Source organism: Oxalobacteraceae sp. CFBP 8761, from assembly GCA_014841595.1.
Taxonomy (GTDB): Bacteria; Pseudomonadota; Gammaproteobacteria; order Burkholderiales; family Burkholderiaceae_D; genus Telluria.
Genome location: JACYUE010000001.1, coordinates 514,164 through 571,222 on the forward strand (window position 1 = coordinate 514,164; position 57,059 = coordinate 571,222).

52 protein-coding genes and 1 tRNA gene (2 of these 53 cut by a window edge) are annotated in these 57,059 nt (G+C 63.2%); 29 read left to right on the forward strand and 24 right to left on the reverse strand.

Translation table 11 applies throughout. From position 1 onward, the window contains the following. Positions 1-360 carry the 5' end (the start) of a peptidylprolyl isomerase gene (locus IFU00_02385; protein MBD8541127.1) on the reverse strand. Its footprint begins 585 nt before the window's first position, so only the first 360 of its 945 coding nucleotides appear in the window; its start codon is at positions 358-360; its stop codon lies off the left edge, out of view. Between the two features lie 215 nt (positions 361-575). Here IFU00_02385 and IFU00_02390 point away from each other — a divergent pair, with 215 nt between their 5' ends. Then, on the forward strand, positions 576-1,613 hold the full coding sequence (locus tag IFU00_02390) for a carbonic anhydrase family protein (GenBank protein MBD8541128.1): 1,038 nt from the start codon (positions 576-578) through the stop codon (positions 1,611-1,613). Between the two features lie 6 nt (positions 1,614-1,619). Here IFU00_02390 and IFU00_02395 read toward each other — a convergent pair whose 3' ends face one another. Genes IFU00_02395 through tsaE form a run of 3 tightly spaced genes read right to left on the reverse strand, consistent with a single transcriptional unit; the run spans position 1,620 to position 4,427 of the window. Further along, complete coding sequence (locus IFU00_02395) at positions 1,620-2,405, reverse strand: D-hexose-6-phosphate mutarotase (protein ID MBD8541129.1); 786 nt, start codon at positions 2,403-2,405, stop codon at positions 1,620-1,622. A gap of 1 nt (position 2,406) precedes the next feature. Then, positions 2,407-3,900, reverse strand: coding sequence for an N-acetylmuramoyl-L-alanine amidase (locus IFU00_02400; protein ID MBD8541130.1), 1,494 nt, complete (start codon positions 3,898-3,900; stop codon positions 2,407-2,409). Positions 3,901-3,926: 26 nt separating this feature from the next. After that, a complete protein-coding gene (gene tsaE / locus IFU00_02405; GenBank protein ID MBD8541131.1) occupies positions 3,927-4,427 on the reverse strand; it encodes a tRNA (adenosine(37)-N6)-threonylcarbamoyltransferase complex ATPase subunit type 1 TsaE in 501 nt (166 codons plus the stop codon). A gap of 55 nt (positions 4,428-4,482) precedes the next feature. Here tsaE and queG point away from each other — a divergent pair, with 55 nt between their 5' ends. Beyond that, on the forward strand, positions 4,483-5,598 hold the full coding sequence (gene queG / locus IFU00_02410) for a tRNA epoxyqueuosine(34) reductase QueG (protein MBD8541132.1): 1,116 nt from the start codon (positions 4,483-4,485) through the stop codon (positions 5,596-5,598). On the opposite strand, the gene IFU00_02415 is transcribed toward queG, so the two are convergent. The 3 genes from IFU00_02415 to IFU00_02425 form a co-directional block, all read right to left on the reverse strand. Further along, positions 5,595-5,975 carry a DUF3052 family protein gene (locus IFU00_02415; protein MBD8541133.1) on the reverse strand — a complete coding sequence of 127 codons (381 nt, stop codon included), beginning with the start codon at positions 5,973-5,975 and terminating at the stop codon, positions 5,595-5,597. The genes queG and IFU00_02415 overlap by 4 nt on opposite strands. 148 nt (positions 5,976-6,123) lie before the next feature. Next, positions 6,124-6,705 carry a response regulator transcription factor gene (locus tag IFU00_02420; GenBank protein ID MBD8541134.1) on the reverse strand — a complete coding sequence of 194 codons (582 nt, stop codon included), beginning with the start codon at positions 6,703-6,705 and terminating at the stop codon, positions 6,124-6,126. A gap of 41 nt (positions 6,706-6,746) precedes the next feature. Further along, complete coding sequence (locus tag IFU00_02425) at positions 6,747-8,684, reverse strand: PAS domain S-box protein (GenBank protein MBD8541135.1); 1,938 nt, start codon at positions 8,682-8,684, stop codon at positions 6,747-6,749. A gap of 204 nt (positions 8,685-8,888) precedes the next feature. Here IFU00_02425 and IFU00_02430 point away from each other — a divergent pair, with 204 nt between their 5' ends. From IFU00_02430 to IFU00_02450, 5 genes are all read left to right on the forward strand, one after another. Further along, entirely contained in the window at positions 8,889-9,890 is a 1,002-nt protein-coding gene (locus IFU00_02430) for a TRAP transporter substrate-binding protein (GenBank protein ID MBD8541136.1), read from the forward strand. Between the two features lie 415 nt (positions 9,891-10,305). Continuing rightward, entirely contained in the window at positions 10,306-10,830 is a 525-nt protein-coding gene (locus IFU00_02435; GenBank protein MBD8541137.1) for a methylated-DNA--[protein]-cysteine S-methyltransferase, read from the forward strand. Further along, complete coding sequence (xerD, locus tag IFU00_02440; protein MBD8541138.1) at positions 10,803-11,705, forward strand: site-specific tyrosine recombinase XerD; 903 nt, start codon at positions 10,803-10,805, stop codon at positions 11,703-11,705. The genes IFU00_02435 and xerD overlap by 28 nt, the downstream gene beginning before the upstream one ends. Positions 11,706-11,790: 85 nt before the next feature. Further along, positions 11,791-12,030 carry a hypothetical protein gene (locus IFU00_02445; protein MBD8541139.1) on the forward strand — a complete coding sequence of 80 codons (240 nt, stop codon included), beginning with the start codon at positions 11,791-11,793 and terminating at the stop codon, positions 12,028-12,030. Positions 12,031-12,266: 236 nt separating this feature from the next. Next, positions 12,267-14,366: an EAL domain-containing protein gene (locus IFU00_02450; protein ID MBD8541140.1), complete on the forward strand. Its 2,100-nt coding sequence runs from the start codon at positions 12,267-12,269 to the stop codon at positions 14,364-14,366. 8 nt (positions 14,367-14,374) lie between these two features. Here IFU00_02450 and IFU00_02455 read toward each other — a convergent pair whose 3' ends face one another. Continuing rightward, the gene (locus IFU00_02455; protein MBD8541141.1) at positions 14,375-15,319 is read right to left on the reverse strand and encodes an endonuclease/exonuclease/phosphatase family protein; all 945 of its coding nucleotides are present in this window, start codon (positions 15,317-15,319) and stop codon (positions 14,375-14,377) included. A 38-nt stretch (positions 15,320-15,357) separates the two neighbouring features. Here IFU00_02455 and IFU00_02460 point away from each other — a divergent pair, with 38 nt between their 5' ends. The 3 genes from IFU00_02460 to IFU00_02470 all read left to right on the forward strand — a co-directional run bounded on the left by IFU00_02460 (position 15,358) and on the right by IFU00_02470 (position 17,370). Further along, positions 15,358-15,849, forward strand: coding sequence for an aminoacyl-tRNA deacylase (locus IFU00_02460; protein ID MBD8541142.1), 492 nt, complete (start codon positions 15,358-15,360; stop codon positions 15,847-15,849). 89 nt (positions 15,850-15,938) lie between these two features. Continuing rightward, positions 15,939-16,556, forward strand: coding sequence for a glycerol-3-phosphate 1-O-acyltransferase PlsY (plsY, locus tag IFU00_02465; protein MBD8541143.1), 618 nt, complete (start codon positions 15,939-15,941; stop codon positions 16,554-16,556). Between the two features lie 145 nt (positions 16,557-16,701). Next, positions 16,702-17,370, forward strand: a complete 669-nt coding sequence (locus IFU00_02470; GenBank protein MBD8541144.1) for a DsbA family oxidoreductase — start codon at positions 16,702-16,704, stop codon at positions 17,368-17,370. Here the strand turns inward: IFU00_02470 and IFU00_02475 are convergent. From IFU00_02475 to IFU00_02485, 3 genes are all read right to left on the reverse strand, one after another. Next, entirely contained in the window at positions 17,367-18,212 is an 846-nt protein-coding gene (locus IFU00_02475) for an endonuclease/exonuclease/phosphatase family protein (protein ID MBD8541145.1), read from the reverse strand. The genes IFU00_02470 and IFU00_02475 overlap by 4 nt on opposite strands. 144 nt (positions 18,213-18,356) lie before the next feature. After that, positions 18,357-19,397 (reverse strand): tRNA (adenosine(37)-N6)-threonylcarbamoyltransferase complex transferase subunit TsaD, encoded by a 1,041-nt coding sequence (gene tsaD, locus IFU00_02480; protein MBD8541146.1) that lies wholly within the window; start codon positions 19,395-19,397, stop codon positions 18,357-18,359. An 89-nt stretch (positions 19,398-19,486) separates the two neighbouring features. After that, positions 19,487-20,548 (reverse strand): 3-deoxy-7-phosphoheptulonate synthase, encoded by a 1,062-nt coding sequence (locus tag IFU00_02485; GenBank protein MBD8541147.1) that lies wholly within the window; start codon positions 20,546-20,548, stop codon positions 19,487-19,489. Positions 20,549-20,695: 147 nt separating this feature from the next. Between IFU00_02485 and ybiB the strand changes: the two genes are divergently transcribed. From ybiB to IFU00_02535, 10 genes are all read left to right on the forward strand, one after another. Next, positions 20,696-21,676 carry a DNA-binding protein YbiB gene (gene ybiB / locus IFU00_02490; GenBank protein MBD8541148.1) on the forward strand — a complete coding sequence of 327 codons (981 nt, stop codon included), beginning with the start codon at positions 20,696-20,698 and terminating at the stop codon, positions 21,674-21,676. Positions 21,677-21,749: 73 nt separating this feature from the next. Beyond that, the gene (locus IFU00_02495) at positions 21,750-22,967 is read left to right on the forward strand and encodes an NAD(P)/FAD-dependent oxidoreductase (protein MBD8541149.1); all 1,218 of its coding nucleotides are present in this window, start codon (positions 21,750-21,752) and stop codon (positions 22,965-22,967) included. 95 nt (positions 22,968-23,062) lie between these two features. Beyond that, on the forward strand, positions 23,063-23,275 hold the full coding sequence (locus IFU00_02500) for a 30S ribosomal protein S21 (protein ID MBD8541150.1): 213 nt from the start codon (positions 23,063-23,065) through the stop codon (positions 23,273-23,275). A gap of 127 nt (positions 23,276-23,402) precedes the next feature. Beyond that, complete coding sequence (locus IFU00_02505) at positions 23,403-23,852, forward strand: GatB/YqeY domain-containing protein (protein ID MBD8541151.1); 450 nt, start codon at positions 23,403-23,405, stop codon at positions 23,850-23,852. Between the two features lie 121 nt (positions 23,853-23,973). Next, positions 23,974-25,770 carry a DNA primase gene (locus IFU00_02510; GenBank protein ID MBD8541152.1) on the forward strand — a complete coding sequence of 599 codons (1,797 nt, stop codon included), beginning with the start codon at positions 23,974-23,976 and terminating at the stop codon, positions 25,768-25,770. 226 nt (positions 25,771-25,996) lie between these two features. Then, the gene (rpoD, locus tag IFU00_02515) at positions 25,997-28,252 is read left to right on the forward strand and encodes an RNA polymerase sigma factor RpoD (GenBank protein ID MBD8541153.1); all 2,256 of its coding nucleotides are present in this window, start codon (positions 25,997-25,999) and stop codon (positions 28,250-28,252) included. 113 nt (positions 28,253-28,365) lie between these two features. Further along, positions 28,366-28,444 (forward strand) — tRNA-Ile (locus tag IFU00_02520). A gap of 324 nt (positions 28,445-28,768) precedes the next feature. Beyond that, positions 28,769-29,770: a helix-turn-helix transcriptional regulator gene (locus IFU00_02525; protein ID MBD8541154.1), complete on the forward strand. Its 1,002-nt coding sequence runs from the start codon at positions 28,769-28,771 to the stop codon at positions 29,768-29,770. Between the two features lie 474 nt (positions 29,771-30,244). Then, entirely contained in the window at positions 30,245-30,733 is a 489-nt protein-coding gene (locus IFU00_02530; GenBank protein MBD8541155.1) for a hypothetical protein, read from the forward strand. Between the two features lie 9 nt (positions 30,734-30,742). Further along, positions 30,743-31,498 (forward strand): hypothetical protein, encoded by a 756-nt coding sequence (locus IFU00_02535; GenBank protein MBD8541156.1) that lies wholly within the window; start codon positions 30,743-30,745, stop codon positions 31,496-31,498. A gap of 485 nt (positions 31,499-31,983) precedes the next feature. Here the strand turns inward: IFU00_02535 and IFU00_02540 are convergent, their stop codons facing one another. The 3 genes from IFU00_02540 to IFU00_02550 are packed head-to-tail and all read right to left on the reverse strand — an operon-like array spanning position 31,984 to position 34,048. After that, positions 31,984-32,706: a DUF1311 domain-containing protein gene (locus tag IFU00_02540; GenBank protein MBD8541157.1), complete on the reverse strand. Its 723-nt coding sequence runs from the start codon at positions 32,704-32,706 to the stop codon at positions 31,984-31,986. 50 nt (positions 32,707-32,756) lie between these two features. Beyond that, on the reverse strand, positions 32,757-33,548 hold the full coding sequence (locus tag IFU00_02545; GenBank protein MBD8541158.1) for a CPBP family intramembrane metalloprotease: 792 nt from the start codon (positions 33,546-33,548) through the stop codon (positions 32,757-32,759). Between the two features lie 26 nt (positions 33,549-33,574). Beyond that, entirely contained in the window at positions 33,575-34,048 is a 474-nt protein-coding gene (locus IFU00_02550; GenBank protein ID MBD8541159.1) for an META domain-containing protein, read from the reverse strand. Between the two features lie 193 nt (positions 34,049-34,241). Between IFU00_02550 and IFU00_02555 the strand changes: the two genes are divergently transcribed. Together IFU00_02555 and IFU00_02560 are read left to right on the forward strand one after the other, a co-directional pair. Further along, positions 34,242-36,638, forward strand: a complete 2,397-nt coding sequence (locus tag IFU00_02555; protein ID MBD8541160.1) for a mechanosensitive ion channel — start codon at positions 34,242-34,244, stop codon at positions 36,636-36,638. A gap of 34 nt (positions 36,639-36,672) precedes the next feature. Next, a complete protein-coding gene (locus IFU00_02560; GenBank protein ID MBD8541161.1) occupies positions 36,673-37,200 on the forward strand; it encodes a hypothetical protein in 528 nt (175 codons plus the stop codon). 4 nt (positions 37,201-37,204) lie between these two features. On the opposite strand, the gene IFU00_02565 is transcribed toward IFU00_02560, so the two are convergent. Then, complete coding sequence (locus IFU00_02565) at positions 37,205-38,221, reverse strand: L,D-transpeptidase (GenBank protein ID MBD8541162.1); 1,017 nt, start codon at positions 38,219-38,221, stop codon at positions 37,205-37,207. Between the two features lie 125 nt (positions 38,222-38,346). Next, entirely contained in the window at positions 38,347-39,507 is a 1,161-nt protein-coding gene (locus tag IFU00_02570) for a HAMP domain-containing histidine kinase (protein MBD8541163.1), read from the reverse strand. Between the two features lie 253 nt (positions 39,508-39,760). On the opposite strand from IFU00_02570, the gene IFU00_02575 reads away from it, so the two are divergent. Further along, entirely contained in the window at positions 39,761-40,363 is a 603-nt protein-coding gene (locus tag IFU00_02575) for a hypothetical protein (GenBank protein MBD8541164.1), read from the forward strand. Between the two features lie 12 nt (positions 40,364-40,375). Here the strand turns inward: IFU00_02575 and IFU00_02580 are convergent, their stop codons facing one another. The 4 genes from IFU00_02580 to IFU00_02595 all read right to left on the reverse strand — a co-directional run bounded on the left by IFU00_02580 (position 40,376) and on the right by IFU00_02595 (position 43,367). Then, positions 40,376-41,401, reverse strand: coding sequence for a ribonuclease Z (locus tag IFU00_02580; GenBank protein MBD8541165.1), 1,026 nt, complete (start codon positions 41,399-41,401; stop codon positions 40,376-40,378). A 61-nt stretch (positions 41,402-41,462) separates the two neighbouring features. After that, positions 41,463-42,446, reverse strand: coding sequence for an NAD(P)/FAD-dependent oxidoreductase (locus tag IFU00_02585; GenBank protein ID MBD8541166.1), 984 nt, complete (start codon positions 42,444-42,446; stop codon positions 41,463-41,465). After that, positions 42,433-42,891, reverse strand: coding sequence for an Rrf2 family transcriptional regulator (locus IFU00_02590; protein ID MBD8541167.1), 459 nt, complete (start codon positions 42,889-42,891; stop codon positions 42,433-42,435). The genes IFU00_02585 and IFU00_02590 overlap by 14 nt, the downstream gene beginning before the upstream one ends. A gap of 59 nt (positions 42,892-42,950) precedes the next feature. Further along, positions 42,951-43,367, reverse strand: coding sequence for a YbaN family protein (locus IFU00_02595; GenBank protein ID MBD8541168.1), 417 nt, complete (start codon positions 43,365-43,367; stop codon positions 42,951-42,953). 266 nt (positions 43,368-43,633) lie between these two features. Between IFU00_02595 and IFU00_02600 the strand changes: the two genes are divergently transcribed. After that, positions 43,634-45,526, forward strand: a complete 1,893-nt coding sequence (locus tag IFU00_02600) for a diguanylate cyclase (GenBank protein ID MBD8541169.1) — start codon at positions 43,634-43,636, stop codon at positions 45,524-45,526. 16 nt (positions 45,527-45,542) lie between these two features. On the opposite strand, the gene IFU00_02605 is transcribed toward IFU00_02600, so the two are convergent. Then, the gene (locus IFU00_02605) at positions 45,543-47,915 is read right to left on the reverse strand and encodes a CHASE domain-containing protein (protein MBD8541170.1); all 2,373 of its coding nucleotides are present in this window, start codon (positions 47,913-47,915) and stop codon (positions 45,543-45,545) included. Between the two features lie 123 nt (positions 47,916-48,038). Here IFU00_02605 and IFU00_02610 point away from each other — a divergent pair, with 123 nt between their 5' ends. From IFU00_02610 to IFU00_02625, 4 genes are all read left to right on the forward strand, one after another. Further along, on the forward strand, positions 48,039-48,482 hold the full coding sequence (locus IFU00_02610; protein ID MBD8541171.1) for a hypothetical protein: 444 nt from the start codon (positions 48,039-48,041) through the stop codon (positions 48,480-48,482). Positions 48,483-48,580: 98 nt separating this feature from the next. Beyond that, positions 48,581-49,201: an LON peptidase substrate-binding domain-containing protein gene (locus IFU00_02615; GenBank protein ID MBD8541172.1), complete on the forward strand. Its 621-nt coding sequence runs from the start codon at positions 48,581-48,583 to the stop codon at positions 49,199-49,201. Between the two features lie 23 nt (positions 49,202-49,224). After that, positions 49,225-49,977 (forward strand): hypothetical protein, encoded by a 753-nt coding sequence (locus tag IFU00_02620; GenBank protein MBD8541173.1) that lies wholly within the window; start codon positions 49,225-49,227, stop codon positions 49,975-49,977. Positions 49,978-50,257: 280 nt separating this feature from the next. Further along, positions 50,258-51,826, forward strand: coding sequence for a DEAD/DEAH box helicase (locus tag IFU00_02625; GenBank protein ID MBD8541174.1), 1,569 nt, complete (start codon positions 50,258-50,260; stop codon positions 51,824-51,826). Positions 51,827-51,874: 48 nt separating this feature from the next. On the opposite strand, the gene IFU00_02630 is transcribed toward IFU00_02625, so the two are convergent. Further along, positions 51,875-53,578 (reverse strand): PAS domain-containing protein, encoded by a 1,704-nt coding sequence (locus IFU00_02630; GenBank protein ID MBD8541175.1) that lies wholly within the window; start codon positions 53,576-53,578, stop codon positions 51,875-51,877. A gap of 116 nt (positions 53,579-53,694) precedes the next feature. Continuing rightward, positions 53,695-53,982 (reverse strand): hypothetical protein, encoded by a 288-nt coding sequence (locus IFU00_02635; GenBank protein ID MBD8541176.1) that lies wholly within the window; start codon positions 53,980-53,982, stop codon positions 53,695-53,697. Between IFU00_02635 and IFU00_02640 the strand changes: the two genes are divergently transcribed. Next, the gene (locus tag IFU00_02640) at positions 53,935-55,923 is read left to right on the forward strand and encodes an acyltransferase (protein ID MBD8541177.1); all 1,989 of its coding nucleotides are present in this window, start codon (positions 53,935-53,937) and stop codon (positions 55,921-55,923) included. The genes IFU00_02635 and IFU00_02640 overlap by 48 nt on opposite strands. On the opposite strand, the gene IFU00_02645 is transcribed toward IFU00_02640, so the two are convergent. Further along, positions 55,874-57,059 carry the 3' portion of a hypothetical protein gene (locus tag IFU00_02645; GenBank protein MBD8541178.1) on the reverse strand. Its footprint extends 899 nt past the window's final position, so 1,186 of the gene's 2,085 nt are visible here — the last part of the coding sequence; its start codon lies off the right edge, out of view; it ends in the stop codon at positions 55,874-55,876. The two genes, IFU00_02640 and IFU00_02645, sit on opposite strands and share 50 nt — an antisense overlap.

The following is a 57,059-nucleotide window of genomic DNA, read 5'->3' on the forward strand; positions in this document are numbered from 1 at the left end:
GTCCGGGTCGCCCCATTGCACGACGAAGCCGTCCTGCGCGCGCATCACCCACAAGCCGTCGAAGTAGCGCTCGCGCACCAGCGCGCGGATATTGGCCACTGTGTTCGGCGCGAAGCGCGGCGCCAGTTCGATCACCACGCGGCCCGCTGGCAGCTCGATGTACATCGTGTTCTCGGGATCGAGCGCGCGCCATTCGGCTGCCTTGGATGCCTTGACGACATCGGCCACCGTCAGCCTGGGCGGCAATTCCTGCTCGGCCCTGGCCGGCGCGGCGTGCGCGCTGGACATGGTCAGCAGCGCGCAGAGCGCCGCGCCGACGGTTGCGTGGATCGTGTTCTTTTTTGATGACGCTGCCTGCATCTGCTCTCCCTGTCGCGGCGGCGCCGCTGTCATGTTTATCGAACAATTGTAATCGAGGGCAAAGCGTGTGATGCAAGGAAGGTACGAAGTGTTGTTGCCCGGGCCAGCAAACCGGCCAATCGGGACTTTAAATGTCCCTTGTTGCCGGAGCGCACTCAAGTTACAGGCGCCGGGTCCGATAAAGGATGGAGAGAATCAAACTATCCGAAAATCACATGCGTAACCTGATCGCACTATGTACCCTGGGCCTGGTCACCGCCCTGGCACAGGCGAACGAACCGACACCGAAGACCGCCAAGCCTGTGGCCGAGCCGGCCAAGCCTGCGATCGCGTCGATCCGGCCGAACCTCAAGCCGGCCGCCCCTGCGCCTGCCGCCGCTGCTACGCCTGCGAAATCCGAAGAGGATACCGAGGTCGACCTGTCGGTGCGCATCGCCGAAAAGCTCGCCGAGCTGCGCGCCAAGCAGGCCCTGCGCGCCGAAGACGCCGCGCGTGCCCGCAAAGCGGCTGACGCGCGCCGCAAGCGGGAAGCCGCAATGGTGGCGGCCGTGGCCGTCGAAGCTGCCAAACCGAAGAATGGCACGCACTGGAGTTATGACGGTGAATTCGGGCCCGAGAACTGGTCCAAGATCAATACCGCATGGGCGGCCTGCAATGCAGGCAATCGCCAGTCGCCGATCGACCTGCGCGATGGCATCAAGGTCAACCTCGAGCAGATCACCTTCGACTATCAGCCGAGCTCGTTCAACGAGATCGACAACGGCCACACGGTGCAAGTCAATGTCGCGGGCGGGAACTTTCTGACCGTGGGCGGCACCACCTACGAGCTGCAGCAGTTTCACTTTCACCGCCCGGGCGAAGAACGCGTCAATGGCCGCGGCACCGAGATGGTGGTGCACATGGTGCACAAGAGCTACGACAACAAGATCGCCGTGCTGGCGGTGCAGCTCGAGCGTGGCGATGCCAATCCGATGATCCAGACCGTGTGGAACAATCTGCCGCTGGAAAAGCTGACGACCGTGACGCCGTCGATCGTGCTGAATGTGAACGAGATCCTGCCGGCGCGGCGCGACTACTTCACGTACATGGGCTCGCTCAGCGAGCCGCCGTGTACCGAGAACGTGCTGTGGATCGTGATGAAGCAGCCGATGACGGCCTCGCCGCAGCAGATGGCGCTGTTCTCGCGCCTCTATCCGTACAATGCGCGGCCTGTGCAGCCGAGCAATGGGCGGATGATCAAAGAGTCTATGTGACGGCGCTCAGCTGACCCGGTAACGGCCTTCCCAGGCCGCGCCGGGTTCGAGCTGCACCGGCGTCAGCTGCGCCGGTTCGATGCAGACGAAGCGCTGATACTCTTCGTCTTCCATATCTGCCAGCGCTGCCGTGTCGGCCGCGCCCGGATTCCACACGACCGCATCGGAAAAACCTTCCTGCTCGAGCGTCAGCACGCGCGCCCAGGTGCCCAGGAAGATGGTGTCGTCGACCTGTTCGTACACCACGTCAAGCTTGTCGGCGATCGACAGCGTACCTGCTTCGAGCCCTTCGATGCGCACGTCGGCCAGGTGCGGCACGAGGTGGTAGCTGTGCAGCGCCGCCGCAAACGGAAACGCTGCGTTGCCTGTGTTACGCACATTCAAGGCCATGGTCAGTTCGTTGGCGCGCACCGCCACGCGCAGCTGCAGCGCGAACCGGTGCGGCCACGCGCCTGCCAGTGCTGGCGGCAGATCGGCCTCGTTCAGGCCGAACACGGCCCACGCCGCGCCATCCTCGACGCCACTGTCTTCCAGGCGCCAGGTGGACACGCGCGCAAAGCCATGGCGCATGCCGTCGCCTTGCTCGGCGAATTGCGGAAAGATCACCGGCACGCCGCCACGGATCGCGCGGCTGCCGTCGAGCGCCGAGCGGGCGCTCAGGAACATGCGCTCGCCGCCATCGGCCCCATGCCACGAGACCAGGTGCGCGCCGTAGAGCGTGACGACGGCGGTGGCGCCGTCGGGCGCCGTGATGCGAATTGCAGGCAGCTGCCCGAAAGTGATGTGGTCCATGTCAGGTCTGGCGGCTCTTGGCCATCGGCGGGTTGTCGGCGAAATAACGGCGGATGCCGTTCGTGATGGCGTTGGCCAGTTGGTCCTGGTAGCCGTTGTCGTTCAGGCGCGCTTCTTCCTGCGGATTCGAGATGAACGCGGTCTCCACAAGAATCGACGGGATGTCCGGCGCCTTGAGCACGGCAAAGCCGGCCTGCTCGACCGATGCCTTGTGCAGCCGGTTGATGCCGCCGATTTCGCGCAGCACAGCCTTGCCGAGCTTGAGGCTGTCGTTGATCTGCGCCGTCGTCGACAGGTCGAACAGCACGCTGGCAAGCTGCCGGTCGGCGCTGCCGCCGGCCAGGTTCACGCCACCCACGAGGTCGGCCCGGTTCTGGTCGTTGGCCAGCCAGCGCGCGGCGCTGGAACTGGCGCCTTTTTCGGACAGCACGAACACCGACGAGCCGCGCGCGGTCGGCGAGACCCAGGCATCGGCGTGGATCGAGACGAACAGGTCGGCCTGCACCTTGCGCGCCTTTTGCACGCGCGTGTTCAGCGGCACGAAGAAGTCGCCGTCGCGGGTGAGCATCACGCGCGTGTTGGGCAATTGTTCGAGCTTGGTCTTGAGGCGCTTGGCCACTTCGAGCACGATGTCTTTCTCACGGCTGCCGTTGGCGCCAATCGCGCCCGGGTCTTCACCGCCATGGCCCGGGTCGAGCGCGATGGTGACCATGCGCGCCACTTTCTGCGGCTGGCGGGCACTGGCCCTGCCGGGCGGCGGCTGCACTGCCTGCGCCGGCGGCGTGCCTTGCAGACCCGAGATCGCGGATTCGAGCCGGGCGATGGCGTCCGGTGCGGCGTTCGGCTGGGTGCGCGGCGCCACTGGCGGCGGGGTCGGGATCTGCACCGGCGGCGTGGTGGCGACGATGCCGCCCGCGGCTGCGGCGGCCGTACCCGGGCCGATCGCGCCGGATGGTGGCAGCACGGTGGCCGGCATGGTGGCGCCCGGCGGGCCGGACACCGGGTCGCCCAGCGCCGGCGTGCCGGCAGCCACGGTCTTGGTCGGGCCGGTGCTCCATTCGCCGCTTTCGATCATCGCCGCGATCGGGTCGACCGGCGTGACCGGATACAGGTCGAAGATCAGGCGGTGCTGGTAGCCGGCCACTGGCGCAAGCGTAAACACCTGCGGCTTGACCTCGGCCTTGAGGTCGAACACCAGGCGCACGACATTCGGCCGGTTCTGGCCCACGCGCACCTGCTTGATGTACGGGTCGTTCGATTCGATCTTGGCCACCAGGCTCTTGAGCGTGGGGTTCAAGCCCAGGCCGTCGATGTCGACAACCAGGCGCGGCGGATCGGGAATCAGGAAGTGCTCGGTCTTGAGGTCGGTGTCGTTTTCGAGCGTGACGCGGGTGTATTCGGGCGCGGGCCAGACACGCACTGCCAGGATCTGGTTGGCGCTGGCAGGCAGCGGCGCGACGACGGACAGCAGCAGCGTTCCGCCGGCCTTGAGCATGACGCGGCGGCGTGCGGACGCAGTATTTACTGGGGCGGCGGGAGGAAAGCGAGACGATCGAGGCATAGCAGGCCTAATTCAGACAACGCTTGCAATTCTACAGCACGGCCGTTTCCGCTGACGCTCAGCAGTAAACGGATGTCCGGCGGCGGTAACACGGGCTCGCCTTTTTCGGGCCATTCGACAATGCAGACGTTGTGGCCGTCGAAATCTTCGCGAAAGCCGGCGTCCAGGAATTCTTCCGGACTCGACATGCGATACAGATCGTAGTGGATCACGCTCAACGGTTGATGGTCAAGCGTCACGTTGTACGGCTCCGACAGCGTGTAGGTCGGGCTCTTGACCGTGCCCGTGTGACCCAGCGCGCGCAGCAGGGCGCGGGTGAGGGCGGTCTTGCCGGCGCCCAGGTCGCCGTGCAGGTAGATGACGAGGCCCGGCGCCAGCGCGCGGGCTAGCGCGCCGCCCAGTGCATCGGTGGCCGACTCGTCCGGCAAATAGTGGTGCAAGTGCGCTTTGATGGGCTGCATGGCATAAAATAGCGTGTTGTACTGCATTCTTTTCTTGTGGTGTTCCCACCCCGGTATGTCCGATTCCCCAACCTCATCCGTCGATCTGCCCCAGCTAGCGCGCGCCATCAAGGGATGGGGCGCGGGGCTGGGCTTTGCCGACGTGCGCATTGCCGATGTCGACCTGGGGCACCTGGAAGCGGGCCTGCAAGCGTGGCTGGATGCGGGCTACCACGGCGAGATGGATTATATGGCAACCCACGGCATGAAGCGTGCGCGGCCGGCCGAACTCGTCCCCGGCACCGTGCGCGCAATCGTGGTGCGGATGGACTATCTGCCGACCGAACGTCAGGGCGACTGGCGCGCCGGGGAACGCCTGCGCCAGGCTGACCCGAACGCGGCCGTCGTGTCGGTGTATGCGCGGGGCCGCGACTACCACAAGGTGCTGCGCAACCGCCTGCAGGCGCTGGCCGAGAAAATCCAGGAGAACATCGGACCGTTCGGCTTTCGCGTGTTCACCGACTCGGCGCCCGTGATGGAATTGCCGCTGGCCGAAAAAGCCGGCCTGGGCTGGCGCGGCAAGCACACGCTGCTGCTGTCGCGCGCGGCCGGCTCGACCTTCTTCATCGGCGAAATCCTGATCGACCTGCCGCTGCCGGTCGACCCGCCGACCGGCAAGCATTGCGGCGGCTGCACCGCCTGCATCGACATGTGCCCGACCGGCGCGATCCTGGGCCCGGGCAAGCTCGACGCGCGGCGCTGCATCTCGTACCTGACGATCGAGCTCAAAAGCAGCATCCCCGAAGAGTTGCGCCCGCTGATCGGCAACCGCATCTACGGCTGCGACGATTGCCAGGTGGCCTGCCCGTGGAACAAGTTTGCGCAGCGGGCGCAGGTGCCCGATTTCGACGAGCGCAACGGCCTGGGCGAGGGCGACCTGATCGGCCTGTTTGCGTGGGACGACGCCGAATTCAACCGGCGTATGGAAGGCAGTCCGATCCGCCGCATCGGGCACGAGCGCTGGTTGCGCAATCTGGCGGTGGGGCTGGGCAATGCGGCGCAGCAGTTGCGCGGCGATGCGGCCATCGTGGCGGCGCTGCAAGCGCGGGCAGATCATCCATCGGAACTGGTGCGCGAGCATGTGGCGTGGGCACTGGCGCGCCATGGCGCCTGGCCCGACTCGGCCACCTAGACTGCGATGCGTTTCAGGCGCAGCGCCGACCAGTCGCCATCGATGGAAATCATGGCCACGCCGGTAATCCCATGCTCTTTGGCATAGGCATTGATCGAGTCACGGTTGATGTCGGTTGCCTTCGACGCTGTCTGCTTCAGGTACGCGATCCAGAGCGAGCCGGTATCGCTCAGCTGTTGTCTGGCGAGCGGCAGGTAGTGCGCGAGGTCGTTCTGACCCAGGCAAAACATCAGGATGACGTCGAATGGGCCGTCCCCTTGTTTGACGATGTCGGCCGGCATCTGCGCCGTCATGATCGGATTGGCTTGGCCATTGAGCACGAGCATTGATTTCGCCGTGCGTAAAAACATCTTGTCTGCAACTGTCTTTTCGTTCATGCGCGTTTCCTGAAAGAGCCTGTGCATCGCGGCGCCCTGGCCGCAGCGCGTTCAGACATTATTTTACAAGGCTGTTGCGCACCCTTCAGACCCTTTACGCGCAGGAAATGAAGACAGTGTGAAGGCAGCGCGAGCGCGCCGCCGGCATTTACTTGAGCAGGCCGGCCAGTTCGACCGCCGTCTTGACCTGCATCTTGTCGAAGATATGGGCCCGGTGCACCTCCACCGTGCGCATGCTGATGCCAAGCTTGTCGGCCACGACCTTGTTCATCATGCCGGCCAGGATCAGGTCGAGCACTTCGCGTTCGCGCGTGGACAGCGTCGCCAGCCGCGCCTGCACCGCAGCGGATGTGGCCGCCTTGCGCGAGGCGGCCAGCGCTTCTTCCACGCGGTCCATCAAGACATTGTCATTAAACGGTTTCTCGAAGAAATCAAAAGCGCCGCGCTTGAGGGAATCGACCGCCATCGGCACCTCGCCGTGGCCGGTCAGAAAAATCACCGGCAGGCGCGGCAGCAGGCCGCGGCCGATCAACTGGTCGAACACGGCAATGCCGTTCATACCGGGCATGCGCACGTCGAGCAGCACGCAGTCGCCGCTGCCGTCGAGGTCCTTGATGACGTCGAGGAATTCCTGGCCGCCGGGATAGCTGCGCACGTTGAGGCCGCGCGATTGCGCCAGCCAGGCGAGCGAATCGCGTATGACTTCTTCGTCGTCGACGATGTGCAGCATGGGGGTCTCCGTAATAGTCGGGCAGGGCGCCGCACGCGATTCTAGCCGACCGCCCGGCTCCCTGCCTGCGCGGGCAGCGAAAACGTGAACACGGTGCCTCCGGGCGGATACGGCGCGTGGCTCAGGGTGCCGCCGTGGAATTCGATCGCCGTGCGGCAGATCGACAGTCCCATGCCCATGCCCTCTGCCTTGGTCGAATAGAACGGCGAAAACAGCCGCTCGGCCACTTCGGGCGAGATGCCGTGGCCGCGGTCGATCACCGAGACGGCCACCTGGTCGTCGACGTGCGCTGCCTCGATGCGCAGCACGCGCTGGTCCGGCACGGTGTCCTGCATGGCCTGGATGCCGTTGCGCGTGAGGTTCAGCAGCACCTGCTCGAGCAGGACACGGTCGGCCAGCACCGGCGGCAAGCCCGGTGGCAAGTGCACGCGCAAGACCACGCCGGCCTGGCGCGCCTGCAACTCGATCAGTGCATGCACGCTGGCAATCACGCTGCGGATCGTCAGTTCCTGGCGCAGCGGTTCGCGTTTCTTCACGAACTCGTGCACGCTGCGGATGATGTGCCCGGCACGCTGGGCTTGCTGGCGCGCCTGTTCCAGCGCGTGGCGCAGCATGCCGGGCTTGACTTCCTGGCCGGTGCCGGCAGCGCGGTCGAGCATGTTCAGTGCGCCCACCGTGTAGCTCGAGATGGCGGCCAGCGGCTGGTTCAGTTCGTGCGCCAGCATCGACGACAGCTCGCCCATCGTGGCCAGACGCGCGCTGGCCTGCAGCTTTTCTTCCTGCTGGCGATTGAGCTCTTCGACGCGCTTGCGGTCCGTGATGTCGAGCACCGAACTCATCCAGCCGGTATGGCGCCCGTCGACGTCGACCAGCGGCGACTCGAACACCAGCACCGGCACACGCACTTCATCCGGCCGCTGGAACACGGTCTCGAACTGCGGTGTGACCTTGCCCGACAGGATGCCCTGGAAGCGGTCTTCGTATTCGGCCATCGCTTCCGGTGCCCAGTACGCCATCGGCGGTTTTTTGCCGATCAATTCTTCCTGCGACAGGCCGACGATCTGGCAAAAGGCCCGGTTCACATAGGTCACGCGGCCTTCGAGGTCGCGCGCGCGCAGGCCCGTGATCAGCGAGTTTTCCATGGCCGTGCGAAACGCCATCTGCTGGCGCAGCGCAGCCTCGGCCGCCAGCGTGCGCGAGATGTGGCGCCACAGCGCGGCCAGGCTCATCAACAAGCCAAGCGCCAGCACGATCACCGAACCCACCAGCAGGTTCGGTAGCAGTTGCGGCGCGCGCTTGACGCTGTTGGTCGACAAGACCAGTTGGGCACCGGGCAGGTCGAGCTCGCGCTGGTGCGTGTAGACGTTACGGCCCGGGCCGCCCGACGCACGGCGCGCCACCGGCAGCTCATTGCGGTCGAGCAGCGTCAGCGCATTGTCCTGTGCGAACCACCACGGCACCGTTTCATCCAGCAGCACCTGCAGGCTGTAGGTCGCCACCAGGCTGCCGGCAAACTGGCCGCCGCGAAACAGCGGCAGGTAGTAATCGATCACGCCATGGGTGGACGCGGTGGCGCCGTACGGCACGCTGTAGCGGCCGCGCCGGATCGAGCGCGCCATCTCGCCGGCCAGCAAGGTGGCAGGGGGCAGGCCGGCGGCAGGCAGGTCGCTGCCGTGGATGGCTTGTTGAACGCCGTCGGCATCGCTCCAGACCACGCGCACCAGTTCGGGGCCATTGGTAAACATCTGGCGGAAGCGCGCCGTCAGCTTGGCCGGGGGCAGCGGCGCGACGACCAGATCGGCGCCCAGCGCAGCCAGCGCTTCTTCGCTGCGCGCCAGCTCGAAGCGCAGCGTCTGCTCGACCCACAGCGTATCGGCAATCAATTGCTCTTGCCGGTCGTTGCTTTCCATCTGGCGCGCCTGCCAGGGCAGCCAGATCAGCACAGCGAGGAACAGCAGCACCAGCAGGATCGGCACCATCCAGCGCAGGAAACGCCAGCCGCGCGAGCGCGCACGCGGCTCGGGTTCGGCGTCCAGGTCGGCTGTCTCCCCGGGCTGGATGAACGGAAATTTCATGCAAGGTCCTGTTTTGGTTACACTGTCGGGCGCATCGTGGCACCGTCGCGATGGCGGGCAATGCGACATGTGCCAGTGTAACGTTTCATCAGGAAGAATCGAACCGTCATGCAACTCAATCTCCTGGCCGTGCGCGCGCTGTGCGCTGCATTGGCCGCAGCCGCCAGCATGAATGCCTGGGCACAAGGGCCGATCGTGATCAAGTTCAGTCACGTGGTGGCGCCGGATACGCCCAAGGGCCGCGCCGCCGAGCGTTTCAAGGCGCTGGCCGAGCAAATGACGCGCGGCCAGGTCAGGGTGGAAGTCTATCCGAACAGCCAGTTGTACAAGGACCGCGAAGAGCTCGAAGCGCTGCAACTGGGCGCCGTGCAGATGCTGGCGCCGTCGCTGGCCAAGTTTTCGCCGCTGGGCGTGCGCGAATTCGAAGCGTTCGACTTGCCGTATATTTTTCCGGACAAGGCGGCGCTGTACAAGGTGACGGAAGGGCGCATCGGGCGCGAGCTGCTGCGCAAGCTCGAACCGAAGGGCATCACCGGCCTGGCGTTCTGGGACAATGGTTTCAAGGTCATGTCGGCCAACCAGCCACTGGTCGCGCTGAAGGATTTCGACGGGGTGCGCATGCGTATCCAGGCCTCCATGGTGCTCGATGCGCAGATGCGTGCGCTGGGCGCGCAGCCGATGGTGCTGGCGTTTTCGGAAGCCGCGCCGGCGCTGCGCGATGGCGTGGTGGAAGGCACCGAAAACACGCCGTCGAACATGTACACACAGCGCATGCACGAAACGCAGAAGCACCTGACTGTGTCGAACCACGGCTATCTGGGTTACGCCGTGATCGTCAACAAGAAATTCTGGGATGGCTTGCCGGCGGCGACCCGCACGATTCTGGCGCGGGCGATGCGCGAAGCGACCGTGTACGAAAAGCAGATTGCCCAGCGCGCCAACGACGAGTCGATGGAAAAAATCCGTCGGGCAGGCACGACCGTGATCCATACGCTCAACCCGGCCCAGCAGGCCGAATGGCGCCGCGCATTGCAGCCGGTGTACGGCCAGATGGAAAACAGGATCGGCAAGGAGACCGTACATGCTATCCTGCGCGAAGTTGCACGCTGAGCCCGCGGGCTGCTTGGTAAGTGCATTTTGTTTATAAGTAAAACAATTTTGTAATTTTGTGACCTAAAAGATACATTTTCTATAAGCATTTGCGTTATCATGGCGCTCATACGCACTGAAGTGGTGCGGTGCAGGGCCAGTAACAAGCAGTACAGGTTTTGGGGGAGCATTGCTATAAGAACGGTATTCGTACCGGAGAATATTCGAGGAGACACCACGTTTTACAGAAGTCGTTGGCACTGCCAAACGACCGGAGACGTGACCCGAATTGGAGCGCACCTGATGGTGCGCTTTTTTTTGCCTGTTTTTTATTTCCCGATGCCAAACGACTGGCCGCGCACGCGCTGCGGCGGGTAAGATGCCGGGGTGCCTGCCAGCGGGATGGTCCCGTTGCCGCGCACTGCCAACCGTCGCCATGAAGCCAGATCGTGCCTCCCTGTTGTTCAACGCCATCGTACCGGCGCCCTTTGGCGCGCTGGGCATCCGCACGGCCGACGACAAGGTCTGCGAGCTGGTCTACCTGCCGCCATCGTTTGCCGAGAAAAGCGCCGACAGCGCGCTGGCCGGGCAGGCAGCGCTGCAGGTCGCGCGCTACCTGCAGGATCCCGATTTTATGTTCGACCTGCCGCTGCTGGACGTCGGCACCGAATTCCAGCGCAAGGTCTGGCAGCACATCCACGCGATCCCGCGTGGCGCCGTGCGCACGTACGGGCACGTGGCGCGCGTGATCGGCTCGGCCCCGCGCGCCGTGGGCCAGGCCTGCGGCGCCAACCGGTTCCCGCTCGTGATCCCGTGCCACCGCGTCACCGCCACCGGCGGCCTGGGCGGCTTTGCCAACCAGGATGACGAAAACGGCTTTCACCTGTCGGTGAAACGCTGGTTGCTGCGCCACGAAGGCGCTACTGCAAGCCCATGGCAACAACAGTCGATCTTTCCCTGATCGACGAGTTCTGCGACACGCTCTGGCTGGAACAGGGCCTGGCCAAGAACTCGCTCGACGCCTACCGGCGCGACATGCGCCTGTTCGCCACCTGGCTGCACGCGCGCCAGCCCGAGCGCGGCTTGCTGGGCGTGGGCGCGGACGACCTGGCCGCCTATTTCGCCGAGCGCCATCCCGACTCGCGCCCGAGCACGGCCAACCGCCGGCTGTCGGTGCTCAAGCGCTTCTATGGCCTGGCGCTGCGCCGCAACCGCATCGACGTCGACCCGTGCCTGAAGATGGCCTCGGCGCGCCAGCCAACCCGGTTCGTGCACACGGTGAACGAACACCAGGTCGAGGCGCTGCTCGCTGCGCCCGACGTCGCCACGCCACTGGGCCTGCGCGAACGCACGATGCTCGAACTGATGTATGCCAGCGGTTTACGGGTGTCGGAACTGGTGGCCCTGAAGCTGGTCGAAGTGAGCCTGAACGACGGCGTGTTGCGGGTGACGGGCAAGGGCAGCAAGACGCGCCTGGTGCCGTTCGGCGAAGAGGCGCGGCGCTGGATCGAGCGCTACCTGAAGGATGCGCGCGGCATCATCCTCAATGGCCAGATGGACGACGCCCTGTTCGTCACCAGCCGCGGCGGTCCGATGACGCGCCAGATGTTCTGGATCCTGATCAAGAAGCACGCCAAGAAGGCCGGCATCACCGGGCCGCTGTCGCCGCACACGCTGCGCCACGCGTTCGCCACGCACCTGCTCAACCATGGCGCCGATCTGCGCGTGGTGCAACTGCTGCTGGGCCACGCCGATATCTCGACCACGCAGATTTATACCCACGTGGCGCGCGAACGCCTCAAGCGCCTGCACACCGAGCATCATCCCCGCGGTTAGCGTTAAGGCAAGCCGGGATCGGCGCGGTAGTCCATAATGGCCGGTCAGGACGGTAGCCCTACCGCTCCATCATATCGAGGTGACTATGGCACGGAATAATTTTCAATACGAAAAACGGCAACGGGAACTCGACAAGAAGCGCAAGGCCGACGACAAGGCCAAGCGCAAGCTCGAACCAAAGAATGACGTCGATGCCGATGGCAACGCCATCGTGCAAGACAGCGACAGCACCAGCGACAGCACCAGCGACAGCACCAGCGACAGCGACAACAATGCCGACAGCGACGCGGTCGCTCCGGCAGCCGTGCCTGCCAGCCCGGCCTGAACCCATCATTGAACTAACCGCGGCAATTGCGGTCTGAGCCATCTGAATGCGACAAGCTGCCAGCTGGCTGCCCGAGTTGATGGCAGGGTGCAATTGCCTTCTTACCTCCCCAATTTTTCGCCAGCGCGCCATTTGCCGCTTCGCACACAAAGCGTGTCTCGCAGCATGCCACTGACAGGCTTGTATCCCTGATTGCTGTCACCGCCCAAGCGAAAGGCGCTGCCGTGAGCAAGCTACTGCCAGATTCCCCGGGTCGTCCGGCGGCTGACCCATCCGGGGCCGGCGTACAAGCCTTCGACTGGCTCTACCATTTCGTTACGGCCCTCGAGCTGGCGCCGGCCGTTGCCGTGCACTCGATGGACCGCGCCGGCATCATCCGCTTCTGGAACCATGCCAGCGAAGAGCTGTACGGCATCCCGTCGGGCGATGCCGTGGGCCGCGCGTTTCGCGACCTGGTGTTCCACCTCGACCGCCAGCCCGAATTCGAAGATGTCATCGCCACCATCTGGCGCACCGGCCAGGCGCCGCAGGCAAGCGACTGGCTCGTGCAATCGATGACGGGCCGCCGCCACTGGGTCTATTCGTGCCACTATCCCGTCAAGCACGACGACGTGATGCACGAAGTGTTCTGCATGGAAATCGACATCACGGCGCGCAAGGAGGCCGAGACCAATCTCGAGCAGGCTGCGCAAGTGTTCCAGAATGCACGCGACGCCATCATCATGATGGATGCCGAGTACCGCGTGCGCGCCGTCAATGGCGCCTTCACCGCCATCACCGGGCATGCCCCCGATCGGATCATCGGCCAGCCGCTGGCCAGCCTCGGCTGGGGCGTGGACGACGACTTCTATCAACGCATCTGGACCGGGCTCGAAGGCGCCGACCACTGGGAAGGCGAACTGGCCAGCGCGCGCAGCAACGGCCAGCGCTATCCGGTGCGCGTCACGCTGACGGCCATTCGCGATGCGCACGGCGACGTGTCGAGCTATATGGCGATGCTGTCCGACATAAGCGAGCGCAAGCGCATCGAAGAGCAGGTGCGCCACCAGGCCGAGCACGACGCCCTCACGGGCCTGCCCAACCGCATCCTGTTCCTGGACCGCTTGCACCAGGCCCTGGCCACCTGGCGCCGCCAGGGCAGCTGCTCCGCCGTCATGTTCCTCGACCTCGACAAGTTCAAGGCCGTCAACGACACCCACGGCCACCAGGCCGGCGACATCGTGCTGCGCGAAGTGGCGCTGCGCGTACGCGCCTGCGTGCGCCAGGTCGACACCATCAGCCGGCTGGGCGGCGACGAGTTCGTCGTGCTGCTGGCCGACATCAAGGGCGCCGACCAGGCCGCCCACGTGGCCGTCGCCGTGACCCAGGCCGTGGCGCTGCCGATCGACATCGGCGGCCAGGAGGTGACGCTGTCGGCCTCCATTGGCATCGCGCTGTGCCCGGACGATGGCGCCGAAGTCGATACCTTGCTGCACCACGCCGATGTCGCGATGTACCACGCCAAGCAGAACGGCCGCGGCAGCTTCCAGTTTTTCAGCCCCGCCATGAACGCCCACGTGATCGAGCGCGTCGAGCTTGAGAACCGCCTGCGCCAGGCGCTCGACGGCAAGGAATTCATGCTGCAATACCAGCCTGCAATCGAAGTGGCGACCGGGCGCGTGACATCGGTCGAAGCGTTGCTGCGCTGGCGTCATCCGCAACGCGGGCTGTTGTTGCCGCACGAATTTTTGCCGGTGGCCGAGGAGTCCGGGCTGATCGTCCCGATCGGCGAATGGGTGCTGCGCGCAGCGTGCCAGCGGGCGCGTGCGTGGCGCCATGCCGGTGCTGCGGTCGCGGTGGCGGTCAACCTGTCCGACGCCCAGCTGGAACACGACGGCTTGCTGCCGGCAATCGACGCCGCATTGGAGGGCGCCGGCCTGCCGCCCGCCGCGCTCGAACTCGAGATCGCAGAAGACGCGCTGATCCGGGGCGAGCCCGCGTTTGCCGATACGGCGCTGGCGCTACGTGCCCGCGGGGTGCGGCTGAGCATCGACCGCTTCGGCACCGGCCTGTCGAGCCTGGAAGCATTGCGGCGCTTTCCGCTCACCACGGTCAAGATCGACCGCAGCTACGTGGGCGACGTCGGGCACGATCCGGTGGACGCCGCGATGGTGCCGGCCATCATCGCGGTGGCGCGCAGCCTGCAGCTGCGGGTGGTGGGAGAGGGCGTGGAAACCGCCGAGCAGCTCGACTTTCTGCGCCGGCATGGGTGCGACGATTACCAGGGGTTCTATGCCAGCGCGGCCAGTACACGGCCGAACCTGAGTCCGCACCGGTCCTGGTACATGAGACCCTAGTGCGGCGTCTAGTCGAACAGCCGGATCCTGGCCAGAACCTGCCCGTGGTCCGACGACTCGGGCAACGCCAGGTTCAGGTGATCGTTCAGGTACACCACATCGATGACTTCGCCGATCGCCTCGGGCAGTGCCGGATTGAATTCGGGCGACACCAAAATGTGGTCGATCGTCGAGTGGCGCGTGTCGTGCAGGATCGAAAACCCCACATGGCGCTGGTGATCGAGCCGGCGCTGTACCTGGCTCGCGTCATACAGCCGCTCGGCCTGCGGCGTGCCTGCCCCCAGCACGATCTCGGTTGTCACCGAATCGGCCACATCGTTGAAGTCGCCCAGCACGATGCGCGGGCGGCGGTGCGTGTGCGCCATATCCGTCAGCAGCACGCGTAGCGCGGTCGCCTCGGTGCCGCGCCGGATCAGCGAGCGCAGGCATGCCAGCGCGTACAGGTGCGGGTCGGCCCCGCTGTCGCTCGAGCGGTAATCGGGGCGGCGCGATTTTAAATGCACGACGATCACGTCGATCACCACGCCCGACGGCGCAATCACACCCGCATGCAGCGGCGCACGCGTGAAGCGATCGGGGTCGCGGCTTCCCGGTGGCATCGTGACATTGGCCGGAAACTTGCCCAGTTCGGTGCCCGGCTCGGCCAGTGGCAGGCGCGAGACGAGAGCCACGCTGGGCGTCAGGCGCACGGCGCCCGGGTCGGGATCGAAGCCGATATGGTGCGCGTCGCGGTAGCGCCGCGTGCGCTGCAGGACTTCCGCCAGCACGCTCTGCGAGAAAATTTCTTGAAAGCCGATCACGTCGGCATTGATCAGGTCGAGCTGGTGCGCCGTCCAGTCCAGTTTGGCTTCGTATTCGTCGGCCGTCGTGGGTGCCAGATTGTCGTACAAGCGTGCACCAGGCGGTGCCAGATTGAAAGTGTTGAAGGTGGCAAACCGAAGTTCTTCCTGCATAATAGAAACCCCTATTGTTCGTCTTTAGCGTAACACGCATGGCCAAGAAAGAGCACGTCTCCGAGACCCCCGCCACCCAATTCCTGCGCAAGCATGGCGTGGCGTTTTCCGAGCATCCGTATGCGTACCAGGAGCACGGCGGTACATCGGTCTCGTCCGGCGCGCTGGGCGTGCCGGAACATGACGTGGTCAAGACCCTGGTCATGCAGGATGAAGCAGCCAGGCCATTGATCGTCCTGATGCACGGCGATTGCAAGGTATCGACCAAGAATCTGGCCCGCGCCATCCCCTGCAAGTCGGTCGAACCATGCAAGCCGGATGTGGCCCAGCGCCATTCAGGGTATCTGGTTGGTGGAACATCGCCGTTCGGCATCCGCAAGGCGATGCCGGTGTATGTCGAAGAAAGCATCCTTCAACTCGACAAGATCTATATCAACGGCGGGCGCCGCGGCTATCTGGTCGGCATCGCTCCGCGCGTGCTGGTCGATGTGCTGCAGGCGCTGCCGGTGAACTGCGCCATCGCCGAGTAGCTTCGTCGTACCCATCCGATGGTGTATATTCACGCACCAATTTCCGGTAGAAGAATGAGCCCGATACCGGCGCCCACGAAAGAGACACGATGAACACCCTGATTGCCACCATTGCCGCCTATTTGCTCGGTTCGATTTCCTTCGCGGTCGTGATGAGCCGCGCGTTCGGCCTGTCCGACCCGCGCACGTATGGCTCGAAAAACCCCGGCGCCACCAATGTGCTGCGCAGCGGCAGCAAGAAAGCCGCGATTGCCACGCTGGTCGGCGACGCAGCCAAGGGCTGGCTGGCTGTCTGGCTGGCGGTGCGCTATGGCTACGATTACGGGCTGGACGATACGGGCATCGCGCTGGTCGCCATCGCCGTGTTCATCGGCCACTTGTGGCCCGTGTTCTTCCGCTTTGTCGGCGGCAAGGGCGTGGCCACCGCGCTGGGCGTGCTGCTCGGCATCAATCCATGGCTGGGCCTGGCGACGCTGGCCACCTGGGTCATCATTGCCTATGCGTTTCGCTACTCGTCGCTGGCCGCGCTGGTGGCCGCCGTATTTGCGCCCTTGTACTACGGCCTGCTGTTCGGCGTCGATGCCATTCTGCTGGCCGTGATCGTCATGAGCGCGCTGCTCGTGTGGCGTCACCGCGGCAATATCGGCAACCTGATCGCGGGCAAGGAGTCCAAGCTCGGCAGCAAGTCGGGCGCGGCACGGAAGTAGGGTGGGCGCGGCCGGCGAGGCGGCTCCGCCGTCCACGCGTTCAACTGGCCGGGATGAGCAGCGTGCGCGGGGTTTTTACGGAGGCGTTACCATAGTCGGCAATAGCGGCACATTCGTGCCGCGCCGGACAGAAAGGTGGTACGCCGTGACCAAGCAACTCAGGATTGATTTCGTGTCGGACGTCTCGTGCCCGTGGTGCGCAGTCGGTCTCAAATCCCTTGAACAGGCACTGTTGAACGTGGGCGACGACGTGCGCGTCGACCTGCATTTCCAGCCGTTCGAACTGAACCCGAACATGCCGCCGGAAGGCCAGGACATCGTCGAGCACGTCACTGAAAAATATGGTGCCAGCCTCGAGCAGCAGGCATCCAGCCGCGACATGATCCGCGAGCGCGGCGCCGCGGTCGGCTTCACGTTCGACATGGAGCGGCGCGGCCGCATCTACAACACCTTCGACGCACACCGCCTGCTGTCGTGGGCCGAAGAAGAAGGCAAGCAACGCCAGCTCAAGGTCGCGCTGCTCGAAGCGTATTTCACCCGCTGCGAAGACCCGAGTAACCACGCCGTGCTGCTGCGCGCGGTCGAGAGTGTGGGCCTGGAGCGCGAGGCGGCCGCGCGCATCCTGGCGTCGGACGAATACAAGGACGAGGTGCGCGAGCGGGAGCAGTTCTTCCTCAATGCCGGCATCAAGTCGGTGCCGGCCGTGATCATCAACCAGAAACACCTGATTTCGGGCGGTCAGTTGCCTGAAGTATTCGAGCGCGCGCTGCGTGAGATTCCGGGCCTGGAAACGCCGGCCGACGCCGTCGCTTAAGTCAGATCGAGGACCACCGGCTGGTGGTCCGACGCCGCCGTCTCGGACTGCACGTCAAGTGCGGTCAGGCGTGGCGCCAGATCGTCAGTGACGAAGAAATAATCGTAGCATTCAGGCCGCTCGGGCCACGGATAGCCGTGCAGCCCGGTGGTCGGCGCGCGCGCCATGTCGCCGTGCACGACGCGCCAGGCATCGACCAGCGCCAGGGCACTGCCTTCCGGCGGGGCCAGCAGCGCCGCGTAATCCGGCGCATCGGGCGCGAAATTGAAATCACCGCACAGGATCGCCGAGCCGGGCCGAAAGCCCAGCTGGTATGGAGCGTCCAGGTTCGGATCGGGCTGGAACAGCAGGGCGCGGGCACTGGCCTCGGCATGCAGTTCGCGGATCCGATTGACCTGCGCCATGCGCTGGACGGGCGAATAATATTCGAGATGCGTCGTGAGCAGGCGCAGCTTGCCGCCAGGTGCTTCGACCACCGTTTCGAGCAGGCCACGCGGCATGCCGGCCGCATGGTGCGGGTCGGCCGGCCACGGCAGCAGATGACGGTGCACCTGCGAGATGCGGTACTTGGACAGGATCAGGTTACCGAACAGGCGCGGGACATTGTTCTGGTAAATCTCGCTCGGCGCGTGCTCCATCGCGTGGTAGCCGCCAAAGGCGCCGGCGAGTTGCTTGAACTGGTTGGCGCTGGCGCTGCCTTCGAGCTCGGGGTGATTCGCAGCCACCTCTTGCAGGCAAATCACATCGGGGTTCAAGCGGCGCAGCACGTCGATCATCGCGTGAATGCGGATCCGACCGTCCTTGCCACAACCCCAATGAATATTCCAGCTGACTACGCGCATTGCTCACCTCCGTAAAACTTGATCGACGGATATTGCCACCGTTTTAATGGCAACGGTCACACCGTAGGATCGGTGTCAGACAGGCAAGTTCAATGTTGGCGGCAGGCTGTTTCTCGTGGCCTAGGGCTGGTTTTGGAGAGGTGTTCAGGCCGCTTCGAGCTCGTCCAGCGGCCAGCGCGGACGCACATTGAACGCGTAATCGCGCTGCGCCAGCGCAGGGTTGCGCTCAAGACGCATCGCCCCGGCAAACGCAATCATCGCGCCATTGTCGGTGCAAAATTCCAGCTCCGGATAATAGACCTTGAACTTGCGCTTGGCCGCCGCCGCATTGAGCGACGCGCGCAACTGCTTGTTGGCGCCAACGCCGCCGGCGATCACCAGCCGGTTCAAACCCGTGTGCTTCATGGCGCTCACGCACTTGGCGGTGAGCACGTCGACAATCGCGTCGACAAAGCCGCGCGCAATATTGGCCTTGTCCTGCTCGGGAATATCCGCAATCACCTTGACGTCGTGGTTCTTGACGACGGTAAGCACCGCCGTTTTCAGGCCCGAAAAGCTGAAGTTGAAATCCTTGCTGTGCAACATTGGCCGCGGCAGTTTGTAGGCCGCCGGATCGCCGCGCTCGGCCAGTTGCGAGATCGCCGGGCCACCCGGATAGCCCAGGCCCAGCAGCTTGGCCGACTTGTCGAAGGCTTCGCCGGCGGCATCGTCCAGCGTTTCGCCCAGCAGCGTGTAACTGCCCACGCCATCGACGCGCATCAGCTGCGTGTGACCGCCCGAGACGAGCAGGGCAATGAATGGAAAGTCCGGCCGTTCCGATGCAAGCAGCGGCGAGAGCAGGTGGCCTTCGAGATGATGTACGCCCAGCACAGGCTTGTCGAGCGCGAGCGCCAGGCTGCATGCCACCGACGAGCCGACCAGCAGCGCGCCAGCCAGGCCGGGGCCTTGCGTGTAAGCGATGGCGTCGATGTTCGACGCCGGCAGATTGGCGCGCTTGAGCACCTCGTCCAGCAGCGGAATGGCGCGCCGGATATGGTCGCGCGAGGCCAGTTCGGGCACCACACCACCATATTCTTCGTGCATCGCGACCTGCGAGTGCAGGGCGTGGGACAGCAGGCCGCGCTCGGTGTCATACAGAGCAAAGCCGGTTTCATCGCAGGAGGATTCGACGCCGAGAACGATCATGTGGAAAGCCAGGTGGATTGAGCGGAACCGGGCATTCTACCGCAGGGCAGAGGGCGCCGCCGCCCACCCTGCGGATGTTGCGCGGTTTATTACGGACGCTGCAGCAATTCCTTGTGCGCTTCGCGCAGCATGGTTTCGGTTTCGTCCCAGCCGATGCAGTCGTCGGTCACCGAGCAGCCATAGACCAGCTGCGACAGGTCACTTGGAATCGACTGGCTGCCGCTGACGATGTTCGACTCGATCATTACACCCACCAGCGACTTGTTGCCATGACGGATTTGCTGGATGACGTCGGACATGACCAGCGGTTGCAGTTCCGGCTTCTTGTAGCTGTTGGCGTGCGAGCAGTCGACCACCAGGTTGGCCGGCAGCTTGGCCTTGGTCAGCGCCTGTTCGGCAATGGCCACCGAGACCGAATCATAATTCGGCCGGCCGCCGCCGCCGCGCAGCACCACGTGACCATAGGCGTTGCCGCTGGTGCGCACGATGGACACGGAACCCTGGCCATTGATGCCCAGGAACGCGTGCGGGTTCGACGACGACAGCACCGCATTGATCGCAATGCTCACGTCGCCATCGGTGCCGTTCTTGAAGCCCACGGGCGTGGACAGGCCGGACGACATTTCGCGGTGCGTCTGCGATTCGGTCGTGCGCGCGCCGATGGCGGTCCAGGCGATCAGGTCGCCCAGGTATTGCGGCGAGATCGGATCGAGTGCTTCGGTCGCGGTCGGCAAGCCGATTTCACAGACGTCCAGCAGGAACTGGCGCGCGCGCTCCATGCCGACCTCGACGCGGAACGAATCGTCCATGAACGGGTCATTGATATAGCCCTTCCAGCCGGTGGTCGTGCGTGGCTTTTCGAAATACACCCGCATCACCAGCACCATCGTCTCGCTGACCTCATCCTGCAGCGCCTTGAGGCGGCGCGCATAGTCGAGGCCAGCTTCGGGATCATGGATCGAGCACGGGCCCACGACGACAAACAGACGCTTGTCCTTGCGGTCGAGGATATTGCGCAGCGTTTCGCGGCCCTGCATCACGGTGGCATAGGCGCGGTCGTTCAGCGGCAGGGTGGTATGCAGCTCGACCGGCGTTGGCATGCGGGCGAACGAGCTGACGTTGGTATTTTCGATTTGTGGCGTACTGGTCATGATGCGATCTATATTTCTTTTGGGGATGGATCAGTGTAAGCGGAAATTGCTGTATGTGCACATGCGCGGCCCCAAATGGCGGCGCCGGGCGACGCTTCACACCCGTGCGTGCTGCCGCAGTGCGACGTTCCCGTGTATCCTTTTGTCATGACTACCGATATCGAACGCTTTGTCGCTGCCCCCTTCATCAAGGAAATCGGCCGCGGCGTAAAAGGGGGGCGCAGCATGACGCGCGACGACGCGCACCGGCTCTACGCGGCCATCCTCGAGGGCCGTGTGTCCGACCTCGAACTGGGCGCCATTTTGCTTGCCATGCGCATCAAGGGCGAGTCGGTCGATGAACTGGCCGGCTTCATGGATGCAGCAAGCGCGGCGTTCACGCCGCTGCCCGCACCGCGCGGCGAATTCGCGCCGGTATCGATTCCTACCTACAACGGCGCGCGCAAGCTGGCCAATCTGACGCCGCTGCTGGCGCTGCTGCTGGCACGCGAAGGCGTGCCGGTGCTGGTGCATGGCGTGAGCAACGATCCGGGGCGCGTCACCACGGCAGAAATCCTGCACGAACTGGGCGTGACCGACGCGACCACCGGCGCCGAAGTCCACAACGAATTCGTCCATGGCCGCGTGGCCTTCATGCCGATCGAGCACCTGGCCCCGGAACTGGCACGCATGCTGGCGCTGCGCCGCGTGCTGGGCGTGCGCAATTCGACGCACACCATCGTCAAGATCCTGCAGCCATTCGATGGTCCGGCGCTGCGCCTGGTCTCGTACACGCACCCTGAATACCTGGTAACGCTGGGCGAGTACTTCGAAGGCGTCGACAGCGAAACCCGGGGCGACGCATTCCTGATGCGCGGCACCGAGGGCGAAACCGTCGCCCACCCGCACCGCGCCCAGCGCATCGACTGGTTCCACGCCGGCCAGCGCGCCCTGCTGGTCGAGCGCGACGCGCCCACCGACGACCTGGCCATCGTGCCCGACGGCCGCGATGCGGCCACCACCGCCGCCTGGATCGGCGCAGCGCTGCGCGGCGAGGTGCCGGTGCCGCCATCGATTGCCACGCAGGTGGCGTACTGCGTCGAAGTCTCGCGCAAGATCCGCGCGCGCAGCCTGCCTGTGGCCGAGTAAAGGCGCACCGCGCCGCTGTTCGCCAATCCGCCACTGCCTTACAATGGCGGGTTGAGCAAAGGTGGTGGCAGGCATGGCAAATCAATTCGATGTGGCGGTAATCGGCGCGGGCGCGGCCGGGATGATGTGCGCGGCCGTGGCGGCGCAGGGCGGCAAGCGCGTGGTCCTGGTCGACCACGCGGCCAAGCTGGCCGAAAAGATCCGCATCTCGGGCGGTGGGCGTTGTAACTTCACCAACGTCAATGCCGGGCCGCAGCACTACTTGTCGAACAATCCCCATTTCTGCCGCAGCGCGCTGTCGCGTTACACGGCGCAGGACTTCCTGGCGCTCGTCAAGAAATACCGGATCGCCCACCACGAAAAGCACCGCGGCCAATTGTTCTGCAACGATTCGGCCGAGCAGATCATCGCGATGCTGCGCGCCGAGTGCGACCTGGGCGGCGTCGAGTGGCGCATGCCGTGCAAGGTGGCCGGTGTGCGCAAGGCCGATGATGGCTTTGCCATCGACACCGATGCCGGCGAGTTGCTGGTGGGTAGTGTCGTGGTCGCCACGGGCGGCCTGTCGATCCCGAAAATCGGCGCAACCGATCTCGGCTATCGCATCGCCACGCAATTCGACCTGAAACTGATCGAGACCCGTCCGGGTCTGGTGCCGCTGACGTTCGACGGCCCGAGCTGGGAACCGTTTGTGCCGCTGGCGGGCATCGCGCTCGAGGTCGAGGTCAGCACGGGCAGCAGCAAAGGCAAGGGCGCACGGGGAGGCCACTTCCGTGAAGACTTGTTGTTCACACACCGCGGCCTGTCCGGCCCGGCGATCCTGCAGATTTCCAGCTACTGGCAGCCGGGCACGCCGATCGTACTGAACCTGTTGCCTGAAATGGACGTGGCCGATACGCTGATCGGCCTGAAGAAAACCGAGAAAAAGCAGCTGGGCAATGTGCTGACGCAGTGGCTGCCCGCGCGTCTGGCCGAAGGCTTGCTCACGGCCAATGGCTTTGACGCCACGGCGCGCCTGGCCGACATGGCTGACGCGAAACTGCGCGCGCTGGGCGACGCCATCAACCGCTGGGCCATCGTCCCGACCGGCTCGGAAGGCTACCGCAAGGCCGAGGTCACGCTGGGCGGCGTCGATACCAAGGGCCTGTCGCAGCAGACGATGATGGCCAATAATGTTCCCGGCCTGTACTTCATCGGCGAGACGGTCGACGTGACCGGTTGGCTCGGTGGTTACAACTTCCAGTGGGCCTGGGCATCGGGCGTGGCGGCCGGTCTGGCGGTGGCAAATAGTTGACGTTTGAAAACACCACTTCGTGATTAAAGCTTCCACTGAACTGCAAACGATGCTAGAATTTCGTTCTTCCCTAAATCCAACGGTTTGATTTTTACATGACCACTATCCGCCTTAAAGAAAACGAGCCGTTCGAAGTCGCCATGCGTCGCTTCAAACGCACCATCGAAAAGACCGGTCTGTTGACGGAACTGCGCGCACGCGAGTTCTACGAAAAACCGACCGCAGAACGCAAGCGCAAGCTGGCAGCAGCAGTGAAGCGTCACTACAAGCGCATCCGCAGCCAGCAACTGCCGAAGAAACTGTACTAAGACAGTTCAGACGGCCAAGACCCGGTGACGGCATTGCCAGTCCCGGCGAGTCGCTGAAGTCCGCAAACCCGCTTCGGTTTCGCCGCAGCGGGTTTTGTCGTTTTACCCTTTTGAATACGGAGATCCCATGAGCTTAAAAGAACAACTGACCGAAGACATGAAAAGCGCCATGCGCGCCAAGGAAACCGGCCGCCTGGCAGCGGTGCGCCTGATCATTTCCGAAGTCAAGCGCAAGGAGCTCGACGAGCAGACCCAGCTGGACGATACCCAGGTGCTGGCCGTGATCGAAAAAATGATCAAGCAGCGCAAGGATTCGATCAGCCAGTTTGAAGCCGGCAACCGTCCTGACCTGGCCGACATCGAGAAGGCCGAAATGGTCATCCTGTCGGCGTACATGCCGGCTGGCCTGTCGGACGAAGAAATCGCCGCCGAAGTCGCTGCTGCCGTTGCCGAAACCGGCGCCACCGGTCCGCAAGACATGGGCAAGCTGATGGGCGTGCTCAAGCCAAAGCTGGCTGGCCGCGCCGACATGACCGTGGTCTCCGGCCTGGTCAAGAAAGCCCTGGCTGGCGCATAAGCGCCATCTGCAACGCGTCGTCTCTGCTCACCCCCGGGCAGGGACGACAACTTGTTGCATATCAATTTGCAGCAGGCGCTGCGGTATAGTCTGGCCCTAGACAAACACTGTGTAAGCTCAAGTGATTCCGCAAACTTTCATCACCGATTTGCTCAACCGGGTCGACATTGTCGATATCGTGGGCCGCTACGTCCAGCTCAAGAAGGGCGGGGCGAACTTCATGGGCCTGTGCCCATTTCACAACGAAAAGTCGCCCAGCTTCACCGTCAGCCCGACCAAGCAGTTCTATCACTGCTTCGGTTGTGGTGCCCATGGTACGTCGATCGGCTTTCTGATCGAATACTCGGGCATGGGCTTCGTCGATGCGGTGAAGGACCTGGCCCAGAACGTCGGCATGATCGTGCCTGACGTCGATGACAAGATTCCGCCGGCCCAGCGCGCCGCCCAGCAGGCACAATCGCTGGCGCTGACCGATGCGCTGACGCAGGCGTGTGCGTTTTACCGCGCCCAGCTGCGCGAAGCGCCGGACGCCATCGCGTATCTGAAGAACCGCGGCCTGACCGGCGAAGTGGCCGCCCGCTTCGGCATGGGCTACGCCCCGGCCGGCTGGGACAGCCTGCGCGCCGTGTTCCCCGAGTACGAGGCGCATGTGCTGGTCGAGTCGGGTCTGGTGATCGACAAGGTCGACGAAGACGGCAACCGCCACAAACGCTACGACCGCTTCCGTGAACGCGTGATGTTCCCGATTCGCAACACCAAAGGCCAGGTCATCGGCTTTGGCGGCCGCGTGCTCGACAGCGGCGAACCGAAGTATCTGAACTCGCCCGAAACGCCGCTGTTCCAGAAAGGCCTGGAGCTCTACGGCCTGTTCGAGGCGCGCCAGGCAATCCGCGACGCCGGCTATGTCTTGGTGACCGAAGGCTATATGGACGTCGTCGCGCTGGCCCAGCTGGGCTTCCCGCAAGCGGTGGCCACGCTTGGCACCGCTTGTACCAGTACCCACGTGCAAAAGCTGCTGCGCCAGACCGACGACGTGATCTTCAGCTTCGACGGCGACAAGGCCGGTCGCAAGGCTGCGCGCCGCGCGCTCGAAGCGTGCCTGCCGCAAGTGAGCGACAACAAGACCATCAAGTTCCTGTTCCTGCCGCAAGAGCACGACCCGGACAGCTTCGTGCGCGAGCGCGGCGCCGAAGCCTTCGAACAAGAAATTGCCGATGCGATGCCGCTGTCGCAATTCCTGCTGCGCGAAGTCACGCAAGAGCACGATCTCGATACGCCCGAAGGCCGCGCCAAGTCGCAGTTCGACGCCAAGCCGCTGCTGCAATCGATGACGCCGTCGAGCCTGCGCCTGCAGATCGTGCGCGGCCTGGCCAGCATGACGCAATCGACGCCGGCGGAGATCGAAAGCCTGTTCGAGTTGTCCAAGCCAGTGGCCACCGCGCGCCGCGCGCCGCCGCGCCAGGGCCGGCCCGAGCCAGTGGGTCTGGAGCGCAAGATGCTGCGCATTCTGGTTGCGCATCCGCACCTGGCGCTGGAACTCGACGAAGTCGCACTGAGCGCCTTCGACTATTTCGGCGAAGAGGGCGCGGATCGCCTGCGGCATCTGATCGACACCGCGCAGGCCCTGGGTCCGCACGGCACGTTTGCCGCACTGTCACAACAGTTGCATGAAGTCACTAACGAGTATGATGGCATGATTGCTGAAATTGCCGCCGAACCCGAAAACGAGGTCGATGGCGATCGCATCGTTCTGCTCAGTTCAGTACGCCAAATCAAGATGGATTCGTTACGAGAAGAATTGAACCAGTTGTTTTCTGCCAGCTTGACCCCAGATCAGGTCAGTACTCGCTATCGCGAGATTACTGCCCAGCTGGACCTTCTGGAACGTGAAGCCACCGCGGCGATGGCACCCCGATGAACACTGGCTTTCTCCCCGTGGGCCAAGGCGTTCACGACTGGAAAAAGAAAGGGTGCGTGCTATAATAAAACGCTAACTATTGCAACTGTTGAAACACTTCTTGGTTCAATTGCGTGCGTGGAGTATTAGTTAGCGGGGCATGGATTTGTGCCTGCAGGATGATGAAGGTAACAAAACTTTATTCTTAACCACCGTAAAGTTAGTCGTTGTGACATCGAAAGCGCCTGTGCCAACCAAGAAACCCGAAACCAACGTGGCTGCCACGACCACGAGAACGTCCGCCGCCAAGGCCGACAACGCGCAAGACAAGGCTGAGGTGCGCACGGCGACCTCTGCGCCTGTCAACCAGACGACCGATGCGGCCACGCTTGCCGCCATCGACACGTCGGGCTATGTCTTGCCGTCCGTCAAAGTGCCGGGCCGGCGCGGTCGCAAGCCAAAAGAATTCACCCCTGAAAACGACGAGATCGCCGCGCTGAACGCGGTCGAGCGCGCCGAACTCAAGGCTGCGGACAAGGCCAAGGCCAAGGACCGCAAGGCCAAAGAGAAGGCGCTGCTCAAGGATGCGTTCTCGTCCGATACCGAGGCCAGCGAAGAAGAACTCGAGCTGCGCCGCAGCAAGCTCAAGGCCCTGATCAAGTCGGGCAAGGAGCGCGGCTTCCTCACGTACGCCGAGATCAACGACCACCTGCCCGAGAACATCGTCGATCCGGAAGCGATCGAAGGCATCATCGGCACGTTCAACGACATGGGCATCGCGGTCTACGAACACGCGCCCGATGCCGAGACGCTGCTGCTGTCCGATAACGTCCCGAATGCCACCAGCGACGATGAAGCCGAAGCGGCTGCCGAAGCTGCGCTGTCGACGGTCGACTCCGATTTCGGCCGCACCACCGACCCGGTCCGCATGTACATGCGCGAGATGGGTTCGGTCGAGCTACTCACGCGCGAAGGCGAAATCGAGATCGCCAAGCGCATCGAAGACGGCCTGAAGGACATGATCCAGGCCATCTCGGCCTGCCCAGTAACGATTGCCGAGATCATCGGTACCGCCGCCAAGATCGACAGCGACGAAATCAAGATCGACGAAATCGTTGACGGCCTGGTCGACCAGGAAGGCGAAGACAACACGCCGCAAGTGGCCGCGCCCGTCGCCAGCGAGTCCGATGAGGACGACGAAGACGAAGAAGACGCCGAAGGCGAAGAGGAAGAAGAAGAGGCGCCAAGCAACTCGGGCGCCGCTGGTTATTCGGCTGAGCAGCTCGAAGCGCTGAAAGTCACGGCCCTGGCCAAGTTTGCCGAGATCGCCCAGCAATTCGACAAGATGCGCAAGGCGTTCGAAAAGGACGGCTACAACTCGAAAGCCTATGTCAAGGCGCAGGACGCGATCTCCAACGAGCTGCTGGGCATCCGCTTCACGGCCAAGGTCGTGGAAAAGCTGTGCGACACGCTGCGCGGCCAGGTCGACGAAGTGCGCCACATCGAAAAGCAGATCCTCGACGTGGCCGTGAACCGCTGCGGCATGCCGCGCGCTCACTTCATCAAGGTCTTCCCGGGCAATGAGACGAACCTGGAATGGGTGGATGGCGAAGTCAACGCCGGTCACGCCTACAGCGCGATCCTGGGCCGCAACATCCCGACGATCAAGGAACTGCAGCAACGCCTGATCGACCTGCAAGCGCGTGTCGTGCTGCCACTGCCTGACCTGCGCAACATCAACCGCCAGATGGCGGCCGGTGAAATGAAGGCGCGCAAGGCCAAGCGCGAAATGACCGAGGCCAACCTGCGCCTGGTGATTTCGATCGCCAAGAAGTATACGAATCGCGGCCTGCAATTTCTCGACCTGATCCAGGAAGGCAATATCGGCCTGATGAAGGCCGTGGACAAGTTCGAGTACCGCCGCGGCTACAAGTTCTCGACGTACGCAACATGGTGGATCCGCCAGGCGATCACCCGTTCGATCGCCGACCAGGCGCGCACGATCCGTATTCCCGTGCACATGATCGAGACGATCAACAAGATGAACCGGATCTCGCGCCAGATCCTGCAAGAGACCGGCGCTGAGCCCGACCCGGCCACGCTCGCGATCAAGATGGAAATGCCAGAAGATAAAATCCGCAAGATCATGAAAATCGCGAAAGAGCCGATTTCCATGGAAACGCCGATCGGTGACGACGACGATTCGCATCTGGGCGATTTTATCGAAGACAACAACACGCTGGCACCATCGGACGCTGCGCTGCACGCCTCGATGCGCGGCGTGGTCAAGGATGTGCTCGACTCGCTGACGCCACGCGAAGCCAAGGTGCTGCGCATGCGCTTCGGCATCGAGATGTCGACTGACCACACGCTGGAAGAGGTCGGCAAGCAGTTCGACGTCACCCGTGAGCGGATTCGCCAGATCGAGGCGAAGGCGCTGCGCAAACTGCGTCACCCGTCGCGCTCGGACAAGCTCAAGAGCTTCCTCGAGAACAACAGCTGATTGTCGATGCGGGCTTGACGGCCCTGTACTAAAGGCAATATGCTCTCGCCACTTCGCTCATCACGTTCCGATCGATGAGCAGGTGGCGTTTGCTTGCCACTATCCCAGTTTCTGGGCCTCTAGCTCATGCTTGGTTAGAGCAGCGGACTCATAATCCGTTGGTGCCGTGTTCGACTCACGGGAGGCCTACCAACCATTGAAAAGCCGCTGTGTGAATCACAGCGGCTTTTTTATTAGACTTACTTTTGCTCCATCCTCTCAGGATTAATTTTTAAGCAAATAATTTTCCACATGTGAGGTGCTTGATCGAGCGGTCCATTAGCGGTCGGCAGCCTGCATACACTCCAAGCAACACACGCAAAATCGGAATGTTGCATTTTTAACATAAAATTCTGTGCTTGGGTTAATATGTAAACCACAACTATCTACAAACCCATTGAACAGGCTTGGCAATTCCAGTCCAGCCACCGAGGCCGTACGTTCGGCGCATTGCATACCGACTTTCCCTGACGACTAATGGATCCGCATTCCAAGCTGCTGCTAGATATTTACCATTGCGCCGCAGGTGCCAGTGCCGCCGACCTCAACGACTATGTGCTGAGCAGCCTCAAACGGGTGATTGTCTTCGATTCTGCGGCAATTAGTGATTTGGAGTACTCCGAAGAACAAGGTTTTATGATTTCGGCGTTGCATTTGCACAAAGCGCCAGTCGAAAGATTCCTCCAGCGACGGGAGGTGATGGGCGTGGAGAAACTCGATGCAGAAGGGCGGTTGCAAAGCCGCGACGTCGTGCTACAAAATGCCTGCGCACATCGTGGCAGGAGCGTGCGCGCCGACGTGAGCAAGCTGCAGCTCAAAGCCGACATTGCAATGTACACAAGACGTTTTGATACGGCCCATTCACTAACTTTCCTTTCGCCGCGGACGTCGAGCCCGAAGGCCACGATGATCGCGTTATGGCGTGCCACGCAGCGGCATAGTTATGACGACGGTCATACAATTATCGCGGATAATCTGTTTCCACACGTTCTACAGGCACGCCAGATTAATAAACAGCTGGCGCTTGCGACACTTGCCGAACCAGCCAGCACGACGATCGCGCTGTCCGACTTTCACGGTTGCCTGCAATTCATCGAGCCTGCTGCCGTGCAGATGCTCCAGCGCGAATGGTCTGATTGGAGACCGCCTGTGTTGCCACAAACGTTGACGACCATACTAGGATCGAGCAATCACGCTCTCTATGCAGGATTTGCCGTGCAAGTGAGGGCGGTGCATCAAGCAAATATGCTCTGTCTCCTGATTTCCCTGCGGCGGCCTTTATCCGCCGCGCTCACGGCCGCCGAGCTGCGCGTAGCCCAAATGGCTGTGCAAGGCATGCAGAATAAGGAAATCGCACGTTCTTTGGGTACGTCGCCAGCGACGGTGCGCAATCAATTGCATGCTGTCTATCGTAAACTTGACGTGGGCAGTCGGGGTGGGCTGGTACTTGCGATGCAGGCGATAGTATCCACCGCATAGATCATCTGTTCTATAGGCGAAACTGCTGCTTGTCTTTATTATCAGCACCAAGCGTTTTCGGAAAAATAATGCCGCCCCTTTGTCGAGTTCACATTCCGCAGGGCGTTAGATGTATGCATATGAGGTTTTAATCCGACCGTTCCTCCTTTATGTGATGCCAACGGGGATACAGCATCCGGCTAACGTTAGCGCAATAAGAACTCTGCACTACGCAGGGAAGCATGGGAGCCAAATTCCAGTATATCAGCAGCATCGACGGAGAATAAATATTTGAAATCGGTAAATCCAGATTTTTTTGCAGTCAGCGCGCTCTCCATTTGCAGCATGGGTGGCGGACGTGCCGCAAGCTTTAAGAAAAATTCTATTTTCCGAAGTATTGATTTCCGGTGGCATGGTACTAAATAATTTTAGTGCTGCGCTCTCTGAACTTTATGAAACTGTGCTAATGCAAGCATTGCCGTATCGAGGGAAAAAATGAAAAGCAGCTTTAAAAGAAAATATCATGCGATCCATAAGCCAGACGGGTCTCTGGAGCTTAAATATTTTGGTAGGCGGGTAAGCTCTATAGCACAGGCTTTAATTTCTATTGTTACCTTGCCTGTCATACTTGTTGGTGTCGTGCGGCTTGCATTAGGACCTACAGGTGGTAACGAAAGTTCCCAGCATCCCTTACTTGCTATCATATTACTTTTAGCATGGATATTTTTTTGTTTTTTTTGGCTTGATAAGAAAGAAAATGTTATTTTACTAAACAAAGATGGCATTGAATTCCGGGGTGGTAAAAAACTTGCGTTCAAGGATGTTAAGAGAACAATGTTGACGACACTATACCGGAGTGGTGGACAATCTTATATTGTTGAATTTGATGCTTTAGGTCAATCGATTCAGATCACTCAAGAAACCCCGGATGAATCTTTAGCAAATTCTATCCTTGAGGAAATTCGTTCATACGCGGCAATTTAAAATAAAAAAATGAAAAAATTCCAGAAATTATTAATTTGCATTCTCTTTTTAGCATTAAGTGCGTGCGGCGGTGGTGGTGGTGGTGGAGATAGTGGCACCAGCAATTCCGGATCTAGCTCGCCTCCAGCAATCGGTCAAGCTAGCGTGCTCACCGATGCACAGATTATTTCTGCTATCAAAGCTACGAATAGTAACTGGGAAGGCTCCAATGGTCACCTCTCCAATGGTCGCCCTGCTGGCATTTGGCGGTGGCCTAATACCCCTGATCAGCGCATCTTTGTGTATCTTCCGGCTGCTAGTAATTCGGTCGAGCAAGAGATGGTAAGAAAGGTGAATGCCGCTATTAGTACCTACAATAGCAAGCTGAGTGCTTACTTTGTTCTTGAGGCAGTTACGGTTATCCCTGCTAGTGGAAATGTGATCCGAGTTGGTTACAATAATTCTTGGATTCCACCAGGTAGCACTGACTATAATAGTTACTGCGCTAATGTATCCGATGTGGCTGGATCTGGTAGCCTTATTAATCCGGATTCTAAAAATAACATTGCAAATCCTGTATATGTAAATCTTGGCAACAATCGCTGCGACGTTACTCAAGAGATTGTTAACCACGAGTTCGCTCACGCACTTGGTTTTAACGTTCACTTTGATTTTTTTGGAAATACGAAATCTCCAGATAATTTCTGGGATGTACTTGCTACTTTGTATGGAAATCCACAGTCAACGCTGGCAGAAAACCTTGTGGTGAAACATGCTGCTAAATAACTTTTAGCCGATTTTTCAAAACGCGGTAGCAAGTCATTGGGTATTTTGTCAGCCAGAAGAGATTAATTATGCTCGAGAAATAACCATCTCGACTCGCGATGAAATTTGAGGTTGTCTGAAAAGGCAATGAAACTAACCGCGAACTGTAGTTGAGGGAACTACCCTGACAACGGAAGCTAATTTTAAATCGCGTTGTTTGGATTAATACATGCTCCACTAGAGTAAAGGATTTTCCATCCTTTGTTAACGGGGTTTTTTAGGCTGCAATCTAGGCTACAACTGCGCAGCGTAAAAGATAAAAATCAAAGACTTACGATTTCTGAGGGATTTTTAACTCTTTGATTTAAAACGTATTTCGTTATCTAGTGGATCTCATAATCCGTGGGTGCCGTGTTCGACTCATGGGAGGCCTACCAGTCAAACCAAACGGTTAGCGAGCGCGCCAACCGGTTCGTCCCTCTCCGCTTCCCCCCGCCCACCGGCCTTCAACGTTTCGGCTCGAGCCTGCTGATACGCGCCAGGTAAAGTCGGGTCAGGCACCGTTCCAGCGCAGACTCCCGGGAACATGACGCACGCGAGTTCAGCCACTGGCGCTGGTCGTTGCGGATATCTTCCCTCTGCCGGGGACCAGCCCCTGCCAGAGCATCCCGATACACAAAATCGAGGCGCCCGTCGAGTTCGGACAGGGCAGGGCTGCGACAGATGGCAGTTTCAATGACGCCGCGGGCCCTGCTGCAGTCGAAGCTCGGGCCATCTGCGTGTGGCGGCAATGGCTGTTGCATGTTGGATGCGGACTGGTTGATACGTAACGTGAATGGCACTTGCTTGCCGCGGCGGGCGTCATTGCGCATCAAATAGACACTGACCTGGTAGCGGCCGCGCTCGCGCAGTATCGCCTGGAACCGTGGGCCGTCCATGCTGCCGTTGAAGATCGTCGCACCGGAAGGCGCCGCAACATTGAAGTAGAGCGAGGCTTGCCCCTTGTGATCCAGGCGCACGGTGGCGTTGCCGCCAGCGGCGCTGTCGAACGTGTACGCCTGGGTCTGGTAACCCGTGACGGTCCCGCGCACTTCCACCTCAGTCTGGCCGGGAGCGAACCGCAGTGGCACAGGGGGCGCCTCGGGCTGCACTTGCGCCGCCACGGGTGCGATGAAGAAAACCGTGCTCAGAAACACGGGTACGAGCCAGCAACGATTCGATACAGGCATGGATGTCTCCAAATTTTCTAATAGTCGGTCGGGTCGAGTTGCTCGCAGCATCATGGCATTGCCTTGGTACTGGGGACGTCATCGCGCCAGCCCTCATCGTTCTTGCCGACATGACGCAACAAGAACAGGCCATACAGGAACACGGGCAGCGCGATGAGCAGGGGCGTCCATGTCCAGCCGGCATCGGCGCCGGCCTCGGCGGGGTGCGTCGTGGCCGAAAGGATCAGCGAGAAATCCCAGAGCGCATGCACGATCACCATGGGCCACACCGAGCGGGTACGGATGCGGATGGCCAGATAGGCAAGCCCCTGCATGCCTGCGGCAGCCGATTGCAGCACTGCCTGGTCCAGTTGCCCAGTCGTGAAGACATTGAGCGAGTGCACGATGCCGAACAGGAATGACGTGAGCAGGATGGCAGGCCAGATACTGAATCGTGCGAGAAGGCCCCGGAACACGATGCTGCGAAACATGAGTTCTTCGGACAGGCCGACGAACAGCATGTTCAGCGCGAGAATGGCGATCACGCCCGGCGACGGCAGGCCGAGCAGCGCATCGACCGTCAGCATGATGACGACGTAGGCCAGCGGCAGCCAGACGAGCTTGATGGATGAGGCAGGCGAGGGGCGACGCAGGCCCATCGCGTCGGCGCCGGCAAGCCAGGCCACGATACCTGCGAAGGCTGCCGCGGCCAGCCAGGGCCAGCCGATCTGATTGGACGCCGCGTACGCGAGGGGGTGTTTCTCGCCGTCGCCGACGGCGTAGCCGATGCCGATGGTCAGCGCGACCCACACCACCATGATCAGCAACGCGCGTACCGGGTTCAGCTGCAATGGTGCACGCATTGCGGATGGGCCTGCGGCAGGAACGCTCATGGCGCCACGCGGTCCCAGACATAGACGCCGGCGTCGGCCGGCAACATCAGGTACAGGCGGCCGTCCTTCAGACGGTAGGAGCGCAGCGTGTCGACATCGCGCGCCAGCCGGTCACCGACCGGATCGGGAGGGCACATCATGCGCGTCGTGGCCAGCGGGCCAATGGTGATACTGCCGCTGCTGCTGCTGCTGCTGCTGCTGCTGCTGCTGCTGCTGCTGCCGGCGGCTGGCTCGGCACGCCATGGTCCGGTGCCGCGATTGCAGTCGAGTTTTGCCGCGACCTGCCCGTCCTTGCCGAACGCCATCGTGAAGCTGTCGCCGTTGGCCGGGCGCAGCGTGCCGGTCGCGTCGTCGTTCGACTGGAACATCGCCAGGCGCCACGCCGTCCCGTCCAGCGTGGCCGGCGGTGGTGCACCTGCGCATGCAGTGAGAGCAAGACAGGTTGTCAGGATCGCTGAAGTCATGCGCATGGTATTCCTCCCGTTATCGTTCGCTTGAAAAAAATGTTGCTAGCGGCAATTGAACTACGTATAAGGTTGTCTTGAGAATAATATTCTTTACCCATTTCGTCTATACCCGTTTTTGAAATCCGGTACCTGCATGCGGATTGCCTGTTTCTCGAGCTTAAGCCGTACCCTGTTTTGCTTTCTGGTGATGGCAATCATGCATTGCACCGGGAACGCGAGCCAGGCGTTTCCCGGCGCCCCCAAGCCTGACCCGGCGCCAACCGGGGCCAGCGTCTCGGCCATCCCGGTCCAGGACCTGCTGTTTCAGGCCGATGCCGAGCAGCGCAGGGTCGAACTGGCAAGGCAACTGGCGGCGAATACGGAGGTGACACGCGGCCAGGCCCGTGCGCTCGACGCCATCGCGGCGGCGGTGGACGCCAGAACCAATAACATCATGGGTGTCCAGCTGCGCGGCTTGCCGGTGATGCGGCTCGAGAGCCTCGCACGCCATCTCGATTTCAATGCGCGGCGGCTGGCCGCCTGGGACCAGCAAGCGCGCCGCGTGTTCACACCGTACGATGAGCTGGCCGTGCAACTGGCGCACAGCCGCGCCGCCTGGACGGCGACACGCGCTGCGGCGGCCAGCGGCGCGTTGCCGGTCGTGCTGTCCGAACGGGTCGAAGTCATCCTGTCGGGCATCGCGGATGCCGAGGCGCGGCTGGGTGACGTGCTGCGTGACCAGCTGATGCTGATGCAGCGTAGCGGAGAACTCAGGACGCGCCTCGAGGCCGAGCGCAACCGCATGGCGCTCGTCATTGCCGAGGTCGACGAGCGTCTGCTCCGGATCGATTCGCCGCCGATCTGGCATGCTTTCGACGCAGCCGGAGGGCGCCACGAAATGTGGGCCGCCATCGAGCGCGGCGTGCTGATCGAACGCCAATTCGCCATCGACTATCAGGCTGCCGGCACGGACAACCAGCATGCGCTGCTGCTGGTGCAAGTGCTGTTGCTGATCCTGCTGGTCTGGCTGAACATGCGCAACCGACGCACGGTCACCGCAACCACCGTCACCACACGCCACGCCTTGCACCGCCCTGTTTCGACGTGGATCCTGCTGTCGATGGTCGGGGTTCTGGTGCTGGAGCCCGATGCCCCCATGCTTGTGCACGAGATCGCCCTGATGGCGGCGCTCATCCCGGTGTTGCGCCTGCTGCCGAAGCGGCGACAGGGATCCTCGGCCGTATGGCCGTTCGCGGCGGTATTGCTGTATGCGGTCGACCGGCTCGGTGTGCTGGCAAGCGCCGACAGCAGCCTGTATCGCGCGTTGCTGCTTGTGCTGGATGGTCTGGCGCTGGTTCTGGCCTGGCACGCGATCCGCCTGGCGACGCCAATGCCGGAGCGTGCGCCGCAGGCTGCTCTGGCGTCGCGTGCACGGGCATTCGTGCGGCCGCTCGCATGGACGGTTGCCGGCTTGCTGGCCATCGCCGTCGTCGGCAATATCGTGGGCAACGTGACGCTGGCCGAAATGCTCACCAGCGGCATCATCGACAGCGCCTATATGGCGATCCTGCTGTATGCCTGCGCGATCGTGTGCCGCGACATGGCGCGCGCGGCGCTGGCAGGCCGTGCAGCGCGGCGCGGTCAGACGGGCGCCGGCAATTATGCCGACCTGCGGACATCGCTGGTCAACGTGCTCCTGCTGGCGGCGGCCTGCGGATGGCTGTTGTACAGCCTCGACCGCTTCCGCCTGCTGCGCCCCTCGCGCAGCGCGCTGAGCACCATCCTGGGCCTTGGCATCGAAGTCGGGGAAATCTCGGTGCACCTGGGCGAAGTGCTCACCTTTGCCGTGTCATCCTGGCTGGCCTACTGGACCGCGCGCGCCGTGCGCCGCGTGTTGCGCGAGGAATTGCCAGGCCATCGTCATCTGGCGCGCGGGGTGGGCAGCAGTATCGCCACGCTGAGCTACTACGCCGTCTTGCTGGCGGGCTTTTTGATTGCGCTGTCGGCCGCCGGCGTGGCGCTCGGACAACTGGCCATCGTGTTCGGCGCCCTCGGCGTGGGCATCGGGTTCGGTCTGCAAAATATCGTCAACAACTTCGTCTCCGGGCTCGTGCTGATGTTCGAGCGCCCGATCCAGCCCGGTGACACGGTCGATGCGGCCGGCGTCTCTGGCACCGTGCGCGAGATCAGCCTGCGCTCGACCACCATCCGCACGGCCGACGGCGCCGATACGGTCATTCCCAATGGCCTGCTCCTGAACGGGAGTCTCACGAACTGGACGATGTACGACCGCACCAGGCGCTTCGAGATCACGATCGGTGTGGCCGACGACGCCGATCCGGACCGCGTGCTCACGATCCTGAGCGCGCAGGTGGATGCGACCGCCGGCCTGTCCACCGAACCACCGCCCAGGGTGATGCTGACCGAATACGGCGATGGCGGGCTCAGGTTCGTGGTCAGTGTGTGGACCGAGGATCCCGGTAGCTGGGGCACCGTCCGTAACGCCTTGCTGACGCGGATCCATTCGGCGCTGCAGGCAGAAGGCATCGCCGTTGCGCGCCGCAAGTTCGATGTGAACCTGCACGGCACTGCTGCAGAACCGGTAGGTATGTAAGTCTATTATTCAACAACAATCACAGGAGCCAGTCATGAAAATCCTTCCTCTTGCCATGCTGTTGGTCGCAATGTCGGCCAGTGCCCAGCAGTACGAACGTGTTGACCGTCCACGGTCCGACGACACGCGTCAGAACGATGACCGCCGTTACGGTGGCGAAGACATCCAGCTGTCGTGCTTTGGCCAGGCCGAGAACACCCGGTACGAAAACCGGTCGGGGGTGGAGTGGAATTCGTCCACCCACAAGTATGAGCAGAAGTCGGAAGTGGTCGCCGGCAAGCATGACTTTGACACGACCGTGAATATTTCGATCCATGACGATCGGGGCCGTATCCGCATTCCGAAACAGCTGATCCCACCGATGAATTCAGGCGGCAGCGATGGCTGGTGGGATATCGATGAGCTAATCGTCGGTCACAACGAGATTCGCGGTCGCTTCCGCCTGAATGCATTGAACCGGCCGACCCTGAACATCGATCGCCGCAGCGGCGCGATCACCGTCGAAGGTATGATCGCCTTCAACGGCCGCTGCGAAATGGACAGCGGACACCGCCGCTTCTGACCTGCTAGGGACTGCTGCTCATCACCGTGAGACCAGTACCCGGGTTGCCGCTCCTGAGCGGCGCCTGGGTCACCAGCAAGGTGGTGCCAGGGCGCAGGATCGGCGCCACCTGTTCATGGAATTCGCGCGGAATGCGCACCAGGTTGCGGGTGGCTTCGTCGACGACGCGGCCGGCTTCGTCCTCATGGCCCGAGACGCCGGCAAAGACCCAGGCCGGCTGGCCATCGGCATCTTCAGTCAGCGTCAGGACATGGGTGGCATCGTTGCCCTGATCCAGCGAGATTGGCGAGCGGCCGATCTCGACCCCGTTGCGCAACACGATCAGCGCCTGGTCGCTGCGCGACATCACGATGGTCACCGGCCCCGATGCGGACCGTTCCGGATTCCAGAAGCCGGTGTCCGGCACGTCGGCATCCGACGGCGCCAGCACGTCACCCGACCCGGTACTGACGGGATGGGCCGCATTGCCGGCGATGATGACGGTCGTGGCATGGCCGGTCGTCTCGAACAGTGCCTTGGCAAAGGCGAAGGGAAGATGCACGCAGCCATGGCTTTCCGGGTAGCCCGGGAGTCCACCGGCATGCAGCGCGACACCGTCCCAGGTCAGGCGCTGCTGGAACGGCATCGGTGCGTTGTTGTACTTGCTGGAACGGTGCTTCGCATCCTTTTGCAGGATGGTGAATACGCCGGTTGGCGTCTCGTGCCCGGGTTTGCCGGTGGAGACGGTGCTCACGCCGATCCGCACGCCGTTGCGGTAGACAGTGGCGAGCTGTTTCGACAGGTCGACGAAGACCAGCAGCGGCCCCTGCGGCGAAATCTGCGGCGCCCATACCCATTGGCCGGGCTTGAGCCGGTCTGCCTGGCGTGCCAGCTCGACAGCGGATGACACTTTTTCTCCTTGCGCCAGTACTGGTCCGGCAAGCAGGGCCGCGAGGACGCCGGCTGCGAGCGAGGGTAGTGAGCTGGTGATCAATGCATGCTCCTGTAACGAGATGAACGGCACGAATAACAGGCTGATCATGAAGTGCGCTCAACGACGTATTTCGCGCGAACGGTCAGCTACTTTCGATCAACCCGGAAACGGTATCATATAACCAAAGATTCCTGTCCTCCAAGGTGTGGCCACGAGGTTGCAGGGCTCGCTGTTCAATGCGTATTGTCAGCCGGTGAAGACCCGTCAGGCGCGCGATAGCGAGGCAAATTCATTGTAAAAGCACAGCCCACGCCCGGGAAATCCTTCACTGACAGCTGACCACCATTACGCGAGATGCTCTGGTGCGCAATCGACAAGCCCAGGCCAAGCCCCGAGCGATCATCGCCACGTTGCGTGAACGGTGAAAACATTTTCTCTGCATTTCCCGCTGGCAAGCCACCGCAGTGGTCCTGCACAACGATCAGAACACGTTGTCCTTCCGCATACGCTGTCAGTGAGACGGCGGTATGCGCACACGTAAACTTCAGTGCGTTATTGAGCAGATTGGCCAGCGCGGCAAGCAACAGATCCCGGTCGCCCTGGATGGCCAGCAGCTTGTCGACGTCAGCGACAACGAGCGCCGAGCCTCGCTTGTCAGCGTCAAGTTGCGCCGAATCACGTGCTTCGTGAATGAAATCGGCAAGTGAAAAAATATTTTTCGGCCCCGCCGCGGCGCCCTCGGCTCGCACATCTTCCAGGGACAGGTTGATCAGGCGCTGCATCGCCGCGTGCCCACGTTTGAGCAAGGCACCGGTGGCGCCCGATATGGACAGCTGGCCAGCTTCCATCGCCGCGACCGCCATGGTGGCCACGCTCAGTGAATTGCGCAGCTCGTGCATCAGGAAACCAAGGCGCTCGTTGGTTTCGGAAGCGTGGCGATCAGAGACGGCACAGTCGCGTTGGAATGAGAATTCGGTGACTGCACTGGCGATCGCGTTGTCCAGGCAGCGGTTGAGGGTCCGAAATTCATTCGCTGAAAACGGTGCGTCGCGCTCGATGGCCAGGTCCGTGATCGCCTGGCACAAGTCACCATAATCGTGCACTACCTGGTCCACCGTGTAATCCAGCGCCAGCAATGCGGCGCCATGCGCGGCAGCCGTCGCACCCATTTCCGATGCGTCCTTTCTCTCACCGCCAGATGCGCCGGAGATGGCCATCGCAGCCGCTGTGTCGATCTTTTCTTCTGCATGCAGCGTTTTTGTCAGCTGCTCCAAAAACATGGGTATGCCAGTGCGCAGTTGCTCTCTGGATGCGTTCCGTTGAGGGCGCTTGTTCACCTTGTCGATACAACGCTCGATCAGATCGTCGGCATTGTTGGACAGGAATTCATACATCATGGTCGGCCTCCCAGGCAAGACGCCTGCAGCCTTCATCGGCATGAGTGCTGTTTGTCAGAACGTTATCCGTCCCATTGTAGGGCGAAATCATGGCGCACAGCGTTCTGCAAAACATTCACATGCCATATCCGCTTGCCGCGAGGCTCAGGACACGGGGCGTGGAATCTGGTCGAGCACCATTCATCGGGCGTGCAAAGCCATGCATAATGACGGATTGGGCCCACGGCCAGATTCTTCTGACAAGATTCGCATGGTTATTCATACCGCCGCAGATACACAGCCTACGCACAATGATATCGACGTCGGCGTGCGCCTGGTCGACGCTTTGCGGCACCACGCGGGCGCTACCAAAGGCACGCCCGTCACTTATAAGGATTTGCTCAGGCTGGCCCGGCTTCTGCACCCCAAAGACCTGATTCTCGACCGCGCAGTCGCTGTCGGCATCGGTGCAAAGCTCCGGTTTGTCGAGGCATTCTGCGTGACCCATGGCTTGCCCAACCTCACGGCCCTTGCCGTCGGCCCAACAACGATGCGGCCGCCTGCTCAGTATCAGGGCGACTGGGACGCTGACCGCCACGCCGTCGCCGCGTTCGACTGGTCTGCCATCGACGCGCAGCTTGTCGACTATGCCAAGACCACACGCGCTGCCGTGTCGGCACGCCTGAAGCCGCGCAAGGAGCGGCCCGCCGACGTGTCGTGGTACGCCTATTTCTGCTCGCACCGCAAGGAATGCGCGTGGATCGGGCAGGAGGACAAGCAGGAAATCGTCAACCTGATCATGGCGGGCATCGATCCGGATACCGCAATGAAGCGGGTGCAGGTCGCCAGGACCGAATTTGGCGAAGCAGCGTAATACGGCGTCAATTCAACGCGGTTGTCTGTCGGACGTTGACGGCGCCGCCCTGACGCCGGCTGGCGCTTGCTCAGTGCGCGTCAGGGCGCCGCTGCGGTCCAGCACATAATGATCCAGATCGCGCGCCAGGATCAGATTGCCGTTGTACTGCGCGCGTGCCTCATCCTCCAGCAGCGACATCGGCAGCGCGCCACGGTCCTGATAGCGCGGACTGAAATGCGTCAGCACCAGGTTGCGCACGCCTGCATCTTCGGCAAAGCGCGCCACCCGCATTGCTGAACTATGTTGCGGGCCCGGCCCGATCTTTTGCAGCACGTCTTCGGTGTAGGTCGCCTCGTGCACCAGCACGTCCGCGCCATGCGCTGCGGTGGCCAGCAGCTCTGGCCGATCGTTGTCGCCGGCGACGACGATACGTCGCGCCCTGCGTGGCGGCAGCAGATAGTCAGTCGCCTTGATGAAGCGTCCATCGGCCAGCGTCACGTCGCGCCCTTTCTGGAGATCGCCCCACAATGGCGACGCCGGCACGGCATCCGCACGTAATTTCTCCGTGTCCAGATGGTGCGCCATTGCGGCCTCCGTGAATCCATAGGCCCAGCAGGGAAGGCCGTGTGACAACGCCGTTGCATCCACCGCCAGCTCGGGCATGAGCGGTGCATCCGCCAGGTCACCAGCCAGGTCGCTAGGTGTCAGCCAGACGAGCGGGAAGGGTAGACTCAGCTGGCTCGCCACCATGATGGCTTCGATCATGCCGCGCAGCGGCGGCGGCCCGACGACCGTCAGGGCGTCGCTGCGGCCCGCCATCGCGGCGCTGGCGAGCAGCCCCGGCAGGCCGTAGCAATGGTCGCCGTGCAGGTGGGTGATGAACACGGCGCGCAGGCTCATGACGGACAGGGGCGTGCGCAGGATGCGGTGCTGCGTGCCTTCAGCGCAGTCGATCAGGACCCACTGCCTGGCGCCGCGCAGGCGCAGCGCCAGGCCCGACATATTGCGTTGCCGGGTCGGCGTGCCGGCCGACGTACCCAGGACGATGATTTCCATAAGCGGTTCCCGTGAAGTGACGTTGCCATTATCCGTCACGCCAACGCAAACGGTCAGAAGCTCATTCGCGGGTGCCAGCAGGCGGTGTCGATGCCGCGACAGGCATCATCGGCGCCGCAAACGGCGTCACGCCAAACAGCAGCGAGCGATGCGCACCGACACCGGCCATGGCACCATCGGCCACCGACAGCGCCACCGTGCTGGCGGCGCGCATGGCGTCGCCAGCGGCGAACACCGCTGGGACCGTGGTCTGTCGGCTGTCGTCCGTGCGAATGAATGGCCCCAGCGGCCCTTGTTCGAATGCGCAACCGAGTTGCTCCGCGATCGGGCTGGCCATGTGCACGCGTCCGTAGGTGAACAATCCGCTCATGATTTCCTGGCGCCCGTCTTCCAGCACGACCGTGGCGACATTCACCAGCCGGCGCACCGGCGTCTCGTCGACCTCCACGCCGCGTGCGTGCAGGTCGGCCCGTTGCGCGTCGTCGAGCGGACACACGCCGTTGGTGAACAACGTCACCTGGCCCCAGTGCGGCAGCATCTGCGCCTGGTGCACCGACAGCGGGCCGCTGGCCAGCACGCCGATGCGGCCCTCGTTCAGTTCGTAGCCGTGGCAGTACGGGCAGTGGAACACGCTCTTGCCCCAGCGCTCGGCCAGGCCGTCGATGGGTGGCAGGTCGTCGCGCACGCCGGTGGCCAGCACGAGGCGCGCAGCGCGCACGGTGCCGGCACCGTCGAGGTCGACGACGAACGCATCACCATCCTGGCGGGCCGAGGTCGCCGTGCCGTCGTGCCAGGCCACGTTGGTATAGGCGGCGACGTTGGCGCGGCCCTCGGCGGCGATGTCGGCGGCCGGCTGGCCGTCGCGTGTCAGGAAGCCGTGCGAGTTGGCGGCGTAGCGGTTGCGGCGCTGGCCCGCGTCGACCACCAGGATGCGGCGCCGTGCGCGCGCCAGTTGCAGCGCGGCCGACAGGCCGGCGTAGCTGCCGCCGATGATGATGGCGTCATAGTGCGTTGTCGCTGCAGGTGTCGGTTCAGTCGTGCTCATGCTTTGGCCTCGTATGAAGGTGATTGTCGTAACGTCCGTTGAAGTCGCGCGACAGGTCGGCCAGGCTAACCTGGCCGAGGCGCTCGACCAGCAGCGCCTCGGCGTCGGCGAAGGCACTTTCGAGCGAGGCATTCACGACGCGCTCGACGAGGCATTCGCTGTGCTCGTTGCGGTTGCCCATCGCGAACACGGTGGGCGCGCCGACGGCATCGTAGACATCGCGCAGCGTGACCTGGGCCAGGTCGCACGTCACGGTCCAGCCGCCGCCATGGCCGCGCTCGGAGCTGATGTAGCCGCGCTCGCGCAGGCCGGCCAGCACGCGCCGTACCAGTACCGGATTGGTGCCGAGCATGCCGGCCATCTGCTCCGACGTCATCGGGCGGTCGCTGTGGGCCAGATGCAGCAGCACGTGGAGGACGGAAGAGAGTTTGCTGTCGCGTTTCATGTAACTAATGATAGTACAAAAACGGGCATCAGATCACGATGCGCTGGAAAAACAGCGATTTATGGCAGTTCGGTACGGGAAACGATGGGTTCGGCGGGTTTGGCGGAAGTGGACGGCAGCTTGAGGGTCGGCAGATACCACCACATGTACGTGCTCACGCAGGCGCCGATTACACCCATCATGATCAGGATTGCGATGCTGTCGAAGTGGCGTGACGACCATGCCATCGAGCCCCACAGCATCACGGTCGCGACGATCTTGCCCTTAAGCGGAATGCCATGGCCGGCCTCGAAATTGGCGATGTACTTGCCGAACACCCGGTGCCCGATCAGCCAGCGGTGCAGGCGCACCGAACCGCGCGCGAAACAGGCCGAGGCGAGCAGCAGGAAGGGCGTCGTCGGCAGTAGCGGCAGGAAGATACCGAGGATGCCCAGCAGTACAGCCAGCACGCCGAGGACGTTATAGAAAACTTTCATGGCGTTACTCTAGCACCCTCGGAACAAACTTGTCGAAATGACTACCCAGCATGCATCGACTGCAACTCACCCGCATGAAACGTAGTTGAACCGTATATTTTTACGCAACTTTAAATTCCTCTTTGCAACTTTTAACGCATAAATCAGTATAATGTCCAGTCCAACGACGGGCGCGTTTATTTGGCAGCACCAGGAATTGTTTTGACGCCCGGCTATCCATTCCATGTGTTGTCCGCCTGCTGCCTGGCTCGATCCGGCCGTCTTCCATGCCTTATCCCATGTCGTCCCATTCTTCCGTGGCCGTGTTCGGCGGCTACGTCAAGCGTCGCGTACTGCGCCACCTGCTGCTGTACCTTGCGCTGATGCTGCTGGTCGTCTGGGGCCTGGTCGCGGTCGAGCAGGCGCGCTTTGCCGAGCTGGCCGAAGCCGGGGGCAAGAACAATGTCCAGAACCTGTCGCGCGCATTTTCGGAAGAGGTCAAGGCCACCGTCGGGCTGATCGATTTGTCGCTGGTCCAGCTGCGCGGTACGTGGCAGCGCGATCCGGCCGATTTCGCACGAGATGTGGCCGAACACGCGCGCCATCTGCGCATGCCGATCCGGTTCACCGTCACCGATGCTGCGGGGCGGCTGCTGTATTCGGATGATGGCGCCGCGCCACCGGGCATGATGCTGGGTGAGGTGCGCCAGTTCGCCATCCACCGCACGCAGGATGGTGACCGGCTGTATGTCAGTCGCCCGGAAAAGCAGCGCGCTGGCGGGCAGTGGACAGTCCAGTTTACGCGCCCGATCCGTGATGCCGGCGGCCGCCTGACGGGCGTGATTGCTGCCTCGATGTCGCCAGCCTACTTCCTGCGCTTTTATGACAGCATCGAGCTCGGGCCGGATGCAACCGTGAGCCTCATGCGCCTGGACAATACGATCATCGCGCGCAGCTCGCGCACGGATGGCAATCGCCACATGGGAACCAGGCTCGCCAACCCGCCGCAAACGGCAGCGGCCGATGCGAGCGGCATGTTTCGCAAGACCAGCTCCCTCGATGGCATCGACCGTTTCTATGCCTGGCACAAGCTGCCGGACTACGGCCTGGTGGTCACGGTCGGCCAGGCCGTGCACGACGCCGAAGCGCGCTTCACCCAGCAACGCGCGATGATGCGCAATGTGGGTGTGGTCGTCTCGCTCGTGCTGGGCGTGCTGGGGTGGGCGGCGATCGGTGCTGCCGACCGGCGCCGGCGTGCGCTCAGGGCGCTGGCGGCAGCCGAGGCGCGCTGGAAACTGGCGCTGAACGCTGCCGGCGACGGCGTCTGGGATTGCGACATCACGCAAGGCACGGCGCTGCTCTCGCCCAGTGCGCAGCGCATCCTCGACAGCGAACACGCGACCGTCTCGTGGTTCGGCAGCAATGGCCTGGCCGAGCTGTTGCATCCGGACGAATTCGGGGCCGTGCGCGCGGCCTTGCGCGACCATATCGAGGGCGTGACACCCGACTACGCGATGGTGCACCGGATCCGCATGCGCGATGGCAGCTGGCGCTGGATCGAGGCGCGTGGCACCGTCACCGAGCGGGGCGAGCGCAATGAGCCGCTGCGCATGGTCGGCACGTTCTCGAACATCGACGCGCGCAAGCAGGAAGAAGAGCGCATGCGGCGCATGGCGCATGAAGACCCGCTGACGAAGCTGCCCAACCGCGTGCTGCTCGACGACCGCATGCATCAGGCGATCCGGGGCGCGGCGCGCGACGGCCACAAGACGGGCCTGATCTATTTTGATCTCGACAAGTTCAAGCCGGTCAACGACACGCACGGCCACGCGGTGGGCGATCGTCTGCTGCGCATGGTGGCCGAGCGCGTGCGCGGGGTGCTGCGTGAATCGGACACGCTGGCGCGGGTGGGCGGCGACGAATTCGCCGTGCTGCTGCCGCGCTGCGCGCAGGCCGGGGACACCGAACGCGTGGCCGCCGCCATCCTGGCCTGCCTGGAGCAACCGTTCATCGACGGCCCGCGCGAACTGAATATCTCCGGCAGCCTCGGTTACGCCTTGTATCCCGATTGCGGCGATGATGCCGAAGCGCTGCTGCACTGCGCCGACCTGGCGATGTACGACGCCAAGGCACATGGGCGCAACCGGATCTCGGGCAGCTACCGCACCCGCGTCGGCTGACAGCCGCCCGCCGGCATCACAGCAGCGCCCCAATGTCCGGCGCAGCCAGCGTCGGCAGCACATGCGCCGTATGGCGCGGCAGGTAAATCGTTACCGTGGTGCCGGCGTCCGGCTTGCTCGCCAGCCGGATCTGCCCGCCACTTTGGCGCACGAAGCCGTGCGCCATCGACAGTCCCAGCCCCGTCCCTTTGCCTTCCGGCTTGGTCGTGAAGAACGGCTCGAACGCGTGTTCCATGACCTCGGGCGGCATGCCGTGGCCCGTGTCGGCCACCGTGATCATCACATAGTCGCCCGGCGCCAGCTCGGGATCGAGCTGGCTGGCTGCAGCGTCGATCGTCACGTTTGCCAGCCGCAGCGCGATGTGGCCACCGCCGTCCATCGCATCGCGTGCATTGATGATGAGGTTGAGCAGCACGTGTTCGAGCTGGTTCGGGTCGACCAGCGTCGGCCACAGGTCGGGCGCGCTGCTGCGCTCGAGCGTGACGGCGTCGCTGGCGGCGCGCTGCAGCAGGCTGTCGCTGCGGTCGAGCAGCTCGGCCACGTTGACCACGCTCGGGTGCAGCGGCTGGCGCCGCGCGAACGCGAGCAGCTGGCCGGCCAGCTTCGAGCCGCGATCGACCGCATCGAGCACGTTGTGCAGGCGCTTGCGCGTGGGCGGACCATCGGCGCGCAGCATCAGCTGCACGTTGGCGCTGATGATGTGCAGGATGTTGTTGAAGTCGTGCGCCACGCCGCCAGTCAGCTTGCCGACCGCTTCGAGCTTTTGCGCGCGGTGCAGCGCCATCCGCGCTTCGACCAGGCGCGCCTGGCGCTGCAGCTCGCGTTCCTCGGCGGCCCGGCGCGACGTGATGTCGCGCACGAACACCGTGGCGCCGGCGCCGTCCGACGGCGGCAACAGCGCCACCGCCAGTTCGACCGGCACGCGCCGGCCGCTCGTGTGCAGCACCTCGGTCTCGGCCGGCTGGCCCGGCAGCGGGCCCACGCCACTCCTGGCGAAGGCGTCGAACGCGCTGCGGAAGGCCGCATGGCCCTCGGCGGGCAGCAATTCTTCGGCTGGACGGCCGATGGCGTCTTCGGCTTCCATGCCGAAGATCTGCGACGCCTGCGCGTTCCAGTCGGTCACGCGCCCCTGGCGGTCGAGCGCGACGAAGCCGTCGTAGGCGGTTTCGAGGATCACGCGGGTACGGCGGCCGTCGGCGGCGATGCGGTCGTGCGATTCGCGCAGTTCGAGCGTCATCGCGTGCGCCAGTTCCAGCGCGCGCCGGCGCGAGCTGGCCAGCAGCCAGACGATCAGGCTGGCCAGTGCGCCGAGCACGATGCCGGCGATGGCGATCATGCGCGGGCGGGCGGTGTCGAGCGTGGCGTCCAGCGCGGCGCCGGAGCCCATCCGCACGGTCCAGACACGGCCCGCGATCATCATCCGCGTGGTCGTGGAAAGGCGCGGCGCCGTGTGCGTGGCCACATTGGCCGACTGGTACAGCAGCGTGGCCGGTGAGAGGGTGTCGCCATCGTGGATGGTGACATCGAGTTCGGGCGCACTGACGCCGCCCACCCGGCGCATCAGGTCATTCACGCGAAACGGCGCGTAGATCCAGCCGGTCAGCGCGGCGCGGCGCTGCGCGACGTCGTCGATCAAACGGCCCGTGCGATACACGGGCAGGTACATCAGCACGCCCGACTCGGCGCTGCCATCGTCTTCCTGCACCAGTACCACCTTGCCGCTCAGGGTCGCCTGGCCGCTGTCGCGCGCTGCCAGCAGCGCCGCGCGGCGCGCCGGTTCGCTGGCCATGTCGAAACCGAATGCACGCAGGTTGCGCGCATTGAACGGCTCGATGTGCGAGATCACCGCAAGCACCGTCCCGCCGGCCGGATCGGCTGGCACCGGCTGTACGCGGTAATCGGGAAAGCCGTCGGCGCGCACCTGTGCCTCGTGCGCCGCCACGTCGCCGGGCGCCAGCCGGGTGGCGATGCCGAGCGCGCCGATGCCGGGGAAATTCTGGACCAGGTCCAGGCTCTGGTAATACTCGCCGAACACGGCGCGCGGCAGGTCGACCGAGCCGCGCAGGAAGCCGCGTGCGCTTTGCAGTACCTGCTCGTAGACGAGCATGCGCCGGCTGATGTTGTAGGTCATCGCGCGGGTGCGATAATCGAAGGCTTCGTGCAGCTGCGCCTCGGCGTTGCGTTGCGCGCTAGACCAGGCCGCCCAGGTCACCAGCAGCGTGATCACGAGCACCAGCAGCGCCATCAATAGGGGCGCGTGGCCGGCGGTGGGCGGCGGCGGTGAGGCAGGGGGGCGGGTAGGGGTTTGCTGCATGTCCTTGTGTAGTGCAGCCGTGGTGGCGCAGTAGGTGGGAGCGGTAAGGTCTCCACAGGATACGCACCCTCGCATTCACGGGGCGCACGCAACTTTGCTAATTTGTTAATGAGCTGCCGATCGGGCTCGTCCCTTGTTAATTTATTTTATGAAACATTCTAGCCCGAATCTTCTTTCTTGTAAGTACGTAGGTGCGATGTGAGGCAATTCTTGCATCGCCATCTGCCATTGACGGTGCTGGCCGCAGCGCTCGGCTTGACCGTGTTGTGGAGCATGCTGGCGCCGATCAAGGGCGGCAGTCACCAGTTGCTATTGGCGTTTCCACCCGGCGTGACGGTCAGTGGCATGGCCGTGCCCGGCGAAATCCGCCTGACGCGGGGCGTGCAGGATGTGCTGCTTCTACGCAACAGCGACCGGGTGCCGATCGTGTTCGGTCCGCTCAAGATTGCGCCCGGGCGCGATGTGCGCCTGCCATTCAGTGACGAAGGCATGTTCGAGTACGTGTGTCCACCGGTGCTGGGCAAGGTAGTGCGCGTGCACGTGGTGGCGGCACCCGGTCCCGGCTGGGCGCGCCTGGTCTGGCGCCTGGGCAGCCTGCGCCAGTGGGTGCGCTACCTGCCGCTGCGCTCGCCGTACGACTGATGGGCTGCGGCGGGGGCTCTGAGGCAGGGTAATTCGCAGCAGCCGTGGGCCCGGGCAATCGTGTCCCGTGTTGGCGACGATTCTGTCATCATAAACCCATGTCGACGATTTCCATGCCACTGTTCCCGCTCAGTACGGTGCTGTTTCCGGACGGGGTGCTGCCGCTGCAGGTGTTCGAGGTGCGCTACCTCGACATGATCAGCCGTTGCATCGTCGACGGCACGCCGTTCGGCGTCGTCCTGCTCACCAGCGGCCACGAGGTCCGCAAAGCCGACGCCCAGCAAGAACGCTTCGTGGCAGCCGGCACTATCGCCTCGGTCACCGAAACCACCGCCGAAACCCCGGGCCTGCTGCAGGTGCTGTGCCGTGGCGGAGCGCGTTTCAACGTCGTCACCGCCGAGCAGCGCGTCAACGGGCTGTGGGTGGCCGAAGCCGAACTGGCCGAAGACGACCAGATCGTGCGCATTCCGTCCGAGCTGCAGGGCGCCGCCGATGCGCTCGACCGCGTGCTCAATTCGCTGCACGAAGTCCCGCAGCACCGCTGGCCAGTGCAGCCGCCGTTCCGGCTGGACGACTGTGGCTGGGTCGCCAATCGCTGGTGCGAGCTATTGCCATTGCCCAACCAGCAAAAGCACAATATGCTGATGCTTGATAATCCCGTGATCCGGCTCGAACTGCTGCACGATGTCCTCGACGAACATGGGTTGATCACTTCCTAGCCGCTCATCGGGGTTCAGCCAGCATGACATTCTCGGACGACTTGCTCATTGCGTACATCAACGGCGACCTTGCCGAGCCGGCGCGTGCGGCGGTCGAACGGGCCGCGCGGGCCGATCCGGTCCTGGCCGCGCGCGTGGCCCAGCACCGGGCCGAACTGCGTAGCGGGCACGGGCGCAGCATCGGGGTCTCGGCCAATGGCCACGATGGCGGCCCCAGCACACAGCGCGCGGTGCCGCATGGCGCCAAGGTGGTGCACCTGAATAGCCTGCGCCCCGGGCGCCCGATGCCGATGCCGCAAGCGCCCGCGCCCAACCGCGTCGTCGGCCTGCACTGGGTGACGCTGGCTGCGGCGTTGCTCGGCAGCGCCATACTGGGCGCGGTCGGCTGGCATCACCTGGGGCAGGGCACCGGCGTGGCCGTGCTCGACCACGACAACGGCGTACTGATCGCGCGCGGCGCACTGGTGACGGCCCTGGCCGAGCAACTGGCCACGCCAGGCCCATCCGACAGCGGTGTGCGCATCGGCATCACGTTCGTGGCCAAGGATGGCGGCTATTGCCGCAGCTTCGTGGTCGATACCACGGCCGGCCTGGCTTGCCTGCGCCGTGGGCGCTGGACGATTCCGGTCCTGTCCCAGGGCACGGCCGGTGCCGCCTGGCTAGACGGCAGCATTCCGCCGCCTGCCGTGCGCGCCGCCATCGAGGCCCGCATCGCCAGCAATGCACTTGACCCGGCCGCCGAACGCGCCGCCCAGCAACGCGGCTGGATCCGGTGAGGATGGCACCGCCGCGCGCTGCACGCTCCCTGGTGTTTCTTCTGATAAACTGCTTAAAAAAGTGGCGGGCATATACAGGGTTGCCGATTTCGGGTATCTTGTCACCCGCTAAAAGTGTCTCTACGTCCGCTTTCTCCGGCCCGCTTGCAGGCCAATCTTCCGGTCCCGCCGCCTTGCGCCGGCGTCCGGTTTCCGTTGTCACCCCTCGCTGCGTACTGCCGATCGCGATGGGTCAACATGCCCGATCGTAGAGCTGAACGAATGATTTCCCGAAAAAACTATGTCTGATACCCCGAACAATACCGAAGTCGCTGTCACGCCAGACGTGGACGTGCTGGTCGCTGCCGACGCCGTCCCGGTCGTGCGCTTTGCCGATTTCGGCCTGGCGCCGGAAATCCTGCGCGCGCTGACGGACCAGGGCTATGTGCACCCGACGCCGATCCAGGCCGAGGCCATTCCTGTCGTGCTGCAGGGCCGCGACGTCATGGGCGCCGCCCAGACCGGCACCGGCAAGACGGCCGGCTTCTCGCTGCCGATCATCCAGCTGCTGATGCAGCATGCCAACCCGAGCATGTCGCCGGCGCGCCACCCGGTGCGCGCGCTGATCCTCGTGCCGACCCGCGAACTGGCGGTGCAGGTCGCCGAAAACGTCAAGGCTTACGCCAAGCACACGCCGCTGCGCGCCACCGTCGTCTTCGGCGGCATGGACATGAAGCCGCAGACCGAGATCCTGCGCGGTGGCGTCGAGATCGTCATCGCCACGCCGGGCCGCCTGCTGGACCATATCGAGCAGAAGAACGTCAGCCTCGGCCAGGTGCAGATGCTGGTGATGGACGAAGCCGACCGCATGCTCGACATGGGCTTTTTGCCCGACCTGCAGCGCATTATCAACCTGCTGCCGAAGCAGCGCCAGAACCTGATGTTCTCGGCCACGTTCTCGCCCGAGATCAAGAAGCTGGCCAACACCTTCCTGAACAATCCGCTGACCATCGAAGTCGCGCGCAGCAATGCCACCGCCGACAAGGTCACGCAGATCGTCTACAAGGTCGAGGAAGGCCAGAAGAGCGATGTCGTCGAGCACCTGATCCGCTCGCGCAATCTCAAGCAGGTGATCATCTTCTCGAACACCAAGATTGGCGCCTCGCGCCTGTCGACGCACCTCGAAAAGCGCGGCATCAAGGCGTCGGCGATCCACGGCGACAAGACCCAGCAGGAGCGCATGGCGGCCCTGGACGCGTTCAAGGATGGCGGTGTCGAAGTGCTGGTCGCGACCGACGTCGCCGCCCGCGGCCTGGACATCACCGACCTGCCGGCCGTGATCAACTACGACCTGCCGTACAACGCCGAAGACTACGTGCACCGGATCGGCCGCACGGGCCGCGCCGGCGCCTCGGGCGACGCGCTGTCGGTGTATTCCGAAAAAGACGAGCGCCTGCTGCTCGACATCGAAAAGCTGATCAAGCAGACGATCACGCGCGGCACGCTCGACGGGTTCGTCGCGCCGGCCAGCCGTGGGCGTGATGCGGTTGGGGGTCGTGAATTTGGCCGCGAGTCTGCCCGTCCACCGCGCGACGCCAGCCGTGAATTCGTGCGCGATGGCAGCCGTGACGCGGCAGCACCACGCGATACCGAACGCGGCCCGCGCCGCGACGCCGAAGCCGGCCGTGGCGCGCCACGCACGCCGCGCACCGGACCCGGCCCGGGTTCGCGCCGCGAGCGCGTCGACCCGTGGTTCCTGAAGCCCTACGAGCCAACCAGCAGCCCGCGCAAGGATCCGGATCCGGTCAACGCACCGGCCAAGCCGGGCAAGCAGAAGCTAGCATTCCTGCTGGGCGGCGGGCCGAAGTAATCATTGGTTCGCACGGACGGGTTTCCCGTCCACGCGTTCAAACCGACTTCAGGGCGCGCGCTTCAACGCCGCCTTGATCCGGTCCAGCAAGTCCTGATGCTGGTACGGCTTGGCCAGCACGTTCAGGCCGTCGCTGCGCAGGTCGGCGCCCGGCAACTGTTCCATATAGCCGGTCGTGACCAGCACCGGCATCTCGGGCAGCCGGGCGTGTACGCGCTCGATCAGCTCCAGTCCGTTCATTCCCCCAGGCATGATCACATCGGTAAACAGCAGGTCGAACCCCTGGTCGGCATCGAGGATCTCCAGCGCGCGCTCGCCGCTGGGCGCGGCCACCACGTCGTACTCCGCCATCTGCAGCATCGCCTCGGCCAGTTCGCGCACGTCGATATTGTCTTCGACCACCAGGATGCGGCAGCGCCGCTTGCCATCGGCGTTCGGACCCTGCGCCGTGGCGCCAGAGTCCGCATCAGCGTCAGCCTGATCGGCCACCCGGAAAATCATGCGCACCTGCGTGCCGCGCCCCGGTTCGCTGTCGATGTCCAGCCGGCCATGCGACTGCTGCACGAAACCGTGCACCATCGCCAGGCCCAGGCCCGTACCCGGCCCCTTGGTGGTGAAGAACGGCTCGGTCGCGCGGCGCCGTACGTCGGGCGTCATGCCCTGGCCTTCGTCGACCACGCAGATGCAGACATAGTCGCCGGCGCGCAGGCCCAGCTGGCGGCGCCGCTCTTCGGACAGCACCGTCGTGCCAACCTTCACGCCGCCACCGCCAGGCATCGCATCGCGCGCATTGAGCACCACGTTGAGCAGCGCCATTTCGAGATAGGTCGGGTCGATCGTGCAGGCCGGCAAGCCTGGCTTGAGGTCGAGCTGCAAGTTGATCTTGTCGCCCAGCGTGCGCACCAGCATGTCGGAAAATTCGACAACGAGGCTGTTCAGGCTCAGGCGCTTCGGCTCGAGCCGCTGCTTGCGTGCAAAGGTCAGCAGTTGCTGGGTGAGCTTGGCCGCCTGCATGGTCGCGCGCTGGGCGCGGCGGATCGGCTCGAGCGCCTTGTGCTGGCGTTCGGTGCCCAGCAGCGCCACGTCCAGGTTGCCGTTGATGACTTGCAGCAGGTTGTTGAAATCGTGCGCCATGCCGGCCGACAATTGGCCGATCGCTTCCATCTTTTGCGCCTGCAGGAACGATTCCTGCGTCGTGCGGCGCTCGGTGATGTCCATCTGCGAGGCGAAGAAAAACAGCAGCTGCCCTTCCTTGTCGAAGATCGGACCGAAGAACAGCGCATTCCAGAACGGCGTGCCGTCGGCTTTGTAGTTCAGCAGGTCGACCGCCACGGCGCGCGCTTCAGCGACAGCCTGGCGCAGCTCGGCCACGGTGTTGCGGTCAGTGTCCGGGCCCTGCAGGAAGCGGCAGTTGCGCCCGAGGATATCTTCCTGCTTGTAGCCGGTCAGGTCTTCGAACGCGCCGTTGGCGAACACGATCGGGTTGTCGGGCTGGCGCGGGTCGGTGATCAGCATCGGCATGCGCGTCATTTCCACGGCGGCAAAGAAGATGTTGCCGCGCTCGTCCAGGCCGCCGTGCTCGATATAGCTGGCTTGCCAGTGATTCACACCGGGATTGTCCTCGGTAGGGCCCATCGGGTTGACGGCATTGCCCTCGACCTGGCCGGCGGCCGGTACGCCGCGGCTCTGGCCGCCTCCTTGCACATCGAGGTCTTTCTTGAGCGTGTCGTCCTTCGGTGGTCCGAGTACCATGCGTTTCCTTGAGCGTGGGAGGCCGGGATGCGCTGAAGACGCATCTCGGGGTATGGCAATGAATATAACTGTCCGAGCGTGGTGGATTCCGTTCGTGAGCGCACAAAAAGGCGCAGTCAGTGCAGGAAGCGGTGACGCTGCGGTGTACGCCGTTCCGATCTGCCGCCCTGCGCACGGGAAGGCAATCGAGCAGCCCCACAAAAAAGACACAGCTTGCGGTCCCATGCTGGCAAATACCTTTCGGTAACAATCACCCCATGCGATAATCTTGCCTTAAAGCTATTTTCTTCGGAGTTCTCGTGCATACTGATCGTCAGGCAATCGTCGCTGCTCAACATTTGCCATATCGCGCAGACATTGATGGCATACGCGGCATTGCAGTGGCCATCGTCGTCCTGTTTCATGCCTTCCCCACGCTGATTCCTGGGGGCTTCATTGGCGTCGATATCTTTTTCGTGATTTCCGGTTATCTGATCTCGAAGATCCTGATTGCCGAGTTTGAAACAAAAACGTTCAGCTACGGCCATTTCTATGCCCGCCGCGCCAGGCGCATCTTCCCGGCCCTGATCCTGGTGATGGCCGCAACGCTGGCCTTTGGTTGGATCGCGCTGTTCCCCGATGAATTCAGGATGCTCGGCAAGCATATCGTCGGTGGCTCGACCTTCCTGTCGAATGTGTTCCTGTGGTTTGAGGTCGGCTACTTCGACACCGCTGCCGAAACCAAGCCGCTGCTGCATCTCTGGTCACTGGGCATCGAAGAGCAGTTCTACATTGCCTGGCCGATCCTGCTGGCCCTGGCATTCCGGTTCCGGTTCAACCTGTTCTGGGTGACCGTCACGCTGCTGGCGACCTCGATGCTGGTCAACGTTGCCTTCATTGAAAATTATCCGAGCGCGACGTTCTATTCGATCGCCAGCCGTGCGTGGGAATTGCTGATCGGCGCCTTGCTCGCCCATCTGTCCCTGCAAAAGGTGTCGGTGTCGTTCGGCAGCGTGCGCCGGCCCGCCGCGAGCGGAACGGGTGTGGACAGCCGGCCCCTGTTCGATTCGGACAGTGCGATCGGCCGCAATCTGCTGTCGCTTGCCGGTCTGGCCCTGATCGTCCTGGCATGCGCGCTGGTGCGGGGGGGCAAGGGCTTTCCTGGCTGGTGGGCGCTGCTGCCGACCCTCGGCGCGGCATGCCTGATCGCTGCCGGCCCGCGGGCCTGGTTCAACCGCGTCATCCTGTCGAACCGGGCCATCGTGTGGATCGGTCTGATCAGTTATCCGCTGTATCTGTGGCACTGGCCACTGCTGTCATTCGCGCAGATCGTCGAGTCGGGCGTACCGGCACTGAAGATTCGCATTGGGGCAGTGCTGGTGGCCTTGCTGCTGGCGTGGCTGACCTTCAAGCTGGTCGAGCAACCGATCCGCCGTCGCGGCCAGCGCAGCAACACGGTTGCGATCGTGCTGGCGCTGCTGATCGTCCTGCTGGGTGCTTTCGGCAACTGGGTATACAACAAGAAAGGCATGCCGGCGCGACCGCACATCGTCGAGAATGCGAATCTGCAGGGTGCGCTGGTTCTGGTCGAAGACACCGCGAACGTTGCCGCCTGCAAGAAGCGGTTTGGATTCGATACGGTCTACAAATACTGCCTGCTGGCGCAGGTCGATCGCCCGCCGACAGTGGCGCTGATCGGCGACAGTCATGCCTATCACGTCGTGGCCGGCCTGACGAAATACTATGCCGGGCAAGGCGAAAATCTGCTGTTTTTGGGCACACGGATTCCGTACTTTGGCGTCAAGCCCGAACCCAACGACCACTACCAGGAAGCCACGCCGCAGATGCTCGACCTTGCGCTGTCAACGCCGAGCATCAAGACCGTCGTCATTTCCACGGCTCTGAAGCACCATATCGAATGGGAAGACGGCAAGCAGTACGTCGATAAATTGCGCAACACATTGAAGACCTTCCTGGATGCCGGCAAGCACGTCGTCTATTTCTACGACGTGCCGCTGCTGAACTTTGAGCCGCGCGCGTGCATCAAACGCGCCGGCGTCGCCAGCTCGACCACGAACCGCGAGTGCGCGATGGATGCCAGCGATTTCCAGAAAGCCTATGGCGCGCACCGGGACATCGTGGCCTCCGTTCTGAAGGAGTTCCCGTCGATCACCGTGTTCGACCCGGTCAAGTACCTGTGCGATGCGACGCGCTGCAAGGCGATGATCGATGACAAGCTGATGTATCGCGACATCAGCCATCTGACCTATGAAGGCGACCTGTACATCGGTGCCAAGTTCGCCGAAGAGCAACGGCTCAAGGCAGCGGCGCCGGCACGCGAGACTCACGCAGGCTCAGCTCGCTGATACCGATGCCGAGCTTGCGCGGATCGCCGGGCGTCCCGATGTCTTCCGGCGATGTCGGCTGTGGTACCTCGATGCTCAGGCTGCGCTGGGCGCCATCGGTCGTCAGGTACAGATTGATCTGCTCGAAGCCCGGCCCGGCGCTGAACTGCGTGGCTTGATCGCCGACCCGCAACGTGAACGGCAGCGTGGCATTGATGCCGAAGGCACGCGCCTTGAGCACCACGACCAGCCCGCGCGGCAGCGGCTGCTCGAAATGGAACACCACCTGTTTCGCATCCGACCAGCGGCCCCACGGCTCGCTCACCGATAATCCCTCGACCTTTGTGAATGGCCCGCCGTCGAGCGGTGCGGCCAGGCTGGCGTGCACGAACGGCGCCTGCTGTTGCGGCAGGCGCAGCAGTGTCATTTCATCGGTCTGCCCCATCACGATGCCCAGCGGCGCCGCGTGTTGCCCCAGCACCAGCAGCCATTGCTGCCCGGCGGTGATCTGCTGCATCGGCACCGGCGCACCTTCGGGGAGCACGAGCATCGTGGTGTCGGCGCGGTCGATGGTAAATTGCGCACGCATGATATGCGGCACGATCGCATCGGCGCCGGCGAGAATGATGCGGCCGCGTTCGGCCGCCGGCACGGTTGCGAGCACCAGCGCGCCGGCGCGGTCGCCCAGGCTGCTGGCGCGGTGCGCCGACGCCGACTTGGCGATGCGGTCCTGGCCAATCAGGACCGTGATCGGCAGCAGCACCAGCAAGAACAGCCGCGCCGCATTGAAGCGCCCGCTGGCCCAGGCTGCCAGCAGCGCCAGTTGCAGTACCACCGTGACGTGGCCCGATGTCGAGCGCATGTTGATCGAGGCGATATCGGGACCGTCGACAATCGAGGGCGCGTAGGCCGGCAGGCTGTTGAAGGCCAGCAGCACCAGCAGGCCAAGGACCAGCGCCAGCGCCCAGCGCAACCACCGTGCCCGCGGGCCGGCGCCGGGATCCGTGCGCAGGCTGGCGGCGACCACCAGCCACAGCAGTGGGAACACGAAGTTGTAGTAGCGCAGGTGCAGGCGCATGCCTTCGACCGCATCGCGATCGGCCAGCGTGGCCGTGTAGACGACCGTCATGCCGAGCGCGGCGCCCAGCATCAGCAAG

What these genes read in the sequence shown, in the direction of transcription:
- IFU00_02545 (MBD8541158.1), bottom strand. Translation starts at nt 33,548, where the DNA reads ATGCGTGCACCATTGCAGCTGAACCCGGTACGCGCGTTGCTGATCATG.
- IFU00_02430 (MBD8541136.1), top strand. Translation starts at nt 8,889, where the DNA reads ATGCAACTCAATCTCCTGGCCGTGCGCGCGCTGTGCGCTGCATTGGCC.
- IFU00_02395 (MBD8541129.1), bottom strand. Translation starts at nt 2,405, where the DNA reads ATGGACCACATCACTTTCGGGCAGCTGCCTGCAATTCGCATCACGGCG.
- xerD (MBD8541138.1), top strand. Translation starts at nt 10,803, where the DNA reads ATGGCAACAACAGTCGATCTTTCCCTGATCGACGAGTTCTGCGACACG.
- queG (MBD8541132.1), top strand. Translation starts at nt 4,483, where the DNA reads ATGTCCGATTCCCCAACCTCATCCGTCGATCTGCCCCAGCTAGCGCGC.
- IFU00_02550 (MBD8541159.1), bottom strand. Translation starts at nt 34,048, where the DNA reads ATGCGCATGACTTCAGCGATCCTGACAACCTGTCTTGCTCTCACTGCA.
- IFU00_02445 (MBD8541139.1), top strand. Translation starts at nt 11,791, where the DNA reads ATGGCACGGAATAATTTTCAATACGAAAAACGGCAACGGGAACTCGAC.
- IFU00_02495 (MBD8541149.1), top strand. Translation starts at nt 21,750, where the DNA reads ATGGCAAATCAATTCGATGTGGCGGTAATCGGCGCGGGCGCGGCCGGG.
- IFU00_02580 (MBD8541165.1), bottom strand. Translation starts at nt 41,401, where the DNA reads ATGGAAATCATCGTCCTGGGTACGTCGGCCGGCACGCCGACCCGGCAA.
- IFU00_02575 (MBD8541164.1), top strand. Translation starts at nt 39,761, where the DNA reads ATGGTTATTCATACCGCCGCAGATACACAGCCTACGCACAATGATATC.
- IFU00_02475 (MBD8541145.1), bottom strand. Translation starts at nt 18,212, where the DNA reads ATGCGCGTAGTCAGCTGGAATATTCATTGGGGTTGTGGCAAGGACGGT.
- IFU00_02560 (MBD8541161.1), top strand. Translation starts at nt 36,673, where the DNA reads ATGAAAATCCTTCCTCTTGCCATGCTGTTGGTCGCAATGTCGGCCAGT.
- IFU00_02540 (MBD8541157.1), bottom strand. Translation starts at nt 32,706, where the DNA reads ATGCCTGTATCGAATCGTTGCTGGCTCGTACCCGTGTTTCTGAGCACG.
- IFU00_02615 (MBD8541172.1), top strand. Translation starts at nt 48,581, where the DNA reads ATGTCGACGATTTCCATGCCACTGTTCCCGCTCAGTACGGTGCTGTTT.
- ybiB (MBD8541148.1), top strand. Translation starts at nt 20,696, where the DNA reads ATGACTACCGATATCGAACGCTTTGTCGCTGCCCCCTTCATCAAGGAA.
- IFU00_02525 (MBD8541154.1), top strand. Translation starts at nt 28,769, where the DNA reads ATGGATCCGCATTCCAAGCTGCTGCTAGATATTTACCATTGCGCCGCA.
- IFU00_02530 (MBD8541155.1), top strand. Translation starts at nt 30,245, where the DNA reads ATGAAAAGCAGCTTTAAAAGAAAATATCATGCGATCCATAAGCCAGAC.
- IFU00_02570 (MBD8541163.1), bottom strand. Translation starts at nt 39,507, where the DNA reads ATGTATGAATTCCTGTCCAACAATGCCGACGATCTGATCGAGCGTTGT.
- IFU00_02590 (MBD8541167.1), bottom strand. Translation starts at nt 42,891, where the DNA reads ATGAAACGCGACAGCAAACTCTCTTCCGTCCTCCACGTGCTGCTGCAT.
- IFU00_02435 (MBD8541137.1), top strand. Translation starts at nt 10,306, where the DNA reads ATGAAGCCAGATCGTGCCTCCCTGTTGTTCAACGCCATCGTACCGGCG.
- IFU00_02485 (MBD8541147.1), bottom strand. Translation starts at nt 20,548, where the DNA reads ATGACCAGTACGCCACAAATCGAAAATACCAACGTCAGCTCGTTCGCC.
- IFU00_02500 (MBD8541150.1), top strand. Translation starts at nt 23,063, where the DNA reads ATGACCACTATCCGCCTTAAAGAAAACGAGCCGTTCGAAGTCGCCATG.
- IFU00_02585 (MBD8541166.1), bottom strand. Translation starts at nt 42,446, where the DNA reads ATGAGCACGACTGAACCGACACCTGCAGCGACAACGCACTATGACGCC.
- IFU00_02400 (MBD8541130.1), bottom strand. Translation starts at nt 3,900, where the DNA reads ATGCTCAAGGCCGGCGGAACGCTGCTGCTGTCCGTCGTCGCGCCGCTG.
- tsaE (MBD8541131.1), bottom strand. Translation starts at nt 4,427, where the DNA reads ATGCAGCCCATCAAAGCGCACTTGCACCACTATTTGCCGGACGAGTCG.
- IFU00_02505 (MBD8541151.1), top strand. Translation starts at nt 23,403, where the DNA reads ATGAGCTTAAAAGAACAACTGACCGAAGACATGAAAAGCGCCATGCGC.
- IFU00_02425 (MBD8541135.1), bottom strand. Translation starts at nt 8,684, where the DNA reads ATGGTGCCGATCCTGCTGGTGCTGCTGTTCCTCGCTGTGCTGATCTGG.
- IFU00_02595 (MBD8541168.1), bottom strand. Translation starts at nt 43,367, where the DNA reads ATGAAAGTTTTCTATAACGTCCTCGGCGTGCTGGCTGTACTGCTGGGC.
- IFU00_02460 (MBD8541142.1), top strand. Translation starts at nt 15,358, where the DNA reads ATGGCCAAGAAAGAGCACGTCTCCGAGACCCCCGCCACCCAATTCCTG.
- IFU00_02635 (MBD8541176.1), bottom strand. Translation starts at nt 53,982, where the DNA reads ATGAAACAGGACGACGATGGCCACTGCAATGCCGCGTATGCCATCAAT.
- IFU00_02420 (MBD8541134.1), bottom strand. Translation starts at nt 6,705, where the DNA reads ATGCTGCACATCGTCGACGACGAAGAAGTCATACGCGATTCGCTCGCC.
- IFU00_02620 (MBD8541173.1), top strand. Translation starts at nt 49,225, where the DNA reads ATGACATTCTCGGACGACTTGCTCATTGCGTACATCAACGGCGACCTT.
- IFU00_02555 (MBD8541160.1), top strand. Translation starts at nt 34,242, where the DNA reads ATGCATTGCACCGGGAACGCGAGCCAGGCGTTTCCCGGCGCCCCCAAG.
- IFU00_02630 (MBD8541175.1), bottom strand. Translation starts at nt 53,578, where the DNA reads ATGGTACTCGGACCACCGAAGGACGACACGCTCAAGAAAGACCTCGAT.
- IFU00_02605 (MBD8541170.1), bottom strand. Translation starts at nt 47,915, where the DNA reads ATGCGAGGGTGCGTATCCTGTGGAGACCTTACCGCTCCCACCTACTGC.
- IFU00_02600 (MBD8541169.1), top strand. Translation starts at nt 43,634, where the DNA reads ATGCCTTATCCCATGTCGTCCCATTCTTCCGTGGCCGTGTTCGGCGGC.
- IFU00_02390 (MBD8541128.1), top strand. Translation starts at nt 576, where the DNA reads ATGCGTAACCTGATCGCACTATGTACCCTGGGCCTGGTCACCGCCCTG.
- IFU00_02625 (MBD8541174.1), top strand. Translation starts at nt 50,258, where the DNA reads ATGTCTGATACCCCGAACAATACCGAAGTCGCTGTCACGCCAGACGTG.
- IFU00_02535 (MBD8541156.1), top strand. Translation starts at nt 30,743, where the DNA reads ATGAAAAAATTCCAGAAATTATTAATTTGCATTCTCTTTTTAGCATTA.
- plsY (MBD8541143.1), top strand. Translation starts at nt 15,939, where the DNA reads ATGAACACCCTGATTGCCACCATTGCCGCCTATTTGCTCGGTTCGATT.
- IFU00_02455 (MBD8541141.1), bottom strand. Translation starts at nt 15,319, where the DNA reads ATGCAGGAAGAACTTCGGTTTGCCACCTTCAACACTTTCAATCTGGCA.
- IFU00_02565 (MBD8541162.1), bottom strand. Translation starts at nt 38,221, where the DNA reads ATGATCAGCCTGTTATTCGTGCCGTTCATCTCGTTACAGGAGCATGCA.
- IFU00_02415 (MBD8541133.1), bottom strand. Translation starts at nt 5,975, where the DNA reads ATGAACGAAAAGACAGTTGCAGACAAGATGTTTTTACGCACGGCGAAA.
- tsaD (MBD8541146.1), bottom strand. Translation starts at nt 19,397, where the DNA reads ATGATCGTTCTCGGCGTCGAATCCTCCTGCGATGAAACCGGCTTTGCT.